General features: G+C 67.4%; 62 protein-coding genes (1 of these 62 cut by a window edge). 34 read left to right on the top strand and 28 right to left on the bottom strand.

The window, feature by feature from the left end:
• Both TY25_RS27430 and TY25_RS27425 read right to left on the bottom strand, forming a co-directional pair.
• A protein-coding gene (locus TY25_RS27430) for a ferredoxin (RefSeq protein ID WP_042260769.1) crosses the window boundary here: on the bottom strand, window positions 1–201 show its 5' portion. The gene continues 6 nt to the left of window position 1, outside the view; 201 of the gene's 207 nt are visible here — the first part of the coding sequence; it begins with the start codon at window positions 199–201; its stop codon lies off the left edge, out of view.
• Window positions 202–214: 13 nt separating this feature from the next.
• A complete protein-coding gene (locus TY25_RS27425) occupies window positions 215–1,396 on the bottom strand; it encodes a cytochrome P450 (protein ID WP_042260767.1) in 1,182 nt (393 codons plus the stop codon).
• 221 nt (window positions 1,397–1,617) lie between these two features.
• Between TY25_RS27425 and TY25_RS27420 the strand changes: the two genes are divergently transcribed.
• Entirely contained in the window at window positions 1,618–2,322 is a 705-nt protein-coding gene (locus TY25_RS27420; RefSeq protein WP_042260765.1) for a GbsR/MarR family transcriptional regulator, read from the top strand.
• A 1-nt stretch (window position 2,323) separates the two neighbouring features.
• Here the strand turns inward: TY25_RS27420 and TY25_RS27415 are convergent, their stop codons facing one another.
• The gene (locus TY25_RS27415; RefSeq protein ID WP_042260763.1) at window positions 2,324–2,740 is read right to left on the bottom strand and encodes a limonene-1,2-epoxide hydrolase family protein; all 417 of its coding nucleotides are present in this window, start codon (window positions 2,738–2,740) and stop codon (window positions 2,324–2,326) included.
• A gap of 51 nt (window positions 2,741–2,791) precedes the next feature.
• A complete protein-coding gene (locus TY25_RS27410) occupies window positions 2,792–3,514 on the bottom strand; it encodes a TetR/AcrR family transcriptional regulator (protein WP_042260761.1) in 723 nt (240 codons plus the stop codon).
• Between the two features lie 113 nt (window positions 3,515–3,627).
• On the opposite strand from TY25_RS27410, the gene TY25_RS27405 reads away from it, so the two are divergent.
• The 6 genes from TY25_RS27405 to TY25_RS27380 all read left to right on the top strand — a co-directional run bounded on the left by TY25_RS27405 (window position 3,628) and on the right by TY25_RS27380 (window position 8,399).
• Window positions 3,628–4,824 carry an FAD-dependent monooxygenase gene (locus TY25_RS27405; RefSeq protein ID WP_042260759.1) on the top strand — a complete coding sequence of 399 codons (1,197 nt, stop codon included), beginning with the start codon at window positions 3,628–3,630 and terminating at the stop codon, window positions 4,822–4,824.
• A 169-nt stretch (window positions 4,825–4,993) separates the two neighbouring features.
• Window positions 4,994–5,380: a hypothetical protein gene (locus TY25_RS27400; protein ID WP_042260757.1), complete on the top strand. Its 387-nt coding sequence runs from the start codon at window positions 4,994–4,996 to the stop codon at window positions 5,378–5,380.
• Between the two features lie 41 nt (window positions 5,381–5,421).
• Window positions 5,422–5,949, top strand: a complete 528-nt coding sequence (locus tag TY25_RS27395; RefSeq protein ID WP_042260755.1) for a DUF3558 domain-containing protein — start codon at window positions 5,422–5,424, stop codon at window positions 5,947–5,949.
• 22 nt (window positions 5,950–5,971) lie between these two features.
• Complete coding sequence (locus tag TY25_RS27390; RefSeq protein ID WP_042260753.1) at window positions 5,972–7,177, top strand: hypothetical protein; 1,206 nt, start codon at window positions 5,972–5,974, stop codon at window positions 7,175–7,177.
• Window positions 7,174–7,917, top strand: a complete 744-nt coding sequence (locus TY25_RS27385; RefSeq protein WP_042260750.1) for an ESX secretion-associated protein EspG — start codon at window positions 7,174–7,176, stop codon at window positions 7,915–7,917. Before TY25_RS27390 ends, TY25_RS27385 begins: the two co-directional genes overlap by 4 nt.
• Window positions 7,918–7,955: 38 nt before the next feature.
• The gene (locus tag TY25_RS27380) at window positions 7,956–8,399 is read left to right on the top strand and encodes a DUF6841 family protein (protein WP_042260748.1); all 444 of its coding nucleotides are present in this window, start codon (window positions 7,956–7,958) and stop codon (window positions 8,397–8,399) included.
• Between the two features lie 135 nt (window positions 8,400–8,534).
• Here the strand turns inward: TY25_RS27380 and glyA are convergent, their stop codons facing one another.
• Together glyA and TY25_RS27370 are read right to left on the bottom strand one after the other, a co-directional pair.
• Entirely contained in the window at window positions 8,535–9,830 is a 1,296-nt protein-coding gene (gene glyA / locus TY25_RS27375; RefSeq protein WP_042260746.1) for a serine hydroxymethyltransferase, read from the bottom strand.
• A 107-nt stretch (window positions 9,831–9,937) separates the two neighbouring features.
• On the bottom strand, window positions 9,938–10,507 hold the full coding sequence (locus TY25_RS27370; protein ID WP_042260744.1) for a TetR/AcrR family transcriptional regulator: 570 nt from the start codon (window positions 10,505–10,507) through the stop codon (window positions 9,938–9,940).
• Between the two features lie 96 nt (window positions 10,508–10,603).
• Here TY25_RS27370 and TY25_RS27365 point away from each other — a divergent pair, with 96 nt between their 5' ends.
• Complete coding sequence (locus TY25_RS27365; protein WP_029899322.1) at window positions 10,604–11,062, top strand: PaaI family thioesterase; 459 nt, start codon at window positions 10,604–10,606, stop codon at window positions 11,060–11,062.
• Between the two features lie 27 nt (window positions 11,063–11,089).
• On the top strand, window positions 11,090–11,539 hold the full coding sequence (locus TY25_RS27360; protein ID WP_042260741.1) for a nitroreductase family deazaflavin-dependent oxidoreductase: 450 nt from the start codon (window positions 11,090–11,092) through the stop codon (window positions 11,537–11,539).
• 398 nt (window positions 11,540–11,937) lie between these two features.
• Here the strand turns inward: TY25_RS27360 and TY25_RS27355 are convergent, their stop codons facing one another.
• Window positions 11,938–13,134, bottom strand: a complete 1,197-nt coding sequence (locus tag TY25_RS27355; RefSeq protein ID WP_042260739.1) for a hypothetical protein — start codon at window positions 13,132–13,134, stop codon at window positions 11,938–11,940.
• Between the two features lie 192 nt (window positions 13,135–13,326).
• Between TY25_RS27355 and coaA the strand changes: the two genes are divergently transcribed.
• Entirely contained in the window at window positions 13,327–14,259 is a 933-nt protein-coding gene (gene coaA / locus TY25_RS27350; RefSeq protein ID WP_014988065.1) for a type I pantothenate kinase, read from the top strand.
• A 6-nt stretch (window positions 14,260–14,265) separates the two neighbouring features.
• Here coaA and TY25_RS27345 read toward each other — a convergent pair whose 3' ends face one another.
• Entirely contained in the window at window positions 14,266–14,892 is a 627-nt protein-coding gene (locus tag TY25_RS27345; RefSeq protein ID WP_226887177.1) for a hypothetical protein, read from the bottom strand.
• Between the two features lie 10 nt (window positions 14,893–14,902).
• Window positions 14,903–15,691, bottom strand: a complete 789-nt coding sequence (locus TY25_RS27340; protein ID WP_014988067.1) for an isoprenyl transferase — start codon at window positions 15,689–15,691, stop codon at window positions 14,903–14,905.
• Window positions 15,692–15,891: 200 nt separating this feature from the next.
• Between TY25_RS27340 and trhA the strand changes: the two genes are divergently transcribed.
• The gene (trhA, locus tag TY25_RS27335) at window positions 15,892–16,515 is read left to right on the top strand and encodes a PAQR family membrane homeostasis protein TrhA (protein ID WP_042260791.1); all 624 of its coding nucleotides are present in this window, start codon (window positions 15,892–15,894) and stop codon (window positions 16,513–16,515) included.
• Window positions 16,516–16,613: 98 nt separating this feature from the next.
• Complete coding sequence (locus tag TY25_RS27330; RefSeq protein ID WP_042260737.1) at window positions 16,614–18,260, top strand: adenylate/guanylate cyclase domain-containing protein; 1,647 nt, start codon at window positions 16,614–16,616, stop codon at window positions 18,258–18,260.
• Window positions 18,261–18,582: 322 nt separating this feature from the next.
• Here the strand turns inward: TY25_RS27330 and TY25_RS27325 are convergent, their stop codons facing one another.
• Complete coding sequence (locus TY25_RS27325; protein WP_042260735.1) at window positions 18,583–20,658, bottom strand: thioredoxin domain-containing protein; 2,076 nt, start codon at window positions 20,656–20,658, stop codon at window positions 18,583–18,585.
• A gap of 448 nt (window positions 20,659–21,106) precedes the next feature.
• Between TY25_RS27325 and TY25_RS27320 the strand changes: the two genes are divergently transcribed.
• Entirely contained in the window at window positions 21,107–21,967 is an 861-nt protein-coding gene (locus TY25_RS27320; RefSeq protein WP_236639151.1) for a Fic family protein, read from the top strand.
• Between the two features lie 255 nt (window positions 21,968–22,222).
• On the opposite strand, the gene TY25_RS42905 is transcribed toward TY25_RS27320, so the two are convergent.
• The 5 genes from TY25_RS42905 to TY25_RS27305 all read right to left on the bottom strand — a co-directional run bounded on the left by TY25_RS42905 (window position 22,223) and on the right by TY25_RS27305 (window position 25,679).
• A complete protein-coding gene (locus TY25_RS42905) occupies window positions 22,223–22,687 on the bottom strand; it encodes a hypothetical protein (protein WP_146154141.1) in 465 nt (154 codons plus the stop codon).
• 385 nt (window positions 22,688–23,072) lie between these two features.
• Entirely contained in the window at window positions 23,073–23,471 is a 399-nt protein-coding gene (locus TY25_RS42900; protein ID WP_146154140.1) for a hypothetical protein, read from the bottom strand.
• A 146-nt stretch (window positions 23,472–23,617) separates the two neighbouring features.
• Window positions 23,618–24,835 carry a type II toxin-antitoxin system HipA family toxin gene (locus TY25_RS27315; RefSeq protein ID WP_201773715.1) on the bottom strand — a complete coding sequence of 406 codons (1,218 nt, stop codon included), beginning with the start codon at window positions 24,833–24,835 and terminating at the stop codon, window positions 23,618–23,620.
• Window positions 24,836–24,842: 7 nt separating this feature from the next.
• Complete coding sequence (locus TY25_RS27310; protein WP_042260729.1) at window positions 24,843–25,082, bottom strand: helix-turn-helix domain-containing protein; 240 nt, start codon at window positions 25,080–25,082, stop codon at window positions 24,843–24,845.
• 156 nt (window positions 25,083–25,238) lie between these two features.
• Window positions 25,239–25,679, bottom strand: a complete 441-nt coding sequence (locus tag TY25_RS27305) for a MarR family winged helix-turn-helix transcriptional regulator (protein WP_226887175.1) — start codon at window positions 25,677–25,679, stop codon at window positions 25,239–25,241.
• Between the two features lie 142 nt (window positions 25,680–25,821).
• On the opposite strand from TY25_RS27305, the gene TY25_RS27300 reads away from it, so the two are divergent.
• The 3 genes from TY25_RS27300 (at window position 25,822) to TY25_RS27290 (ending at window position 27,615) form a co-directional block, all read left to right on the top strand.
• Window positions 25,822–26,661 (top strand): NAD(P)H-binding protein, encoded by an 840-nt coding sequence (locus TY25_RS27300; protein WP_042260725.1) that lies wholly within the window; start codon window positions 25,822–25,824, stop codon window positions 26,659–26,661.
• 139 nt (window positions 26,662–26,800) lie between these two features.
• Window positions 26,801–27,157, top strand: coding sequence for a darcynin family protein (locus TY25_RS27295; RefSeq protein WP_042260722.1), 357 nt, complete (start codon window positions 26,801–26,803; stop codon window positions 27,155–27,157).
• 257 nt (window positions 27,158–27,414) lie between these two features.
• Window positions 27,415–27,615 (top strand): hypothetical protein, encoded by a 201-nt coding sequence (locus TY25_RS27290; RefSeq protein WP_146154139.1) that lies wholly within the window; start codon window positions 27,415–27,417, stop codon window positions 27,613–27,615.
• Window positions 27,616–27,626: 11 nt separating this feature from the next.
• On the opposite strand, the gene TY25_RS27285 is transcribed toward TY25_RS27290, so the two are convergent.
• A complete protein-coding gene (locus tag TY25_RS27285; RefSeq protein WP_081869142.1) occupies window positions 27,627–28,607 on the bottom strand; it encodes an MBL fold metallo-hydrolase in 981 nt (326 codons plus the stop codon).
• 83 nt (window positions 28,608–28,690) lie between these two features.
• Between TY25_RS27285 and TY25_RS27280 the strand changes: the two genes are divergently transcribed.
• Window positions 28,691–29,641, top strand: coding sequence for a LysR substrate-binding domain-containing protein (locus tag TY25_RS27280; protein ID WP_042260720.1), 951 nt, complete (start codon window positions 28,691–28,693; stop codon window positions 29,639–29,641).
• On the opposite strand, the gene TY25_RS27275 is transcribed toward TY25_RS27280, so the two are convergent.
• Window positions 29,593–30,495: a serine hydrolase gene (locus tag TY25_RS27275; protein WP_042260717.1), complete on the bottom strand. Its 903-nt coding sequence runs from the start codon at window positions 30,493–30,495 to the stop codon at window positions 29,593–29,595. The two genes, TY25_RS27280 and TY25_RS27275, sit on opposite strands and share 49 nt — an antisense overlap.
• Before the next feature lie 102 nt (window positions 30,496–30,597).
• Between TY25_RS27275 and TY25_RS27270 the strand changes: the two genes are divergently transcribed.
• The gene (locus TY25_RS27270) at window positions 30,598–31,179 is read left to right on the top strand and encodes a GyrI-like domain-containing protein (protein ID WP_042260716.1); all 582 of its coding nucleotides are present in this window, start codon (window positions 30,598–30,600) and stop codon (window positions 31,177–31,179) included.
• Window positions 31,180–31,390: 211 nt separating this feature from the next.
• Window positions 31,391–31,519 carry a hypothetical protein gene (locus TY25_RS44500; protein ID WP_256594157.1) on the top strand — a complete coding sequence of 43 codons (129 nt, stop codon included), beginning with the start codon at window positions 31,391–31,393 and terminating at the stop codon, window positions 31,517–31,519.
• A gap of 4 nt (window positions 31,520–31,523) precedes the next feature.
• On the opposite strand, the gene TY25_RS27260 is transcribed toward TY25_RS44500, so the two are convergent.
• Window positions 31,524–32,102, bottom strand: a complete 579-nt coding sequence (locus TY25_RS27260; protein ID WP_042260712.1) for a TIGR03086 family metal-binding protein — start codon at window positions 32,100–32,102, stop codon at window positions 31,524–31,526.
• Window positions 32,103–32,570: 468 nt separating this feature from the next.
• On the bottom strand, window positions 32,571–32,834 hold the full coding sequence (locus TY25_RS27255) for a hypothetical protein (protein WP_042260710.1): 264 nt from the start codon (window positions 32,832–32,834) through the stop codon (window positions 32,571–32,573).
• 389 nt (window positions 32,835–33,223) lie between these two features.
• Between TY25_RS27255 and rnc the strand changes: the two genes are divergently transcribed.
• A complete protein-coding gene (gene rnc, locus TY25_RS27250) occupies window positions 33,224–33,958 on the top strand; it encodes a ribonuclease III (RefSeq protein WP_029899301.1) in 735 nt (244 codons plus the stop codon).
• 7 nt (window positions 33,959–33,965) lie between these two features.
• On the opposite strand, the gene TY25_RS27245 is transcribed toward rnc, so the two are convergent.
• Window positions 33,966–34,235, bottom strand: coding sequence for a hypothetical protein (locus TY25_RS27245; protein ID WP_042260709.1), 270 nt, complete (start codon window positions 34,233–34,235; stop codon window positions 33,966–33,968).
• Complete coding sequence (gene mca, locus TY25_RS27240; protein ID WP_029899299.1) at window positions 34,235–35,101, bottom strand: mycothiol conjugate amidase Mca; 867 nt, start codon at window positions 35,099–35,101, stop codon at window positions 34,235–34,237. Before mca ends, TY25_RS27245 begins: the two co-directional genes overlap by 1 nt.
• 119 nt (window positions 35,102–35,220) lie before the next feature.
• Between mca and TY25_RS27235 the strand changes: the two genes are divergently transcribed.
• Both TY25_RS27235 and greA read left to right on the top strand, forming a co-directional pair.
• The gene (locus tag TY25_RS27235) at window positions 35,221–35,670 is read left to right on the top strand and encodes a DUF4307 domain-containing protein (protein WP_042260707.1); all 450 of its coding nucleotides are present in this window, start codon (window positions 35,221–35,223) and stop codon (window positions 35,668–35,670) included.
• Window positions 35,671–36,003: 333 nt separating this feature from the next.
• The gene (greA, locus tag TY25_RS27230; RefSeq protein ID WP_014988087.1) at window positions 36,004–36,498 is read left to right on the top strand and encodes a transcription elongation factor GreA; all 495 of its coding nucleotides are present in this window, start codon (window positions 36,004–36,006) and stop codon (window positions 36,496–36,498) included.
• A 106-nt stretch (window positions 36,499–36,604) separates the two neighbouring features.
• Here the strand turns inward: greA and TY25_RS27225 are convergent, their stop codons facing one another.
• Window positions 36,605–37,750 carry a cystathionine gamma-synthase gene (locus TY25_RS27225; protein WP_042260705.1) on the bottom strand — a complete coding sequence of 382 codons (1,146 nt, stop codon included), beginning with the start codon at window positions 37,748–37,750 and terminating at the stop codon, window positions 36,605–36,607.
• A gap of 250 nt (window positions 37,751–38,000) precedes the next feature.
• Between TY25_RS27225 and TY25_RS27220 the strand changes: the two genes are divergently transcribed.
• On the top strand, window positions 38,001–39,176 hold the full coding sequence (locus tag TY25_RS27220; protein WP_042260703.1) for an acyl-CoA dehydrogenase family protein: 1,176 nt from the start codon (window positions 38,001–38,003) through the stop codon (window positions 39,174–39,176).
• A gap of 108 nt (window positions 39,177–39,284) precedes the next feature.
• A complete protein-coding gene (locus TY25_RS27215; protein ID WP_042260700.1) occupies window positions 39,285–39,662 on the top strand; it encodes a DUF6401 family natural product biosynthesis protein in 378 nt (125 codons plus the stop codon).
• A 60-nt stretch (window positions 39,663–39,722) separates the two neighbouring features.
• On the opposite strand, the gene TY25_RS27210 is transcribed toward TY25_RS27215, so the two are convergent.
• Complete coding sequence (locus TY25_RS27210; protein WP_042260784.1) at window positions 39,723–40,607, bottom strand: mechanosensitive ion channel family protein; 885 nt, start codon at window positions 40,605–40,607, stop codon at window positions 39,723–39,725.
• Window positions 40,608–41,003: 396 nt separating this feature from the next.
• Between TY25_RS27210 and TY25_RS27205 the strand changes: the two genes are divergently transcribed.
• On the top strand, window positions 41,004–41,474 hold the full coding sequence (locus TY25_RS27205; RefSeq protein ID WP_042260698.1) for a DUF4254 domain-containing protein: 471 nt from the start codon (window positions 41,004–41,006) through the stop codon (window positions 41,472–41,474).
• Here TY25_RS27205 and TY25_RS27200 read toward each other — a convergent pair.
• Window positions 41,471–42,601, bottom strand: coding sequence for an AbrB family transcriptional regulator (locus tag TY25_RS27200; protein ID WP_081869141.1), 1,131 nt, complete (start codon window positions 42,599–42,601; stop codon window positions 41,471–41,473). The genes TY25_RS27205 and TY25_RS27200 overlap by 4 nt on opposite strands.
• A gap of 369 nt (window positions 42,602–42,970) precedes the next feature.
• On the opposite strand from TY25_RS27200, the gene TY25_RS27195 reads away from it, so the two are divergent.
• The gene (locus TY25_RS27195; protein ID WP_042260695.1) at window positions 42,971–44,341 is read left to right on the top strand and encodes a purine-cytosine permease family protein; all 1,371 of its coding nucleotides are present in this window, start codon (window positions 42,971–42,973) and stop codon (window positions 44,339–44,341) included.
• Window positions 44,342–44,367: 26 nt separating this feature from the next.
• A complete protein-coding gene (locus TY25_RS27190; RefSeq protein WP_042260693.1) occupies window positions 44,368–45,174 on the top strand; it encodes a DUF72 domain-containing protein in 807 nt (268 codons plus the stop codon).
• Window positions 45,175–45,213: 39 nt separating this feature from the next.
• Here the strand turns inward: TY25_RS27190 and TY25_RS27185 are convergent, their stop codons facing one another.
• Entirely contained in the window at window positions 45,214–46,590 is a 1,377-nt protein-coding gene (locus tag TY25_RS27185) for a cystathionine beta-synthase (RefSeq protein ID WP_029899291.1), read from the bottom strand.
• A gap of 108 nt (window positions 46,591–46,698) precedes the next feature.
• Between TY25_RS27185 and TY25_RS27180 the strand changes: the two genes are divergently transcribed.
• Genes TY25_RS27180 through TY25_RS27170 form a run of 3 tightly spaced genes read left to right on the top strand, consistent with a single transcriptional unit; the run spans window position 46,699 to window position 49,350 of the window.
• Complete coding sequence (locus TY25_RS27180; protein ID WP_042260691.1) at window positions 46,699–47,178, top strand: hypothetical protein; 480 nt, start codon at window positions 46,699–46,701, stop codon at window positions 47,176–47,178.
• Window positions 47,179–47,198: 20 nt separating this feature from the next.
• Entirely contained in the window at window positions 47,199–48,089 is an 891-nt protein-coding gene (locus TY25_RS27175) for an SGNH/GDSL hydrolase family protein (protein WP_042260689.1), read from the top strand.
• Between the two features lie 40 nt (window positions 48,090–48,129).
• The gene (locus TY25_RS27170; RefSeq protein ID WP_042260687.1) at window positions 48,130–49,350 is read left to right on the top strand and encodes an acetyl-CoA C-acetyltransferase; all 1,221 of its coding nucleotides are present in this window, start codon (window positions 48,130–48,132) and stop codon (window positions 49,348–49,350) included.
• A gap of 58 nt (window positions 49,351–49,408) precedes the next feature.
• On the opposite strand, the gene TY25_RS27165 is transcribed toward TY25_RS27170, so the two are convergent.
• The 3 genes from TY25_RS27165 to TY25_RS27155 form a co-directional block, all read right to left on the bottom strand.
• Window positions 49,409–50,272, bottom strand: a complete 864-nt coding sequence (locus TY25_RS27165) for a Bax inhibitor-1/YccA family protein (RefSeq protein ID WP_042260684.1) — start codon at window positions 50,270–50,272, stop codon at window positions 49,409–49,411.
• 139 nt (window positions 50,273–50,411) lie between these two features.
• Complete coding sequence (locus TY25_RS27160) at window positions 50,412–51,563, bottom strand: class I SAM-dependent methyltransferase (RefSeq protein WP_042260682.1); 1,152 nt, start codon at window positions 51,561–51,563, stop codon at window positions 50,412–50,414.
• A gap of 119 nt (window positions 51,564–51,682) precedes the next feature.
• A complete protein-coding gene (locus TY25_RS27155) occupies window positions 51,683–52,159 on the bottom strand; it encodes a hypothetical protein (protein ID WP_226887174.1) in 477 nt (158 codons plus the stop codon).
• Between the two features lie 293 nt (window positions 52,160–52,452).
• Between TY25_RS27155 and TY25_RS27150 the strand changes: the two genes are divergently transcribed.
• The 4 genes from TY25_RS27150 (at window position 52,453) to TY25_RS27135 (ending at window position 55,111) form a co-directional block, all read left to right on the top strand.
• Window positions 52,453–53,037 carry an AMIN-like domain-containing (lipo)protein gene (locus tag TY25_RS27150; RefSeq protein ID WP_042260679.1) on the top strand — a complete coding sequence of 195 codons (585 nt, stop codon included), beginning with the start codon at window positions 52,453–52,455 and terminating at the stop codon, window positions 53,035–53,037.
• A gap of 54 nt (window positions 53,038–53,091) precedes the next feature.
• Window positions 53,092–53,676 carry a DUF6153 family protein gene (locus TY25_RS40815; RefSeq protein WP_052383228.1) on the top strand — a complete coding sequence of 195 codons (585 nt, stop codon included), beginning with the start codon at window positions 53,092–53,094 and terminating at the stop codon, window positions 53,674–53,676.
• A gap of 83 nt (window positions 53,677–53,759) precedes the next feature.
• Entirely contained in the window at window positions 53,760–54,383 is a 624-nt protein-coding gene (locus TY25_RS27140) for a DUF305 domain-containing protein (protein WP_042260677.1), read from the top strand.
• Window positions 54,384–54,559: 176 nt separating this feature from the next.
• Complete coding sequence (locus tag TY25_RS27135) at window positions 54,560–55,111, top strand: Rv2240c family protein (protein ID WP_042260676.1); 552 nt, start codon at window positions 54,560–54,562, stop codon at window positions 55,109–55,111.
• The last annotated feature ends 174 nt before the right edge of the window (window positions 55,112–55,285 follow it).

The following is a 55,285-nucleotide window of genomic DNA, read 5'->3' as shown; positions in this document are numbered from 1 at the left end:
GTCCGCTGCGGCGGTCACCGAGATCGCCACGGACGGACAGGTCTGCTCCGCTTCCCGCGCCGCGGTGTGCTGCCCGGGCGGCGGCGCGGCATCGAGCAGCCACACCCGGCCGTCCGCGGCGTCCTGATCGAACACGGCGGGGGCGAGCAGCGCGCACATCCCCGCGCCGACGCAGCGGTCCCGATCGACGGTGATCTTCATCGAGTACTCCTCCCTACCAGGTGACCGGAAGCCGGTGCACGCCGTAGATGTCCATGTCGTGCCGTAGCGGAACCTCTTCGGGCGGCACCGCGAGCCGCAGGGCCGGGAACCGAGTCAGCAAGGCGGGCAACGCGACCCGCATCTCGACGCGCGCCAGCTGCTGACCGAGACACTGGTGCGGGCCGTGCCCGAAGCCGAGATGGCCGACGGCGTTGCGGCGGATATCGAAGCTGTCCGGGTCGTCGTACTTGGCGGGGTCGCGATCGGCCGCCTGGAACGACAGCGCGACCGTCTGGCCCGCCGTGATCAGCTGCCCGTCGATCTCGACGTCCTCGAGCGCGACCCGGGTCGAGGTGTGCGTGATGGTGAGATAGCGCATCAGCTCCTCGATCGTCTGATCCGCGAGTTCGGGCCGCGCCCGCAGTTCGGCCAGTTGATCGGGGTGGCTGAGCAACGCGAAGGTGCCCAGCGCGATCATGTTCGCCGTGGTGTCCAGGCCCGCACCCAGCAGCAGCGCGCCGACACCGGAGAGCTCGTCTTCGGCGAGTTCGGTGCCGGTGAGGTCGCTGAGCAGGTCGTCGGTGGGCGCGGCCCGCTTGGCCACGACCAGCTCCCGGATGTAATCCTGCACCTCGATGAATGCGTCGTTGCGATCAGCGACATCCGAGTTCACGCTGTTCGCGGCGACGAGGAAGCGATGGAAGGTGTCCCGGTCGACTGGGGGTACCCCGAGCAGTTCGCAGATGGTCAGCGCGGGCACCGGGAAGGCGAACGTCTCGACCAGATCCACCGGACCGCCGGTGCGCGCCATGGCATCCAGATGGTCGGCGGTGATCTGCTCGACCCGTTCGGTGAGCTGTCCCATGCGCCGGACAGTGAACTTGCCCGCCAGCAACTTTCGGTATCGGGTGTGTGCCGGGGCGTCGACGCCGAGCATGTCGCCGGGCAGGGCGGGCGGCATCTCGCCCATCGGGGCGAACGGGTAGTGGATCAGCTCGTAGCGGACGCTGAAACGCGGATCGGCCAGGATCGCCCGCACCGTCGCGTAACCCGTGGCGAGCCAGCCGCGGTGGTCGTCCGGAAAGGTGAACGGCACCAGCGGACGCAGCGCCGCCAGTTCCGCGGGCGGATCGAACGGGCACCCCGGCGGTCGCACGGTCGGCAGCTCGACGATCTCGGACAAGGACTCGTTCATGGCGATTCCCCTCAATCGATGGTGTTTTCGGCTTGATCTGAACGCTACGTTGGGTTCAGATCAGGTCAATAAAAGAAATCGCCGTTTCATGGAACATACTGGTACAGGCCGAATTTGAGTTGCAATGGGGATGCGGGTGAATGCACCGGCAACCGCTCTTTGTTGCAATGACATGCGACTGAGCGCAATACTCGACCACACGGAACGAACGGGAGGCGCACATGCCGGGCGGGAGATTGACCGAGCAGGAGCGCGAGCTCATCGCCGAGGGCCTGTCCGAAGGGATCGGCTATGCCGCGATCGCCCGGCAGTTGGCGCGGCCGACCTCGACCGTGAGCCGTGAGGTCACCCGCAACGGCGGGCCGAGCCGCTATCACCCGGGCCGGGCACACCGGGCCACCGAGCGGCGTGCGCGGCGCAGCGGATCACGAACCGGCGCAACGACTCCCGCGCCGGGAGCGGGCGCGCTACGCGAATTCGCCGAGCAACTCACCGTGTTGATGGCCAAGTCCGGACTGCCCCGCACCGCGGCCGCCGTGCTCACCTCGCTCTATCTCACCGATTCGGGCAGCCGCACCGCCGCCGAACTCGTCGAGCAGTTACATGTCAGCCCGGCGACCGTCTCGGCCGCGGTCAAGGCTCTCGAAGCCCAGGGGCTGATCCGGCGCGAACGCGAGGCCGGCAGTCGGCGCGAGCGCTATGTCGTCGACGAACATGCTTGGGTCCGCGCGACTTTCACCAGCGCGCAGCAGATCTACGATCTCGCCGAGATCTCCCGGCGCGGCGTCGAGGTGCTCGGCGTCGATACCCCAGCCGGCGCCCGCGCGCACGAGACCAGCCGCTTTTTCGAGTTCGTCGGCCGCGACATGATCGAATCCGCCGAGCGGTGGCGAAAGGCGCTGGATCAGGAGCGAATACGGGACTGACTCACCGCGACAGCGCGGCCCGCGCGACGCCGGCGACCGCGCCGCGCAACAGGTTCTCCCAGCTGAAGTGGTCGTCCCACAGGATGATTCGGCCGTCGCGCACCTCGAGCGTGCCCATCACCCAGAAGGCCACCCGCACCGGACCGACCCGCAGCACGTCGGTGCGATCGGTGAGCACGAAGTCGCCGTCGGCGGCGATGTGATGCATCTGCACCTCGAAACCGAGCGCGTCGCGCTCCAGCCCGCGCAGGATCTTGCGCGTCAGCCCGCCGCCGAGAGCGGGCAGCGTGGAGTTCTTCCAGACCACCTCGGGGTGCAGCAGTTCCAGCGCCTCGGCGACGGCGCCTAGCTCGAGCGCGGAGAAGAACTCCCGCACCGTGGTGATCGCGTCCTGCTGGAGGTCGAGGTCCTGGGTCATGGTCCGACCATAGGCCGCCGACCCCCGTTCGACAGTCCCGATCCGAAACGGCTACGTCGTCGCGCGGGCCGCGATCAGCACACCGAGACCGTCGAGGATGCGATCGATGCCGAAGCGCAGCGCGCCGACCCCGCCCGCGACCGCACCCTCCTCGGCGAACGCGGCCACCGCCAGCGGATACCGGTCCGACGCCACCGACACCATGGCCGCGAGTTGCCCCGCGACCTGTTCCTCGAACGCCTCCGCGACGGCCGGACCCTGCTGCACGAGGCTGCGCACATGTCCCGACAGCAGCACGATGGAGTCCAGGCGCTCCGGTGCGGTCAGCCGGGTCTCGGCGAGCGCATCCAGCGCGGCCTCCATCCACCCCATCTCATTGGGCCCCATCGGCCGCACCCCCACGGTGAGTTCGATCCCCCACGGATGGGCCCGGTAGCGCTCGAACAATGTCTCGGCCCATCCGCACAGCGCGGCACGCCAGGGCTCTTCGCTCGAAGCACGCTGCCCCGCAGCTATTTCCGGCGGCGCACCGATGGCGGCCTCTAGCATCAGCGCGGTCAGCTGCTCCTTGCCCGGCACATACCGGTACAGCGACATCTTCGTGAACCCGAGCCGATCCGCGAGCCGCTGCATGGACAGGTTCGCCAGCCCTTCGGCGTCGGCGAGCGCAATCGCCTCGGCCACGATCCCCGCCAACGTGAGGGCGGGCTTCGGCCCGCGCTTGGGCCGCTGCTGGATACCCCAGAGCAGTTCGACGGTTGTCGGGGTCGGCATGGCCACATCCTTCCGGAGGACGTCTTGACTTCAAAACTGTGTCTACCATACGCTGATCTGTGTCCAACGGAAACAGAATCCGTCGGACACAGATCAGGACCTCAGGAGCCACCATGCGCAACAAGACCGTTCTCATCTCCGGCGCGAGCATCGCCGGCCCTGCCCTCGCCTACTGGCTGCACCGCTACGGTTTCGACGTCACCGTGGTCGAACGCGCCCCCACGCTGCGGCCGGGCGGCCAGGCCATCGACTTCAAAGGCCACACCCACTTCACCGTGCTGGAGCGGATGGGCATCCTCGACGACATCCGGGAACGCCGCACCGGGACCAGCGACACCGTCTTCGTCGACGACAACGGCAAGCGGCTCGCCGTGATGTCCGGTGACTTCACCGGCGGCGAACTGGAGATCCTGCGCGGCGACTTGGCCGAGGTGATGTACCAGCGCACCGCCGACCGCTGCGCATACCTGTTCGGCGACTCGATCAGCGCGCTCACCCAGCACGCCGACGGCGTGCACGTCGAATTCGAGCACGGGCCCGCCCGGACCTTCGACCTGGTCTTCGGCGCCGACGGCATCCACTCCCGGGTACGCCGGCTCGCGTTCGGGCCGGAGCGCGATCTCGTCGAATACCTCGGCTACTACTACTGCATCGCGGGCGCGAGTCCGTGGCGCACCGACCGTCTCGGGTCGCGCGAACGCGCGATCGGACACGGACACAACGTCCCCGGCAAGCTCGCGATCAGCGGCGGCGCGAAAGCGCAGCAGATGTACGTGTTCGCCTCCCCTGAACTCGACTACGCGCGCGACGACACCGCGGCCCAGCGCCGCATCGTCGAGCAGACATTCGCCGACGTCGGCTGGGAAGTGCCGCGGATGCTCGGCGAAATGCGCGACTTCGACGACTTCTACCTCGACACCCTCAGCCTGGTACGGCTGAAAGGGCACTACACGGAGGGGCGGGTCGCCTTGGTCGGCGACGCGGCCTACGGAAACACCTTGGGCGGCTTCGGAACCGGGCTCGCCGTGGTCGGCGCGTACGTGCTCGCGGGCGAACTCGCCGTCGCCGGTGGGGATTACGACGTGGCCTTCGCCCGCTACGACGAGATCATGCGGGGCTATGCCAAGATCGCGGGCAACAGCAACGCGGGCCGGTTCCTCGCGCCGAAGACCGCACTCGGCATCCGACTGCGCAACTGGTTCTTCAACTCACGCCTGTTCACCCTGATGCTGAAGTACACCGACAAGGTCGCCAACGACATCGACCTGCGGGACTACCCCAGCCTCGTCGCCGCCGCAGAGATCAACTGAAACCATTTGGCGCGCATCGGATTGGACCCCACCGGCGGTTCCAGGCCGACCGGTACGTGCCGGTCCATCCCCGATCCGCAGACAGCAATGAATCGGCTGTGTTTCGATGGAACCGATGCGGGGCGAGGCGCGTCTATAGGGTCAGAGGCACTGACGAAAGGGGACGGTGATGGTGGACAGCCCGTTTCCGGGGTACATCGAGGATGCGAAGTCCGGGGCGTTGCAGGTGCGGATGGATCCGCAGGGGTTCGTCGATATGGACAAGGCGTGCCAGGAGCTGATCAGCCAGCTCACCGGCCTGCGTGGGGACGCGCGTGAACTCAGCGAGAAAGCCGCGTGGGGGCTCGGCGAGGCGAACCCGCGCCTGTCGTCGGCGATCGAACTCGTACAGCTGTTCCGGGAGAAGGCATTCGGCGGTCCCAACAATGCCTACGACACGTTGAACGAATACATCACCGTCGCCGAGGACGTCCGGTCCATGTTCCAAGCGATGTGCGAGACCTATGCACGCACCGATGCCGACTTCGCGACCAAGTTGCGGGAGCTGCGCGTATGAAGCTCGGCGCGCGTGGGAACCGTTTCCCACCAATTGTTTTCGTGGCCGTGCCGATGCTGGCGGTCCTGCTCGCCGGATGCGACGGCCAAGGCCGGACTGCCGCCCCCGCCACCACGTCGGGGGTACCCGCTACCGACCAGCAGACCGCGCAGACCACCTTCGATCCCTGCACGTCGCTGACGCCGCAGTTCCTCAGCGAACGCCAGTGGGATGCGCTGCCGCCGTCGCCGAAACAGAACACGGCGTCCGGCATCACGTGGAAGGGCTGCCGCTACGTTGCCAAGGCCGGTTACGGCTTCACCATCGAGACCACCAACGGCACGCTCGATCAGGTACGGCAGAAGTTTCCGGCGGCCGCGGATATCTCGATCGCCGGACGCAAGGCGCTGCGATACGAGGCCAGGCCCGATGTGCCGGGTGGCTGCACGGTCAACGTGGAGATGACGAGCGGCTCGCTCTACGTGCTCGTCGACGATCCGACCGGCAAGCACCCGCGCAAACTGCCGCCCTGCGACAACGCCACCGAAATCGCCCAATCAGTCGCACCATTGCTGCCGGCGGGCAGCTGAACAACCCTGCGGGGGAGCGATCATGAAACAGACCGACGGCCGCGCGATCACCAATCCCGAGAACGCGCAAAGCTTTACCCACGCCGAGATCAAGCAGGCGGCCGACGAGATGAGCCCGGACGGGGTGAACAGCGCGGTCGACGCCTGGTCGAAGATGGCTACCGCGGTGACGAACGCCGGTCATCAGTTCGAGACCGCGATCAAGCAGGCGGTCGAACAGCATTGGGAGGGTGCGGCGGCCGAGCAGGCGGTGCGCGGTATCCGCGACTACGCGACGCGGGTCGGCGAATTCGGGGAATCGTTGCACGCGCAGAGCACGCCGCTGTCGCAGGCCTCCGGTGCGGCGGCGAAATTCAAGGCATCGGTGCCTCCGGTGGTGGACACGTCGACGAATCCGCGCGGACCGGAACTGCGCAACGCGGGCGAGGAGCAGGCCCGCGACGACATGACCACGCACTATATCCAGCCGTACGGCACGACCGCCCCGGCCATTCCGACGTTGCCACCACCGATCAACCCGGTTTCCGCACCACTACCGAGTACCGGCACCGGTACGGGCAGCGACACCGGTACCGGCCCGGCCAAGACCACCGACGGCGATACCGGCTCCGGCACAACCGGTTCCGGAACATCGTCGGAGAACAGCGGCGACGCCGGAACCGGCCGAGCCGAGCAGCCGACCGAGCCCGGTTCCGGCGAAGAACAGCCGAGTACGGAACCCGCTGCCACGCAGGCGGCTTCGAACGGCCAGCCCACCGACACCGCGACGACGACGCCGGCGGCCACCACCACCGCTAAACCGACCACCACGACCAGCCCGTTCAGCACCCTTCCGACGGTGGTGCCGGCGGCGACACTGCCGAGCACCCCGCCGAATCCGTCGACGGTCACCTCCGCCGCGGTCAACGGGACACCGAACCGGCCGAGCACGCCGACGTTCGATCGTCCGAGCGGTGTGGCGAGCCCGGTCAACGAACCGGGCACCTCACGTCCCGCCTCGCCCGCGACGACGCCGGGCGCCACCGGCACGCAGCCGGCCGCCGCCCCGGTGCGTGCCGGAACTCCCGGTGTCGCAGGGTATTCCGGCATGGTCCCGCCGGGCGTCCGGGCCCGCGGCGAGGACGACGACGAGCACAAGGCGCCCGGCTATCTGCGGACCGAGGAGCACGCGAAGGAACTGCTCGGCGAGGTGAAGCCCACGGTGCCGCCGGTGATCGGGGTCGAATGACGTCGCAGTGGTCGCTGTCGGCCGAGCAGTTCGCGGCGGCCTGGTTCGGTACCGGCCTCGACCGCCTGCCCTTTCCGTTCCGCTTCACCAGCCGGTTCCCCGGCTTGCACGAATACCAGCTGTACCAGCAACGATTTCGGGACGAACTGGCCAAGGACGAGCGAATCCCGCTGTCGCGCACCATCACCGCGCTGGCCCGGCCGGATTGGCGGATCGAGCTGCTCGGTTGCGACAACACCCGCGACGGTGTCGAGCTGCGTGCCATCGGCTGTGCCACCCGCAGCGGTGTCGGCGTGATCGCGCAGCAAGAGCAGGCCCCCGACGGCGGCCGGGTGCAGTTGCGGCGCTGCCGCGCCGACCAGCTCGCGAGCGAGCTGGTGCGCATGCTCCCGGACGCAAGCGCGGGCAGCACGGGCGAGAAGAGCTTCCTGCTGGACGATCTCAACGACGATCGGCCCGACCTGTTCGGCAGCGCGCCCGCCAGCGAGGTGAAAGAGAAGTATCGGCGGTTCTGGCGGCAGACCTGCACCACCCGGGGGATGGCCTCGGTGCTGCTCGGCCCGCGCAACGCCGAACCGCTGCGCACCGGCCGCCTGCGCTGGATCGACACGACCGACGGCCGCTACTACGAGGTTCCGGCCAATCGCGCCCTGATGATCCGGCCGGGCACCAGCGCCGATATCCGGCGCTACCTCGACGATGCGATCGCCCGGGCCAGGGCGCGCATGGAATCGGGGTGAGCGGTATTGGCGGCACCGCGCGTGGGTAACTCGCCGATATGACTACTACTCGGGACGAGATCGAGTCGTTTCTGGTCGAATATCGAACGGGATTGAGCACCTTCGATGCCGAGCGTTCGGTGGCGTTGTGGGGCGAGCCGGGCATGATCGTCAGTGACGCGTTCGTCGGCGCACTGTCCAGCACCGCCGACATGGCCGAGGGGCTGAAGCAGTCCTACCCGTTCTATCAGGCGCTCGGCCTCTCCTCCGTCGGTCACACGCTGCTCGAACAGGCCGACCTCACCGCCCGCGTCACCCGAATCCGCGTCCGCTGGCATTTCTATGACGGCGACGGCACGGAAATGACCGACAGCGACTACGAATACCTGCTGCGCCGCGACGACGACGGGCGACTGCACGTCCATCTGGCCGTGGCCATCGACGAGATGGAGAAGCTCGCCGCCCTCGCGGCCGCCAAGGGAATCGAGATGCCGGGCAGCTGAGGTGCCACGCGCGTCCGACTGCCCCGATTCACGTACTGCGACGGATGGCCTCGGTGAGCACGCGAGCTTCGCATACGAAACAGGCGCGCACCTCCGGTTGCGGAGGTGCGCGCCCGTTCAGGAAACCAGTGGCACTCAGCCGAGCAGGCGCCAGTCCTCCAAGCCGTCGTACAGCGGGACGCTCTGGGCGAGCTTGGTGACGCGGCCGCGCAGCGTGTCCACGTCCGAAGTGCCGGCGAGGGCGCTGGCGATGATGTCGGCGACCTCGGTGAACTCGGTGTCGCCGAAGCCGCGGGTGGCCAGCGCCGCGGTGCCGATGCGCAGGCCCGAGGTGACCATCGGCGGGCGCGGATCGAACGGAACGGCGTTGCGGTTCACCGTGATTCCGATTTCGTGCAGCAGATCCTCGCCCTGCTGGCCGTCGAGCTCGGAGTTGCGCAGATCGACGAGCACCAGGTGCACGTCGGTGCCGCCGGTGAGCACGCTGACGCCCTTGCCCTGAACATCGGCCGCGGTCAGACGGTCGGCGAGGATCTTCGCACCGGACAGGGTGCGCTCCTGCCGCTCCTTGAACTCGCCGCCGGCCGCGATCTTGAAGGCGACGGCCTTCGCGGCGATGGCGTGCATGAGCGGACCGCCCTGCTGGCCGGGGAACACCGCGCTGTTGAGCTTCTTGGCGAAGTCCTGCTTGGCCAGGATGAGGCCGGAGCGCGGACCGCCGAGGGTCTTGTGCACGGTGGACGAGACGACGTGCGCGTGCGGCACCGGCGAGGGGTGCAGACCCGCGGCGACCAGACCGGCGAAGTGCGCCATGTCCACCCACAGGTAGGCGCCGACCTCGTCGGCGATCGCGCGGAACGCGGCGAAGTCCTGCTGGCGCGGGTAGGCCGACCAGCCCGCGACGATCACCTTCGGCCGAGCCTCGAGCGCGATCTTGCGCACCTCGTCCATGTCGATGCGGTGGTCTTCCTTGCTGACCCCGTAGAAGTGCGTCTCGTAGAGCTTGCCGGAGAAGTTCAGCCGCATGCCGTGGGTCAGGTGACCGCCGTGCGCGAGGTCGAGGCCGAGCAGTTTGTCGCCCGGATCCATCAGCGCCATCAGCACCGCGGCGTTCGCCTGCGCGCCGGAATGCGGCTGCACGTTGGCGAATTCGGCGCCGAACAGTTCCTTGGCGCGGTCGCGAGCGAGGGTCTCGACGACGTCGACGTGCTCGCAGCCACCGTAGTAGCGACGGCCCGGGTAGCCCTCGGCGTACTTGTTCGTCAGCACGCTGCCCTGCGCCTGCAGCACCGCGCGCGGCACGAAATTCTCCGAGGCGATCATCTCGAGCGTGTCGCGCTCGCGGGCGAGTTCCCCCGCCATCGCGGCGGCGAGCTCCGGGTCGAGCTCACCGAGAGATTGAGTATTGACCGAGGCCGTCGTCTGCGTCACCGCCTCAGTCTATGGGCCGCCTTTGCGCCCATCAGCAGGGGGTTCGCCGCATGTCACGAACCGGCCACCGCCCTGCCGTGGCGGTGCGCTCAGCCGTCGTGGGCCCGCTACTCGGCCGCGCCGAGATAGTGGTCCAGCAGGACGCCGAGGTGTTTCTGCGCGTCGAGCAACGGCTGGGTGGACTTCATCGCGCGAGACTGGACGATGGCGCCCTCCATCGCGCTGATCACGAAACCGGCGAACGACGCGCCTTCCTCGGCCGGTAGACCTGCGGTTTCCATTGCGCTGCCGAGCTTTTCGTGCCAGTCGACGAAGGCCGCACCGGCCGCGGCCTGCACCCCGGGTTCGGATTCGGCGAGCGCGGCGCCGACGATCGGGCACCCGGTGCGGAACGAACTCGTTTCGAGCGCGTTGACCCACCAGCCGATCAGGGCGTCCAGCCACTGCTGCGCGGGACGGGACGCGGTGATCTTCTCGATCACCGCGGCGAGGCGCTCACCCGCGACCGTGGTCGCGGTGGCCACCAGCTCGCTCTTGCCGTCGGGAAAATGCTGGTAGAGCGAGTTCCGCGAGGCCTTGCCGCGGTCGAGCAGCGCGGCGAGTCCGGCCGCATGCACGCCTTGCTCGCAGACCAGTTGGATCGCGCTCTCGATCAAGCGAGCGCGGGGGCCGGTCATCCGGGCTCCTTCCGGGACACAGTTGCGTGAACCGATCGGTCCATGCTCCAATCATGACAGATGTGGACCGATCGGTTCACCGAAAGGAGCGGATCGATGTCGGAAACCACCCTCGACCTCGCACAGCTGTCCGGTCTGGAACTGCTCCGGACCGCGATGACGACGCCGGATCGCCCGCCGTTCATCGGCGACCTGCTGGGCATGGAGGTGGACCTGATCGAACAGGGCAAGGTGGTCTTCGCGGTGCGGACCAGGCCCGATTTCGCCAACCCGCTCGGCACTACGCACGGCGGCATCTGCGCGACCCTGCTGGACTCGGTGATGGGCTGTGCGGTGCATACCACGCTGGAGGCGGGCGTCGGGTACACGACGCTGGAGCTGAAGGTGAACTACATCCGCGCGGTGCCGACCGACGGACAGCGCATCACCGCCACCGGCACCACCATTCACGTCGGTCGCAGTACCGCGACCGCCGAGGGCCGCGTCGTCGACGAGCAGGGCCGCCTGGTCGCGCACGCCACCACCACCTGCGCCATCTTCCGCGGAAACCGCTGAAGCTCAACGAAAACAAGGAGCACCGCTATGCGTGAACGCAGCCCCAGCGCAGCCGTCCGCAAGTTCCGCCGCGAACGGTTTTTCGGCCGCTACTTCGCCAATCCCGCCGTCGGCCTGCTCGACCGCGTCGGCATCCGGTCCGCACTGCTCGCCGAGCTGGAGACCACCGGCGCGAAAACCGGTCAGCCGCGCCGGGTCCCGGTGACCGTCTCGATCGACCCGGACGGCGCCTGGCTCATCTCCCAGCACGGTCGGCGCTCCGGTTGGGCCCGCAATATCGTCGCCGACCCCAAAGTCCGCCTGCGCCAGGGCAAACGCTGGTACACCGGCACCGCCGCGTTCGTCCCCGACGACGATGTGGTCGCCCGCGCGCGCAGTTTCGCCACCGGACGCATTCCCGAATCCGCCGCGGAATGGACGATGAAAGCGCTGGAAAGCGACCCGATCTCGGTGCGGATCACCTTTACGCCCGCCTGAACCCCTCGACGCGTGATCTCGGCACCGCACCCCCTCGCGACGTAGCGCCGATCGACGCACCCGGTATTCTCGCCGCAGCCCCAATCCCTTGGGGCGCAACATTTCGGGTCACTCGGAATGTAACGAAACAACCATTTTCGATCGGTTAACCGGGTGCACAGTCCACCCGTCGAGGAGTCAGCATGCTCGCCTTCGTCGCAGTTCCGTCCAACCCCCTCGAAGGGCTGCTCCGCCAGCTCGCCTTCATGATGTGCACCCTCTCCGCCGGGGTGAACTGCGGAGTCATCCAGTAGGACGCACACGGCCGCCGCATAGCCGGCGCTGCCGCGATTCGCACCCGCTGCCACTGCCCGGCGGCGGGTGCGAATTCGCGTTCGGCCCCAGTACGCGGGCCGACCTCAGCCGCGGCGGATCGCGCCCGGCGTGAGCGGCTCGTCGAGCAGGCGACGGAAACGATCCGAGCGCTCCTCGGCGTCGGCCGCTCGATCCAGCCAGCCGCCGAGCAGGCGATATCCCTCGACGTAGGTGGAGATGTAGGCGCGCCAGAGCGGGGACGAGAGGAAGCGCAGCGATTGCCGGGCGCGCTCGGGGGTGACCAGACTCCAGGTCTGCAAGAACTCGGCCACCTCGTCCTGGGTGCGATGCCGGTCGTGCAGCAGCAGCGCCGCGTCCTGACGGACACTGACGAGTTTCGCGGAGGCGTCCGAAAGCCGTTCCGCCCGTTCACCGTCGAAGCGCAGGCCGAGATCGGCGTAGATCTCCTGCGCCCACTTACCCCAGCCCGGCCCGACCAGGGAGCGCAGCGCCAGGTCGGCCAGTCCCTCGGCCATCAGGCACTGCGGCGTGTTCACCAGGAACAGCGTCTGCTCGGCTTGACCCGCGGCGACCAGGCCGGCCTCCTTGCGGCAGTGCTCGGTGTGATGACCGGGGTAGGACTCGTGCGCGATCAACAGCGGCAAGTGCGTCATGTGCTGCTTGAGATCGGAGTTGATCGCCACGCGCGAGTGGAAATTGCCGAGATAGTAGTTGAACCCGGACCACGGCTTGTCGCCCACCACCTCGTAGGTGACGTGCTCGTGGTCGGGCAGCGGATAGCGGGCGCGGACCAGCTCGCGCAGCGCGCCGGAGAACGCCTCGACGCAGGCCGGCAGCCGCTCCGGCGGGATCTCGTCGGCTTTGCGGTGCGCGGCCACCCGTTCGGCCAGCGGGCCGTCGCCCATCAGGACCTCGTCCATCTGCCGGTGCGCGTCCCGGTAGTCCTCGACGTCGGCGGGCGCGATATCGACGTCGAAGTAGGCGCGCACCTCGTCGACGAATCCGATGTCGTCGCCGGCGAACTTGCGCCCGGAGCATTCCAGCGCGCGCAGGTGCACATCCAGGAACTCGGTACGCTCGGCAGTCAGCCCGGCGTCCGGCAACTCGGCGCGCAGGGCCGCCGCCCGCTGCGCCAGCTGACGCGGCTCCGGTGCGGGACCGTTCGCCACGTCGCGACGCAGTGCCGGGTCACCGGTGTACGCGTCGACGAACCCCTCTTCCAAACGGTCGAATGCCAAGCCGAGCCGCAGGTACTCGGTCACGAGTGGATGCGCTTCCATCCGACCGACATTAGCCCTCCGCCGGGTGCGGCGCGCGACACAATGACACCCGGTTACCAACAGGTACCGGTACCCCACTTTTCCCGCGCTACCGGCGCAGAGCAGAATTCGGCTATGCGGCGAAAGCTAGACCGAATCTCACTGAGCCGGCACGGTATGTGTGCGTGTTTGCCGAAGTGGAGCGTCGGGTAAGTGGCACGAATGAGCGAGCCGAGTCCGTATGTGGAATTCGACCGGAAACAGTGGCGAACTCTGCGTAAGTCGACTCCCCTGGTGCTCACCGAGGAAGAACTGAGGGGCCTGCGCGGTCTCGGCGAACAGATCGACCTCGAAGAAGTGGCCGAGGTTTATCTGCCGCTCGCTCGACTCATCCACCTCCAGGTGGCCGCGCGGCAGCGATTGTTCGCCGCCACCGCCACCTTCCTCGGCGAGACCCATCCCGATCGGCAGGTGCCGTTCGTGATCGGCGTCGCCGGTAGCGTCGCGGTCGGCAAATCGACCACCGCCCGCGTGCTGCAGGCACTGCTGGCCCGCTGGGATCACCATCCCCGGGTGGATCTGGTCACCACCGACGGATTCCTCTATCCCACCGCGGAACTCACCCGGCGCGGCATCATGCACCGCAAGGGCTTTCCGGAAAGCTATGACCGCCGCAAGCTGCTGCGATTCGTCACCGAGGTGAAATCCGGTGCGGCCGAGGTGTGCGCGCCGGTGTACTCGCACATCTCCTACGACATCGTGCCGGACAAGTTCCACTGCGTGCGCCAGCCCGACATCCTGATCGTGGAGGGCCTGAACGTGCTGCAGACCGGTCCGCGGCTGATGGTCTCGGACCTGTTCGACTTCTCGATCTACGTCGACGCCCGCATCGAGGACATCGAGAAGTGGTACGTACAAAGGTTTCTCACCCTGCGCCAGACCGCGTTCGCGAACCCGAACGCGCATTTCCACCACTACGCCGGATTCACCGACGACCAGGCGACGCACGCCGCGGAGGAGATCTGGAACAACACCAACCGGCCGAATCTGGTGGAGAACATTCTGCCCACCCGGCCGCGCGCGACACTCGTGTTGCGTAAGGACGCCGACCACGCCATCAATCGGCTGCGACTGCGTAAATTGTGATCCCGCTTACAATTTCCACGCCTCGTCGAGGCGTTTGGCCACATTGATATCGCGGGCCGCGGCAATGTGCGGTTTGTCGATCTCTTTGGCGATATAGCGCGCGATGAAACGCCGGATCTCTTGATCGACGCTGGCGAGGATGCGCAGCAACTGCCCGCGCATGGTGTCGGTGGCGACGTTGATCCGGACATCGCTGGAACGCGGCGTGGCGATGTCGATGATCACCCGCAGCGGCTCGGCCGCGCGCACGGTCAGGTGCAGATGGATGTTGCCGTCCACCTCGAATCGATGCCGATCCAAGGCCAGATCGATGAGCATGTCCACGCTGAGCGGGATCTTCAGCTGGAACGAGATCACGTCCTCGACCTCGCGGCGCACCTGCGCCTGCCCGAGTTGTACCTGCGCGCTCGCCTTGGCCAACTTCGCCGGGCCCACCCCGATCGGGCCGAAATCGAATGCCGCACCGGTCAATTGATCGAAGGCGCCGAGAATGCGCTGCTCGGAGGCGGCGTATTCGAAGAAGCGCCTGCCGAACTCCTCGTAACCGATGTACGGCCCGGCGGCCGCGACCTGCGCACCGTTGCGGCTGTCTACCTCGCGCACGACGCCCTCCCCGCCGGCGCGAGCGGCCATGCGCGCCGGACTAGATGCCGAACCTGCGATGCCTGGCCGCGTAGTCGCGCAGCGCCCGCAGGAAGTCCACACGCCGGAACTCCGGCCAGTACGCCTCGGTGAACCATATCTCCGAGTATGCGCTCTGCCACAGCAGGAAACCGGATAGACGCTGCTCACCGGAGGTGCGAATGACCAGATCCGGATCGGGCTGACCCGAGGTGTAGAGATGCTGGCCGATCGCGTTCACGGTGATCGACTGCACCAGATCCTCGCCGGTCTCCCCCGCCGCGATCTCCTGGCGGACCAGCGAGCGCACCGCGTCGGTGATCTCCTGCCGGCCGCCGTAGCCGATGGCCACGTTGACGTGCACCCCGTTGCGGTCCTCGGTGCGCTCGGCGGCGGTGCGGATGCGCTTGGCGATCAGCTCGGGGAATCCGTCGAGCGAGCCGACGACGCGCACGCTCCAATTCTGTTCCGGCGCCGACAGTTCCTCGACCACGTCGGTGATCACCTCGAACAACGTCTCCAGCTCGTCGGGATCGCGCTGCAGGTTCTCGGTGGAGAGCAGGTAGACGGTGACCATCTCGATGCCCTCGGCCTGACACCAGCCGACGAGCTCGGCGATCTTCACCGCGCCGACGCGGTGGCCGTGGCTCACATCGGCGAAACCGTTCTCCCGAGCCCAGCGCCGATTACCATCGCACATCACCGCGACGTGGCGGGGATGTTGTTTGCCGGCCAGCTGCTTGGTCAGCCGGGCCTCGTAGATGCGATACGGCAAACCCCGCACCTGAACCGGAAGCTCCACGCGGGCCACCCTACGCCCCACGGGCAGGATCCTGTCAGCCACCGCACATCCCGGTACAGTGACGAAGGGGCGGTAACCTACGGTTCCGTAGGTTACCGGTGAGTTCAACCAGGAGGTAGCTCGTGTCCGAATCCGTCGGTGCCACCGACTCCGGCGTGGTCGCGGGATCGGCGCCGGAGTCGCTCGCCGAGGCGCTGATCAAACCCCGGATGCGCGGCTGGATCCACACCTGGGCGGTCGGCGTCGCGGCCATCGCGGCCATCGTGCTGATCGCGAAGGCGGCGACCCTCTCGGCGACCGCGGGCTGGTCCACCCTGGTCTACGGCTTGACCGTCTGCGGCCTGTTCGGCATCAGCGCGATCTATCACCGGATCACCTGGCCGACCACGCAGGCCCGGATCCGGATGAAGCGCGCGGACCACTCGATGATCTTCCTGTTCATCGCGGGCAGCTACACCCCGTTCGCGCTGCTCGGCCTGCCCGGCCGCACGGGACAGACGCTGCTGGCCGTGGTGTGGGCGGGCGCCCTGGCCGGAGTCGCGCTGAAACTGTTGTGGCCCACCGCGCCCCGCTGGGTGGGCGTGCCGCTCTACCTGCTGCTCGGCTGGGCGATCGTGCCGGTCGCGGGCCAGCTGAACACCAATATCGGTATCGCACCGCTGATCCTGCTGCTCATCGGCGGACTGCTCTACAGCGGCGGCGCGATCCTCTACGCCACCAAATGGCCCAACCCGTGGCCGGCCGTCTTCGGCCACCACGAGTTCTTCCACGCCGCGACGGTGCTCGCCGCGCTGACGCACTACATCGCGGTCTGGCTGGTCGTACTGCGCTGACCTGCACAATCGGCCGGGCACACCGGCAGAATGCCTGGTTTTCACCGATTCGGCAATAAAGTCGGCAGCGACATCGGAACGACAATGGCGGCGCAGCGATGGCACAGCGGAGCGGAAACGAGGTGCACGGCATGATCGCGCGGCTGGTCATCTGGGCGCTGAAGGCACGCGCCGGGCTGGCTGCGGTGGTGATCGCCGCCAACCTCAGCGGTCTCGGGGTGATCGTCACCGAGCTGTGGCTCAGCGGGTCGCTCAGCATGCTCGGCGACAACTGGCTCCGATCCGTCATCCTGGCGGGCATCTACCCGACCGTCGGATTCGTGGCCGGCGTCGCGCTCGCGGTGCGCGACCGCTCGTACCATTTCGGCTGGCTCGACCAGGGGCGCAAGCCGACCGAGGACGAGGCGCGGCAGGTGCTACGGCTGCCGCTCATCATCACCACCCGAGCCTTCGCGGTGTGGATCACCGGCGTGATCGTCGCCACGATCACGCTGATGAACCTCGCACCCGACAACGATCCCGCCGTGATGGCCGCGCTGTTCACCCTGGGCGGGGCCGAATCGGTCGGGCTCACCTTCCTCATCGTGGACCGGTTGATCCGGCCGACCATTCCGGTGGTCGCCGCGGTGCTCGGGCCGACCATGCACTGGAGTTCGAGCGTGCTGGTCCGGGTGGTGGTGAGCTGGGCGGTGGCCGGCGCGCTGCCGCTGCTGATGCTGATCGTGGTGCTGGCCAACCCGGCGGCTGCCCCGACCGACCGCATCCGCACCGCCATCTACCTTTCCATCGTCGGCCTGGCCGTCGGCGCGATCGCCACCGCCTTCCTGGCCCGCGCCGTCGCCTCGCCGATGCGCACGCTGCGCCGGGCGCTGGATCGGATCACCAAAGGCGATCTCGGCGTGCGGGTTCCGGTCGGCAGCACCAGCGAGATCGGGCGACTGGAGAACTCGGTCAACGAACTCGCCGCGAATCTGTCCGAGCGGCAGCGGATGCGCGACCTGTTCGGCAGGCACGTCGGCAACGAGGTGGCCGAACGGGCACTGGCCGGCGGTGTCGACCTGACCGGTGACGTGCGCGAGGTGACCGCACTGTTCGTCGACGTGACCGGCTCGGTCGAGCTGTCCACCGGACTGCCCCCGGAAGAGTTCGTGGCCAAGCTGAACCGGCTGCTCGCCACCGTGGTCGCGGCCACCGAGGAGAACAACGGACTGGTCAACAAGTTCGAAGGCGATGCGGCGCTGTGTATCTTCGGCGCCCCGATCGAACTGCGCGACAACGCGACTCCCGCGCTGCGCGCCGCCCGCCGGATCCGGGACGAAGTGCTGGCCGCGGGGGAGCTCGATATCGGCATCGGCGTCGCGCGCGGACCGGTCTTCGCGGGCAACGTCGGCTCCGACACCCGCCTGGAATACACCGTCATCGGCGATGCCGTGAACGAGGCCGCCCGTCTCACCACCGAGGCCAAAGAGGCGCCGCGCCGAATCCTGGTGAGCGGTGCGGTCATCGCCGCCGCGGCATCACACGAACGCACCAAATGGGTGCACTACGAAACCATCCTGCTGCGCGGCATGCACACCCCGACCGCCTGCTGGACCGACAACGACCGGCGCACCGCCGCTCGCCCCAGCCCGGTCACCACCGGCACCGCCGCCGAACGCGTGATCGACGGCAGCGCCATCGCAGACCCCCTCATCAAACGCAGCCCGGTAGCCGAAGCCCGCACCGCCACAACGGAACCCGAATGACCCCGTGGGTTCGAATCGGTCACCCGATCACCAGGTAACGGTGGCGGCATCGGCCGAGAACGCAACACCACCATTACCTGGTGATCAACAGTCCAGCACCTGCCGGGCGGCCGCTTGGACGTAGTCGAGTGGCTGACCGCCACTTCAGGTGGAGAGCGGCGTGCAGTTCGTCTGCGGCGCCTACTGGAAGGTCGCAGACCGAGCCGCGGCAAGGGAGCCGCAAGCGGCGCGCGGCGGGACGCGCGGATCCCACGGCTCAACTAGTCGTCTCAGCCGCCACCGAGACACTCGCTTACGAACGCCCGCGCCCCCGTCCGCTACTTCAGGTGAGAGCGGCGCGTAGTTCGTCTGCGGTGCCTACCGGGAGGTCGCAGACCGAGCCGCGGCATACGTAGGCGGCGGGTCCGCCGTTGAGCAGGGGGCGGTCGGCTAGGAGTGGGACGGCATCCGGGGCGGCGGCGAGGATGATCGCCCCGCCCGGTGCGGCGGCGCGGGCGGCGGCCAGTAATTCGGCTGGGGCGTCGGGGGATTCGGCGGCGATGGCGATCTGCAGTGGGCCCTGCAGCGCGGCCTCGGCGACCGTGAGCCACTGTCCTGCCGAGCGGGGGGCGCGGGCCAGTACGACCGCGCCGCGCTGCAAGGTCTGCTCGGCCAGTTCGCGGTACGGGATGGCCAGGTCGGGTTCGCTGGTGGCGGCGGCTGTGAGCAGGGCTTCGGCGAGGGACGAGGCGCCGGCCGGGGTCGCGCCGTCGATCGGGTCGCGCGGGCGGGTGACCAAGGTTTCCGCATCGTCGGCGGTGTCGAACCAGCTGCCGGGGGTCGCGGGGTCGGCGAAATGCTGAATCGCGGTGTCCAGCAGGCGTTGCGCGTGCTGGAGCCAATCCAGCTCGCCGGTGGCCTGATGCAGTGCGAGCAGGCCGGTGACGAGCCACGCGTAATCCTCGAGCACGCCGGGCGACGCACCCGCCACCCCGTGCAACGACGCTCGGCGCACCCGCCCGTCTATCACGTGCTCGGACAACAGGAATCGAGCACAGCGGGCAGCGGCCGCCACCCAGTCGTCCGCGCCGAACGCGGCGCCCGCTTCGGCCAGCGCGGTGATGGCCATGCCGTTCCACGCGGTGACCACCTTGTCGTCGCGGTCGGGCTGGGGTCGTCCGTCGCGGACCTTGCGCAGGGTCGCCCGGACCCGTTCGAGTCGATCGTGTTCCGCCGCTTCGGGTTCGGTGTACCGGGTGAGCACCGAGGTGCCCTGCTCGAAGTTTCCGGCCGTGGACACTCCGAAAAAGGCTGCGGCCCAAGCACCGTCGTCGGGGCCGAGTTCGCCGATCAGTTCGGCGGGCGTCCAGACATAGGTGGCGCCCTCCACCCCTGGCTTACCAGCTTCCACGTGCGTGTCCGCGTCCAGCGCGGAGGCGAAACCACCGTGCTCGGTACCGAGATCGTCGAGCAGGAACTGAACCGTCTCCCGCGTGACCCGGTGCGCCAACGATTCCGGCGGCTCCCGGCGCGCCAGATGCGCGTAGGCGCGCAGCAATTGCGCGTTGTCGTACAACATCTTCTCGAAATGCGGGATCACCCAGGCGGCGTCGACGGAATACCGAGCGAAACCACCACGCAGCTGGTCGTAGATGCCGCCCCGCGCCATCGCGTCGGCGGTGCGAACGACCACCGCGTGCACCGCTTGGTCACCCGTTCGTTCCCAGCTGCGCAGCAGGCCTTCCAGCAGCGCCGACGGCGGAAACTTCGGCGCCCCACCGAATCCGCCGTGTTTCGGGTCCTCGTCCCGCAGCGCCGCCGCGACCGCGTGGTCGAGCAGTTCCGGCACGATCGTGAACTCCGAGTCCGGCAGTCCCGCGGCCTGCGCCTGCAGCGCCTCGGTCACCTGCGCCGAAGCCTGATCGACCTCATCACGCCGGTGCTGCCAGGTATCCGTGATCGCCGTGAGCAGCTGCGTGAACGACGGCATCCCGCCGCGCGGCACCTTCGGGTAGTACGTTCCGCAGTAGAACGGCTCCCCCGCCGGGGTCAGGAAGCACGTCATCGGCCACCCGCCCTGCCCGGTCATCGCGACCGTCGCATTCATGTACACCGCATCCAGATCGGGCCGCTCCTCCCGATCCACCTTCACGCACACGAAGTTGTCGTTCATCAACTCCGCCGTCGCCGCATCCTCGAACGACTCGTGCGCCATCACATGACACCAGTGACAGCTCGCGTACCCCACCGACAACAGGATCGGCACGTCCCGCTCCCGCGCCTCGCCCAGCGCCGCGGCATCCCACTCCCGCCAGTGAACTGGATTGTCGGCATGCTGACGCAGGTAGGGAGATGTCGCAGCAGCCAATTGGTTCACGCTTCCAGCCTGCCATACCAGGCGCACGCAAACCCGATCCATCCTCACCTCTCACGTGCGAAATCAACTCGGATTGATCGTTGCGTTAGTCCGAGTTATAAGTTTAAATCGGACTAAGGTCGTGGTTTTTCCGGGTTAGGAGGCGTCTGTGTCGACAGAGTGGCCCGCGCACGCCCGGGAGCGGCGAGCGTGGCAGCAGACGCATCGCGGCGGCACCCGGGACGATCGAATGCTGCGTGCGATCGAGGTGTCCCTGCCACCGAGGATCGCCAGCCAGACAGTCGACATCGATGCTGCGCTGTCGGCCGAATTGGAGGCGGCAGTTCGGGAGATCGCGGTGTTGGACGCCGCCCATGGGGACCAACTCGAGGCGTTGGGGTTACTGCTATTGCGCACCGAGTCGGTAGCGTCATCGAAGATCGAAGCCATCGACGCCGATCTCGACGACTACGCTCGCGCGCTACACGGCATTCGGAGCAACCCTTCGGCGATGGCGATGGCCGCCGCAACAGCTGCGCTGGACGCGCTGATTGGCTCCGCCTCCCGAGAGCGCCGGGTCACCATACCGAATTTCCTTGCCGCGCATCGCATTCTCATGGCCGACGACAAGTACGAACACAAGCATGCCGGGCGCTTCCGGGACATGCAGAACTGGATTGGCGGCAGCGATCATTCGCCGCGTGGTTCGATCTACATTCCGCCACCACCGGACACCGTGGCCGATTACATGGCCGATCTAGAGACGTTCGTCAACCGGAGCGATCTGTCGGCGCTCGCGCAAGCCGCGGTCGCGCACGCGCAGTTCGAGTCCATCCATCCGTTCACCGACGGCAACGGCCGGATCGGGCGGGCGCTCATCAACAGTGTGCTGCGGTTGCGTGGCGTAACCACACTGGTGGTGGTTCCGCTCGCGTCGGCACTGGTAGCCCGGCGCGACCGCTACTTCGAGCTGCTCACGCTCTACCGGACAGGTGACGTGCGGCCGCTCATCTCGGATTTCGCGCGATGTGCGGCGATCGCGGCCGCACAGTCGCGAACGACAGCCGAGCGGCTGCGCGACGAGATCCCACGCGAGTGGCGCGAGATGCTCGGCGGCGTGCGCGCCGGCAGCGCCGCCGCTGCATTGCTCGAACACCTACCTGCCCACCCGACCCTGTCCGCCGAAGAGGCGCAAGCCCTGACAAAAGCTTCTCGCAGTAGTGTTTTCGCGGCAATCGACCGCTTGGCCGAAGCCGGCGTACTACGGCCCCTCACCGACCGGAAACGCAACCAGATCTGGGGCGCCGGCGCAGTCCTCGACGAACTCGACGACCTCGGCGTCCGGATCGCCGACGCGGCTCGCCCACTGTGATCATGTCGGCGACTTGCGCTGGGTTGTCGATACGAACTACGAGTCGCACCCGCCGTGCCCAACCGGCGAGGACGGCATCGTCTCACAATTCACGGTCTGTATCCGCCCGTCGTAGGCAAGACCGGCTACGCGCCGTACCGTGGCCGTTCCGGACCCGGCCGCCCGTCCATCGCTTCTCGACACGGGCCGTCGCTCAGCAGAAGGGAATTCCCATGAGTACGACCGCCGCCTTCCCCGGCGCCACCGCGTCCTTCACTAGTCGGCCACAGGGGCAATCGAGCAAAGATCCGCACCTAGCCCCACCAATCGGCGCATGACGTTCGCCGGAGCATCTGACAGTTTATATTTGTTTCCGCTTCGTATTGCACCACGAACGAGGTCATGCGAAAGAAATTTCAAACACTCCTCCACCGCAGAAGAAGCCGGACGCGGCGACATCTCTTTCCGGAGAGCATAGTTTATGTTTTCCAAGCTGATATACCCGTCGAGCAGTGGATCCTCTTCACGTGCCTCCGCGTAAAGAAGCTCGATGATCTTCGTAAGCAACTCGGCAGACCGAGCGGAGGCCGAATACTGCTCCTCGATATCGGCCAAATCGTCGCCATCACGCTGAAAAAGGACTCGTAGCTCCGTTAGCGTCAACGGGTGCACCAGATGACGCTGGACAAGCGTTGCCAGATCTTCGGATGTCAGTAGCGTGAATTTGTTATTGAAGCGCACTGTTCATAGTATTGATCCATCGAGATGCTATCGCCGACCAGGTCCAATAGCGCCCTGATCGCATCGAATGGCGACTGCGAACCCGGGCTATCGCCTCTATCGGGAGCCTTTCGGCCGCGAGGAATATATCCAATGATCACTTTTCGGGCGCGTTGATGCGACAGAGCAACCTGAGCACTTTCACTCGGCGGAACAAGTACAACTTCCTCATCTTCCTCATCTCGTCGAATCCCCACCACGTCACTTGGGTTTGCAAGCGTCACGCGCTGCAGGAAATTCCGGCCAGAATCGGTGGTTACAAACTTGCTATTCCCCCACCGCTCCACGAGCCCCAACAACTCCATCCAGCTTATACGCCGATGAACCTGATCTGCGCTTGTCCACATCAAACCATAATCTTTGGCAACCCGGAGAAGATCTCGCTGGCTATGGACGCCTTCGATCTCCTCAACAACTCGCCAAAAAACTTCACATTGGCGTGAAGATGATCAGCAAGATCCGAATTGCGGCCCGTGTCGAGCCAGTTTTTCGCAGCATCTGTGGTTATCCACATATCTTTTTCTCGCCGCACCAGCGCACCGCGAGACAGCTGCTTTCCGCAAATGTCATCGACCGGCACAGATACTTCCTTGCCACTTGCCATCTTGATGCGAATTTCATGCCCAGATTTAATGGTCAATTGATCAAGAATATCTTTCAACGCCTCCTGTCGAGATTCCTTCTTCCCGGGGACGAAGCCAATTGTATTGGAACGTTCGCCCCAAGGGCGGAGAGCTGCTGTCACGGGTGGCCTCCAAGCGAGCATCACGACCTCGTCAACTTACGGAGGGAACGTTAGCAAGCGAGACCGACATACAGTCGCGGATTCAAGGCTCGGCCTCATCAGCTCAGTTCGATCTAACATTACGAAACCAGCTGTGCTACATGATGTCAGGAATCGCCAGCCGCTCGCCCCGCTGCCAAGTTGGCAGCGAAGCGGGCGATATCGACGGGCAGGCTCGGGTGTGCCGCTGGATGCGGCGATTCTGTCGCAGCAACCTCGATCACGGTGTCGAGCAATCCATCAACGATCTGTTCGGCATCGGACACTCCCCAAGACTGACCGTCGGCCACGAGATGTGCACGGGTGATCGCCCGGTGGCGGTACTCACCGTCGATTGCGAGCGCCATCTCTCCGTCATTGGGTTGGTGCACCTGCGGGACAAAGTCGTAGGCCGGCGCCAGCGTCGCAGTCCCGTCCGAACGATGCAGCATGGAAATGTTCTTCGCGTGCATGTCCAGGTTGCCAACAGCAACCGCTAACGTGACCATCCGCAGCAGCCGTTCCAGAGAGGAACGATCAGCGATCGCGGACAAGACAGCGGCGATGCGTGCCAAATCGACTCGCCCACCGAACTTCTGATATTTCTGATCCCCACTGGCACCGAGCACCTGGTTGAAATCTTCCTGGTGAATCCGCACGACCTCCGAGTCGGCTACCCGGTCGTACCGCTCGATCACCACGGCAGGCGTGCCCTCGAATTCCTCGATCCAGGTGTCGAACTCCGCCAGCCCCGCCGCACGGGCAAAGCGCGAACCATACTCCTCGTCGTAAATGATGGTCGGATTATCTCGGGATGCCGGCTTGAGAATATGCGTCGACGGGTAGCCGTCGATCACCCGGTTCCAACGATCGCTGGTGCGAGCGAGCACGATCTTGTCCTGGACACCTGCCAAGGAAGTCTTTCCACCGATAGGTTTGTTGCCCAGCGGGTTGTCCTGCACGTTGTTGAGCATGTGCGCGACCCCTGCGGCCGTGAGTTGCTCCAGTCCGGGGACCTTCGGCTCGCCAGGAACGTCCGGATCCCAAATCTGCAGGGCACCGGCGACATCACGTCCATAGCGCCGGAGCAAACCGATGACATCTTGTTCTGCCAGATCCCCCTCCATCGCCATCCGAATCCGCATCCGGCCTTCGGGAAGAAGCTCCCGGAAATAGTTCTGGCGTCGGGCCTTATGACCACGGGTTGCGATGGCCGCCAAAGGGATAGATACAGACAAAATCGAACTGTCGAGCCCAAACCTGGCGATCGCCTCTGCATCGGCGACGAAATCGAAGTTGCGCCATGTACCAGCGATCCTTCCGATGCGAGTGTCGTACAACTCCACGACGAGGTCACCCACGGCGGTTCTCAGGTTCGATGGTGGCAGTGAGTTCCATCCCGGTCTCTCGCATCATCGCGAACAATCGCTTGGTGTAGATCGACGGCTTACCTGCCTCGATCTCCCAGATATAGCGCTGGGTAGTGCCGAGGCGCTCCGCAAGCTCACGTTGACTCAACCCGCTCAGCAGCCGTGCCTGCTGGAGAATTCGCCCCAGCGATTCAGCACTGGTGACCTTGCCCGCGTACTCCATGACACCTCCCTGACTACCTTTTAGGAGTCAGGATACCTGACTACCTTTTGGGAGTCACACTTCTCGAATACAAAAAGGTAGTCAGACAGCCGCAGCAAAGGCAGATCGACGCATCGCGCCTAGGCCGCGGCCGACCGGGCCGCCGTTGTAGTGACCTCACTCTTTGACGAGCCCTTCGGTGGCGGTGCGCCCGGCGGCGGTGACGCGATCGAGGAATCCGGCTAGTAGTTCGAGTTGCTCCGGGGTGTAGTCGGCGCAGAGTTCGTCGACGGCGGTGTTCATTCCAGATAGCAGGTCGTACATCTCGCCGAGCCGGTCGGGGAGGGAGCGGACGACGACCGCGCGGCGGTCGTCGCTGGCGCGTTCGCGCACGATCCAGCCCGCCCGCTCCAGTCGATCCAGGACGCCGGTGAGCGTGGCGGGGTGCACGCCGGCGTGTTTCGCGAGCGCGCTGGGGCTCAGCGGGCCGTGACCGTTGATCAGATCCAGGCAGTCGAAGTCGACCTCCTTGAGTTCCAGCCGCGCGCTGACCTGCCGGTTGAACAGGGCCAACTGACTGCGTACCGCGCGCAACGAGTCCTTGATCCGGGTCGTCACCCGACGACGGTGACGAGGATCACCACCATTTACTACGGAACCCATATCATCTCCGGCTCGTATCAAATAATATGACTTTCATATTTTACGACATCCGTTGGAGGCCGCGGCAGCGGCCGACCAGGAACGAAGAAGGTCGATCATGATCGTCGTCATCGGCGCCACCGGAACGGTAGGCCGGGAAGTAGTCACCCAATTGCACGAGTCCGGCGCGAAAGTCACCGCCGTCACCCGCGCCACCGCCGCCCACCTACCACCGGGAACCACTGTGGTGCAGGGTGATCCGTCGGTGCCGGCCATACCCCGCGATGCGTGGAGCGGCGTCGAGGCGGTACTGCTCAGCTCGCGCGCGGCTATCGCCACCGCGCCCGAAATCCTTTCCACCGCAGCCGAGTACGGTGCTCGCCGGGTAGTGGTCGTCTCGGCGGCCACCGTCGAATACCCCGCAGGCGAACCCCGATTCATCGCCGGGTTCCACGCACTGGAGGCCGCCGCCGAAGCCTCGGGTTTGGCGTGGACTTCCTTGCGCTGCGCCGACTTCGACGCCAACACGCTGGCCTGGATACCGCAACTGCGCGGCGGCGATGTGGTGCGCGGCGCTTACGGCAAGGCCGCCACTTCGCCGATCCACGAACGCGATATCGCCGCCGTCGCCGTCCGCGCGCTGACGAGCGGGGACCACGCCGGCCGCCACTACGTGCTGACCGGTCCGCAGTCGCTGACCCAGTACGACAAGGTCCGTCTGCTCGGCGACGCCATCGGCCGCGACCTGTCGTTCCTCGAACTGCCACCGGAACAGGTGCGTGCCGCGATGAGCGCACAGGGCCTGCCCGAAGAGATCCCCGCCCGGCTGCTCGGTTCGCTCGCGGACTACGCCCGCGTCCCAGGTCCCACCACCCACACCGTCGAAGAACTGCTCGGCCGCCCGGCCCTCGGCTTCTCGACCTGGGCCGCCGACCACGCCGGCGCGTTCAGCCACTGAAAGCGAATTGCACAGAGCGCAAAACGGACTTACACAACTTGCGTGGCGCGCAGCACTACCGGATTCCTAACCTCATGGTCATGTCACTGTCCGCCCGCCCGACGACTCGTCGATCGGGCGGCAACAGAAGGGAATTCCCATGCGTACGACTGCCGCCATCACCGCGTTCATGCTGGTGAAGACCACCCCGGAATGGCTGGCGCTGACCGTTGCGCAGCGTGTCGCCGCTTTCGAAACCGAAGTCCTGCCCGCCATCAACGAAAGGACGAAGGGCGTCCGCTCCCGCTTCTTCGACACCGAGTTCTACTCCACCCGCGTCACCGACGTCTGGATGTGGGAGGCCGACAGTCACGACTGCTATCAGCTCCTGATCGAGGCCCTCCGCGAAACCCCGTTCTGGGACCGCTATTTCGAGATCGTCGACCTCCTGGTGGGCGTCGAGAACGGCTACGCCAAGAACTACGACCTCGAAACCTTCGCCACCGTCAGCACCTAGTCACGCCGACCATCCGGTCGACGCAGGGGGCAGGACAGTAGTGCATACGAACCAATTTGGTGTGCTCGACCCCGGTTTCACGGTAGCTCGGGGACGCGGTCTGGCAGGGTGTTTGGGTTGACCGCGTTCGGTGAGGGGGCAGTCTGTTTACGTATCGGGTCGAGATCTTCGAGGGCGATCGACACAGTCCGGTGTGGTGGCAGGTGGCGAACGCGGGTTGGGCAGCGGAAGTGTCGGCGGCACTGAAGGAAATGGCCGTGCGACTGGAACTCGATCTGCCCTACCACCCCAGCGAGCGGTGGTGCTGGTACCGATACGAGGTGCGCTGGCCGGACGGCGCGATCCTGGAGGGGTTCGAAGGCGCGGTCGAACCGGATTCCATCGCCGACGATCTCCGCGCCCTGGCCCGAGCGGTGATCGCGGTGAGCGTCCGCGATCTACGACGCAGCACCGAGTGATCGCGGCCTCGTCACACCTGCGGCACGGTGAAGGTCTGGAGGTGGTCGAGCTGGACGAACTCGCTACCGGGACTGGCTTGAGCCACCGCTTTGCGGAGGGAGTCGAGGCCGCCCCAGTCGCGGGCTGGTGCGGTGAGCGGATGGTCGAAATCGTCCCAGTGCGTGGGCAGGACGTAGCGGGGGTTGCCGGTGACCTGGAGGAGGCGGGCGACGTAGTCGGTGATCTTGCCGCCGCCCGCTGGGAGTAGCAGCACGTCGGGACGCAGACCGGCGAGTTCGGATTCGATGTAGTTGGAGCCGCCGAAGTTCAGGACGCGCACGCCGCCACCGGCCACCTCGTAGGCGAGCGTGCCGCCTTCGACCAGATCACGAATCACCCTGGGCTCCGGCAGCTTTCCCGCGCCGAGACCGGGACGGGTGCCCGCGAACGCCACCTCGGCCCTCGGCCCGGACGCGGAATGCAGCGACCGCAGCACGCGGATGGTGTAGCCGTCGAAGCGCAGGTACTCGCCACCGGTGGCGAGGGCGAGCTGGTCTTCCGGTGCGCCGAGCGCGGCCATCACATTGAGATGGGTCTCGGTGCCGAGCACCGTCGCGCCGGTCTTCCTGGCCAGATAAGGCACGTCGGTGAGGTGGTCGTAGTGCCCGTGGGTGACCAGGATGTGGTCGGCGCGCAGCTCACCGCTGTCCACGTAACGGTCGATCAGCGCGGTGTCGACGGTGATCGGGGTCTCCGGGTCGGCGCCCGCTTCGGTATAGGTTCCGGTATGGAACCTGGTCAGCCAGGGATCGATCAGCACCGTCTTGCCGCCGGGCAGCCGGATCTCCCATCCGTTGTTCCCCCACCACCGCAGCGTCACCGCGCCGGGGCCAGGCACATCGGAGGCCACCGCCGGTTGCGTGGATTCCGTTCCGCCACATGCCACTACGCCCGCAAGCACCGCTGCGCCCGCCGTCACACCGAAGAATTCTCGCCGTCCGAAACCTGTCATGCCGGTACCACAGCACATGCCCGAACCCGCTGTCCAAGACCGCGCGCCCGGCCTGGCGATATCGAAAGCGATATCGTCGCAGCGTGGACCCGCTGCGCCAGCTGCGCTATTTCATCGCCGTGGCCGAAGAATTACATTTCGGCCGGGCCGCCGAACGTCTCGGCATCGCCCAGCCGCCGCTGAGCCAACGCATCCGCAAGCTCGAAAACGACCTCGGCGCACGGCTGTTCGACCGGGACAGCCGCCGCGTCGAGCTCACCGAGGCCGGTCAGATCCTGCTCGCGGAAGCGCGGGACCTGCTGGCCCGCTGGGAGCGGACCACCGCGCTGGTCGGCAAGGCGCATCGCGGTGAGATGGACGCGATCCGCGTGGGGGTGCCACCCGAATTGGCCGGGCGCGTGCTCGCCGCGCTGCTCACCGCGTTCGAAAGTCGGGACGTACGAGTCGATCTGCAAGAACACACCACCGCGGAACAGGTCCGCCTGCTCGGTGATCGGCAGCTCGACGCGGGCCTGCTGCAACATCCGGTGGACGCGATCGGGCTCGAACTCGGACCCGCCGTGGACACCCCGCTCGGCGTGGTGCTCCCCCGGGATTCGCCGCTGGCCGTGCGCTCTTCGCTGGCCCTGGCCGATCTAGCGGGTCTCGGCCTGGTGATCTTTCCGAGGGCGGCGGCGCCCGGCCTCTACGACGTGACGTTACGCACCTGCTGGGAACACGGCTTCCGGCCGGCCGCGGTGCAGCATGCCCGCAATCCCGAATTCGTGCTCGGTATGGTGCTTTCCGGCCGTGGCGTGGCATTCGACCAGGGCATGATCGCGCAGAAGGAACCGCGCGTGGTGTGGCGGCCGCTCCCGCCCGGCATGCTGAGCTGGCGACTGTCGCTGGCCTGGCCGGCCGCCGCGCCGCATCCGCTGGCGCCCGAACTCGCCGAATTGGTTGTGCGAGTGGTCCAGGGCGACGGCGCTTCTCGGCCCGTGGGTGGTCAGGATCCGCCGCAGCGTCCGTGGGATGTGGTGTACGGCAGGCCGTGAACGATGCCGTCGATCGCCGCCATCGCCGCGGCGCCGATCGCGCGATCAACCTCGGGCAGCCGCTGGGCGAGGGACTCGGTTCTGGTGAATACCGCTACGGCATAACGGCTTCCGCCGGGGTACTCGATCACGCCGATCTCGTTGCGCACCCCGGGCAGCGTGCCGGTCTTGGCCCAGATCTGCGCCTCGGGTGGGAAGGCGGCGGCGAGCCGATACCAATTCACCTGTTCGCGCATGACATCTCGCACCCATCGGCACGCCTGCGCCGGGCCCGCGAGGTCCTGGCCGATGAGGGCGAGCAGGCGGGTCATCTCCCGCGGCGTGCTCGCCGTGGTGCGCCGGGGATCGAGGGCCCGGCTGCCCAGCACCACCGCGGCGCCGAGGGTGGAAAAGCGGGCGGCGAATTCGGCCGGGTCACGCGCGCCGATATCGTCGGCCATGCTCTGCACGATATCCCTTGGCGCGCCCACGATTCGGGTCTCGATCAGCCCGAGCTCCCGGACCAGCGAACGTACATTGTCCAGTCCGACCCGATCGAAGAGCAGATCCGCGGCGGTGTTGTCGCTGAGCGTGAGCGCGAAGAAGGCGGCATCGCGCAGACTCAGCTCGACATCGTCGAAACAGCCCGCCGTGCCCACCCCGCCGAGCCGATCCGCCGCGCGCACCCGCACCCGATCGGCCGGGTCGAGCTGACCCGCCGCGACCTGCCGGGCGAACTCCAGCACCAGCGGTACCTTCACCACCGAGGCGAGCACCACCGGTTCGTCGGCTTCGAGCCCGTTCTCGCCCGCGCACCCGAAACACCGGGCGTGTACCCACCCCCGCACGCCGGCCTTCCGAAAGATCTCCCGCACGCCAGCCAAGCTGCCATACCGCGTCGTCCCCGTCGTGCTTGACTCTCCAGTCACTGGAGCACCGAGGCTGGCCTTTCGTCCGCGTACCCGACAGGAGGACCGATGAAGATCGACCTGGCCAAGACCGACAAGCACTACTACGGTGCCCCGATCGACCCGGTCCGGCGCACTTTCGGCAGCTACGGGTATGTGACCGTCATCGGTTCGGGTGCTCCGGAAGGCCCGGAGTACACCGCCGCGCTCGAAACGCTCTACCGTGCCGCGTACGGCGCCAAGAAGGTCGCCAAATCCGCCGACCAGGACTTCGTGGTACCGAAACTGGAAGGACTCTGGTGGGTCGAATCCGATGAACCCCCCTTGACGGTCCCGCGCGAACAATGGCATTGGCAGCTGATGATTCGCATGCCGGAGTTCGTCACCGCAGACCTGGTAACCGGTGCGACGTTCGAACAATTCAGTGAAGGCGACGCCATTCAGGCATTGCACATCGGTCCGTACGCGACCGAACCGGAGACCTTGGCGCGCATGGCAGCGTTCATGCAGCACGAAGGACTCACGATGAACGGCCGCCACCATGAGATCTATCTCACCGATCCGCGCCGCTCGACCGGCGCGAAGACCAGGACCATCCTGCGCCACCCGGTCCGGCCGATCCCACGCCGGGACGCGCACGCCGAAAAATAAGATGCGCCGGTCGAATTCGTGCGGATACAGTGCGCAGAGCGCCCAGCGCGCGGGGCAACGATTGATCGACGTTTGCCTTTTGCGTGCCCGAAATACCCTGGGCGCGAGTGAAATCAGTCCACCCTGCTTCTCCGCCGGAAAGGGCAGAATTGCCATGCGCATATTCAGCAGCACACGTCCGAACGACGACGCAGCCCGGAATATCGGCGCCGTGACCTCGGACACCCACGCCGAACATCACGCACTGCACCGCAACCACGGCGGCCGCCTCACCTACCAGAGCGAGGCGTCCCGCGAACTGTTGCTACTCGCCGCGTCGACCGTGGTGCGGATGCGGTAGCCGCCTAGGGCGTCCGCGCCAGCACCTCTCGGCCGACGTAGCCGAGCAGCCTGCGATGCGCGGACGCCCCGTCCTCGACCGCGACCTCGGCGCCGAAGACCCCGGGCACCCGGAACCTGTCGATGCCGCCCCGGCTCTGCATGATGGCGAGGAGTTCGCCGCAGAGCTCGTCATCGGCGAGATCGGACCGATCGATGGCGACCGCGATATCCACCCCGTGCACCACGAGTTCGGTGAGATGCACCAGCGCCGCCGTCGACGCCGGCACGGTGCCCAACGGCGTGCGCACCTTGTAGTCGAGCGCGTCGGGCCGATGCCAGGCCGCGCGGTCCACCTCCGCCGCCGCGGCGTAGGCGCCCTGCGGATCCCCGCCGAGCCAATCGGATTCATGATCGGCGCCCGAATCCGTGCCGCTCAACGCCGCCGCGTAGACGTGCATGCCGCCCACCATGTGGTTCAACACGGTGCGCACGTCCCATTCCCGACAAGGTGTCGGCGCGGCCAGAGCGCTGTCGTCCAAGGCGGCGACGATGACGCTCGTCGCCTCGAGTGCACGGTCGATCTGTCCGATCACGTTGTCCATGAGCTTCCTTCGGTCGAGCGGTCTGGCTGAATTGGTAACACAGGCGGGCAAAATGCGGAGGCCGTTGCGAAAGCTGCTCTCGCCTGAATAGGTTGCCAGCAGTGTGCTTCTCGATGGCCGACGGGAAAAGCGGATGTGCGCGCCGAATACAACTCGCTACAGTGTGCAATGCCACCGGTGCACACGCAACGTGCTTTGCCATATCTGAAAACTGTTGAGCCACTACTGTTACCACCGTAGAGTGCGCTACGCGCCCGACCGGAGGCGAGAATCGCCGCCACGTGGGCCGACGAGATTTCATACCCCGTCACGCGGTTATCGAAACCTGCTACGGCGATTCAATTCATCTCGATGTCACACACCGCACATTGCCGGTTCTTCGACTCGACAGCCGATTTCCGCCAGTACCGGTCCGCAAAGTCAAGAAATAGTAAAAGATTTCGGCGCGGGACCGATTCGACCGCCCGGTCAATCGACGTTCCAGCACTCCACGGCAATGTGATTGAAGCCGCGGCCGTCCTTTTGATAAGCCACGACGCACACCCGGCCCCGCCCGATGCCGTGCACGATCCAACTCGGATCCGCCTCGGTCGCCGACGAGGAGAGGTCGCGGTCGATACCCGGACCGGTGAAGCTGAGGAACCCGACGAACCCCCGCCCCACGGCCGAGGCCTGATACCCGTCGGCACCGCCGACCACACACAAGCAGATCGGCGCCACTGCGGTACCCATAGTCGCCACCCCCATGGCCTCGAACGGACGCGGCGCGGATCGCACGCCGAGCCAGTGTATCCGTCATTTACCTTCCCCCACTTACCCTTTCGATCACGACGACGGCGTTGGATACCCGGCCGGGATGCCCACAATGATGTGATTCAGCTCACATATCGAGTACGGCCTGCGGTGACCCGGTTTTCCACAGCGCATTCGCGATCCGCACCGGTGGGTAAACTCACGTCGGTGCAGCGCAGTACCGGTGTGCTATCAGGAAGGTCGGCCGTGCGATCGTCTAGAACCCGAACCGGCGCAGGTGCCGTCGCGATCCCCCGCCCGGCGGGCTCGCGCCGCCACGGCGTGTCGCCGTGCCCGGCGCTGCGGCAGACCGGACCGGGGTGGACCGCATGACCGACCACCGCGCCACCGAGCAGCCCGGCCCGGACCCCGACTTACACGCGGATCTGCTTGCGGCCCTCGGCGTTCCGATCGACGACGACCTGCTCACCCTGGCCCTCACCCACCGCTCCTATGCCTACGAGAACGGCGGGATGCCGACCAACGAGCGACTGGAGTTCCTCGGTGACTCGGTCCTCGGGCTCAGCGTCACCGAAAGCCTGTACCTGCGCCATCCGCAGCGGTCGGAGGGCGATCTGGCGAAGATCCGGTCCCGGGTAGTCAACATGCACGCCTGCGCCGAGGTCGCGCGCAGCCTGGGCCCGGCCGGACTCGGGCCGCACCTGCTGCTCGGCAAGGGCGAGGAACTGACCGGCGGCCGCGACAAGACCAGCATCCTGGCCGACGGCATGGAATCGCTGCTCGGCGCGGTACACCTGCAGCACGGGATCGACGTCGCGCGCACGGTGGTGCTGCGGTTGTTCGACGATCTGCTCGAACGAGCCGCCAAGATGGGCGCGGGACTGGACTGGAAGACCAGCCTGCAGGAGCACACCGCCGAACACGGTCTCGGCGTGCCCAGCTACGAGATCACCTCGACCGGACCCGACCACGACAAGGAGTTCACCGCCACCGCGGTGGTCGGCGGCCTCGCCTACGGCAAGGGCGTCGGACGGTCGAAGAAGGAAGCCGAGCAGAACGCGGCCGCCGCCGCCTACACCGCGCTCACCCAGAAGCCGAGCTGACCGGACCTCAGGTGCGGATCGGCGGCCCGTCCGGGCCCGCCTCGTCGGTTCGCTTGGTGATGCCGTGCTCGGTGCCCTCGTCGGCTTCCTGATCCGGCTCGGGATGCTCCGGCTCGAAGGTCGCGGGCAGCCGCTTGATGTGCTTGTTCATCGAGCGCACCAGCAGCACCGTGCCGGCCAGCAGGATCAGGATGATCAGGAAGCCCAGCGGCGACGCCTTGCCGAACTCGGGTCCGGTCGGCGTGCCGGGGCTCGTCTGGGCGAGCAGAACCAGCATCACCGCTGCTCGTCTTCGATGCCGGCGAACAGGTCGGTCTCCGGCAGCGCGGTGCGCACCCGGGTCTTGGCCAGCTCGAACTCTTCGGTCGGCCAGAGCCGCTGCTGCAGCTCCAGTGGGATGGCGAAGAACGCGCCGTTCGGGTCGATCTGTGTGGCGTGCGCCCGCAGGGCGTCGTCGCGCTGCGGGAAGTACTTGGCGCATTCGATCTGCGTGGTGACCCGGGAGAACACGTCACCGCGCTCGGGCACGTACTTGCGCATCCGGTCCAGCCACTCCTGCAGCGGGAACGGCTCACCCATCCGCTCGTACTCCTCGGCGAAGACCTCCATCCGCCGGGCGGTGAAGCCGTGGTCGTAGTACAGCTTCAGCGGCGTCCACGGTTCGCCCGCGTCGGGGAAGCGCTCCGGGTCGCCCGCCGCCTCGAACGCGGCCATCGACACCTCGTGGCAGCGGATGTGGTCCGGGTGCGGGTAGCCGCCGAGCTCGTCGTAGGTGGTCATCACGTGCGGCCGGAACTCGCGCACCACCCGGACCAGCGCCTCGGTGGCCTCCTCCAGCGGCACCAGCGCGAAGCTGCCCTCGGGCAGCGGCGGCAGCGGATCACCCTCGGGCAGGCCGGAATCGACGAAACCGAGCCAGTGCTGCCGCACGCCGAGCGCGCGGGCCGCGGCGGCCATCTCCTCGCGGCGGATCTCGTCGATCCGATCCAGGACGCCCGGGGTGTCCATCGCGGGGTTCAGGATGCTGCCGCGCTCCCCACCGGTCAGCGTGACGATGAGGACGTCGTGTCCCTCGTCGGCGTACCGCGCGGTCGTCGCGGCACCCTTGCTGGATTCGTCGTCGGGGTGGGCATGCACCGCCATGAGGCGAAGGCCACTCACGTCTCGTTCACCATCGCTCTCGCTCGCGGGTGTCTGGTCTTCGTTCCCTATAGTTCCATTCGACCGACATTTGTTCCGACTTACCCCCCGGGAGCGATCACATGGGCGACCGCGACGACGCCGCGGCTCCGGCGGCGATCCAGAGACCGACCGATCGGTACGGAAAGCAGCCGTCCGCGCGTCCACGCTGGTTGGCCCCCGCGCTCATCGCGGCCGTCGCGGTACTCGGCTGCGGCGTCGCCTTCCTCGGCTGGCAGAAGTACGGCCCCAAGGACATCGAGTCCGAGCAACTCGGCTACGTCGTCGTCGACGACGCCACGATGTCGATCCGGATCAAGGTGACCAGGAAGGACCCGCAGCAACCGGTGGTCTGCTTCGTGCGCGCGATGGCCCGCGACAGCGTCGAGGTCGGCCGCCGCGAGGTGCTCATCCCGCCGTCCGACAGCGGCACCATCCAGCTGACGACCACGGTCAAGGCTTCCGAGCGCCCGGCCTCGAGCAGCATCTACGCGTGCAGCGCGGACGTGCCCGAATACCTGCGCGTGGAGTGACCAGCTAACGACGGGCACCGCCACTGTGGACGATTTGCGGCATTTGCCGCAGCGGATGTCCTCGAAATTAACTCCGACCTGCATGTTTGTGATTCATGCTAAAATGGCCTGACACACGGTTCCGGGGTTCGGAGCCGTGTTTGCTGCATTGGCGGCCAGCGCTATCTGTTCCGGAACATGAGCTTTGCCCGGAACCAGGGTCTGTCGGGGTTCGATGAACTTCCCAGGATCGCTCTAGCCGTCGACTGGTGCGTGCCCGCCCCACGGGTGGGTACTGCGGCAGTTATCAGGGAATCCCGGCCTGCCGGGAACAACTACTAGGGAGTGATCGAGATGACTGAGACGCAAGTGACTTGGCTGACCCCGGAGTCGCACGACAGGCTCAAGGGCGAACTCGATGCGCTCATCGCCAATCGTCCCGTTATCGCTGCCGAGATCAACGAACGCCGTGAAGAGGGTGACCTCAAGGAGAACGGCGGATACCACGCCGCGCGTGAGGAGCAGGGCCAGCAGGAGGCGCGCATCCGCCAGCTGCAGGAACTGCTGAACAACGCCAAGGTCGGCGTCGCGCCGACCAAGTCCGGCGTCGCGCTCCCCGGCTCGGTCGTCAAGGTCTACTACGACGGCGACGAGTCGGACACCGAGACCTTCCTCATCGCGACCCGCGAAGAGGGACTGAACGACTCCAAGCTGGAGACCTACTCGCCGGCGTCCCCGCTGGGCGGCGCGCTCATCGACGCCAAGGTAGGCGAGACCCGCGAGTACACGCTGCCCAACGGCAACACCATGAAGGTCACCCTGGTCAGCGCGGAGCCCTACCACAGCTGACGCCCGCGGCCGGGCCGCACCGCGACCCGGCCGTACGTTCCCCCTGAGACACGAGCGGCCGCACCCGTATGCCAGGTGCGGCCGCTTCGTCATCTCCGGTGTCCCGTCAGCTCGCGAGTGCCTGCTCGACATCGGTGAGCAGATCGGCCGCGTCCTCGATGCCGACCGACAGGCGGACCAGGTCGGCGGGCACCTCCAGCACGGAACCCTCGGTCGACGCGTGCGTCATCGCGGCCGGGTGCTCGATCAGCGATTCCACCCCGCCCAGCGACTCGGCCAGGGTGAAAACCTTGGTCCGCGAGCAGAATTCGCGGGCGGCGTCGGCGCCGCCGTGCAGCCGCACCGAGATCATGCCGCCGAACCGGCGCATCTGCTTGGCCGCCACCTGGTGGCCCGGGTGCTCCGGCAGGCCGGGGTAGATCACCTGAGCGATCGCCGGGTGCCCGGCGAGGAACTCGACCAGGGTCTCGGCGTTGTCGCAGTGCCGGTCCATCCGCACGGCCAGCGTCTTGGTGCCGCGCATGGTGAGGAAGGCATCGAACGGTCCGGGCACCGCGCCCGCGCCGTTCTGCAGGAACGCGAATGCCGCGTCGAGTTCGGGATCGTTGGTGATCAGCGCGCCGCCGACGACATCGGAGTGACCGCCCAGGTACTTCGTGGTCGAGTGCGTCACGATATCGGCGCCGAGCTGCAGTGGCTGCTGCAGGTACGGGGTGGCGAAGGTGTTGTCCACCACCAGCTTCGCGCCCGCGGCGTGCGCGACATCGGCGAGCGCCGGGATGTCGCCGATGCTCAGCAGCGGATTGGTCGGGGTCTCGACCCACACCAGCTTGGTGTTCGGGCGGATCGCCGCGCGCATCTCGTCCACGTCGAAGACGTGCGCGGGCGAATGCTCGATGCCCCACTGGCTGAACACCTTGTCGATCAGGCGGAAGGTGCCGCCGTAGGCGTCGTCCGGGATGACGATGTGGTCGCCGGGGCGCAGCGTGGCCCGCAGGGCACAGTCGGTGGCGGCCATACCGGACGCGAAAGCCCGGCCGTACCGGCCGGATTCGAGCGCGGCGAGGTTCGCTTCCAGCGCGGAGCGGGTCGGGTTTCCGGTGCGGGCGTATTCGAAACCGCCCCGCAGGCCGCCCACCCCGTCCTGGGCGAAGGTCGAACTCGCGTAGATGGGCACGTTCACCGCGCCGGTCTGCGGATCAGGATCGAACCCGGCATGCACCGCGCGCGTAGAGAACCCGAATTCACTCATGAACCTCACCCTAATTGGCGGCCATCGACGGGCAACCCCCTGGTCGGGCTACCGGGTCGTAGAACCACCGCTCGCGCCGCATTGTTCCGCGCGACGGGCCACCCAGTCCGAGGCCGATCGGACAGATCGACACACTTCCCCCTGGTCGCCGTTGTAATTCCACAGTCAGGCCGCAGCAGCAGAAATATTTCCTGCCAGTAGGGGTGGTGAACCCGATCTCACCGGCCCGGCGGCCAATTAGGCTGAGCGCATGGTCACTGTGGAAGAACTGTTCGCGATCGATTCCCTCCTCTCCGACGACGAGCGCGAGATCCGCGACACCGTCGCCGCCTTCGCCGCACAACGGCTGCGCCCGCACATCGCGGACTGGTTCGAGGCGGGCACCTTCCCGGCCCGCGAGATCGCTCCCGAACTGGGCAAGGTGGGCCTGCTCGGCATGCACCTGGACGGCTACGGCTGCGCGGGCATGTCGGCCACCATGTACGGGCTCGCGTGCCAGGAGCTGGAGGCGGTCGATTCCGGCGTGCGCAGCATGGTGTCGGTGCAGGGTTCGCTCGCGATGACCGCGATCCACAGGTACGGCTCCGAGGAGCAGAAGCAGCAGTGGCTGCCCGAGATGGCGGCGGGCCGCGCGATCGGCTGCTTCGGTCTCACCGAACCGGATTTCGGCTCCAACCCCGGCGGCATGCGGACCAGGGCCAAGCGCGACGGCTCCGACTGGGTGCTGAACGGTTCGAAGATGTGGATCACCAACGGTTCGGTGTCCGATGTCGCGGTGGTGTGGGCGCAGACCGAGGACGAGGGCAAGCAGGTGATCCGCGGCTTCCTGGTGCCCGCCGGGACCAAGGGTTTCACCGCGCGTGAGATGCACCGCAAGCTGTCGCTGCGCGCCTCGGTGACCGCCGAACTCGATCTCGACGACGTCCGGCTGCCCGCCGACGCGGTGCTGCCGCAGTCGCGCGGGCTGGCCTCGCCGCTGGCCTGTCTGAGCGAGGCCCGGTTCGGGATCATCTTCGGCGCGCTCGGCGCCGCGCGGGACTGCCTGGCCGCGACCATCGACTACGCCCGGACACGTGCGGTGTTCGACAAGCCACTGGCCGCCTACCAGCTGACCCAGGCGAAGCTGGCGGACATGGCCCTCGAATTCGGCAAGGGCCAGCTGCTGGCCCTGCACCTCGGCCGGTTGAAGGACCGCGGCGCGGTGACCCCGGAGCAGGTGAGCGCGGGCAAGCTGAACAGCACGCGGGAGGCCATCGCGATCGCCCGCGAGTGCCGGACCATCCTCGGCGCCAACGGCATCACGCTGGACTACCCCGTGCTGCGGCACGCGAACAACCTCGAGTCGGTGCTCACCTACGAGGGCACGGCCGAGGTGCACCAGCTGGTGCTCGGCCGCGCGCTCACCGACGCGAACGCCTTCCGCTGACGGATCGAATACGAAGCCGGTAATTTGCTGAAACTCACCAATTGGCACAAGCCGAACGGGAGAATTGTCACAGTTTCATCAAGACACGCCGGTTGCTAGCATCGCAACATGTTCCTGCTCGGCCCCGCGTTGCTCGAAGTGTCGGCACGCAAGATATTGAACCGCCTGCACAAGACGCACGGGGTACCGGCGCTCGCTGCCGCGGCGCAGTTGCCCGCGCTCTCCGCGGCACTGGACCAGCACGCGGCGGCCGTGCGCGACATTCTCGAATGGGGTGTCGAGGATGCCGCGCGGGTACCCGCGCACGTGCTGCTCGCGGGTTACGCCCGCGGACTGCTCGATCAGGTCCGCGAGGCCGCGGCCGGCGCCGAACGGACACCGCTCACCAGCGCCGCGCCCGGCGATCTCGGCGGCTGGGCCGGCGCGGACTGGTTGCAACTGCGCCTGGCCGGAGTCTGCCTGCACGCGTCGCGCACCCCCGCCTGACCGCGAAGACGTCCGTCACCAGCTCGGCTGATGACGGACGTCTTTGTCTCGCTGGATGATTCAGCGATCGGTGCCCGGGTCCCGATAGCCCATGTATTCACCGGAACGCTGGTAGGAACCTCCGCCCTGCTGGTACCCGCCACCGTGCATCGCGCCCTCGTCCCACTGCTGGCCCTGCTGGCCGCGGGCGGCCTGCTGATCCATCCACAGCTGCTCGCGCGAGGCGTCTTCGCGGCCGCGCGAGTACGCCTCCGCATGGCCCTTGACCGCGGGCATCTCCTCTTCCAGCCCGCTCAGCCAGTTCTCCCAGCGCTGCTGCATCGGACGGACCATGCCGCCGCCGACACCGACCACCAGGATGCCGCCGATGGTGGCGAGCACGGTGATCAGGATCGGCATGGTGACCGACATGGCCACCCCGATCTGGTTCAACGCGGCCACGATGCCGACGCCCCATATGAACACGGCCGCGATCCGGCCGATCATGGCGCCGTAGGAGAGACCGCCGAGCATGTTGCCGACCAGGTCACGCACGGCGGAGGCGATCGCGCCCGCGATGACCACGATGATGATCGCGACCGCGGCCTTGGGTAGCCAGGAGACGATGCCGTCGAGCAGATCGCTGACCGGATTCGGGCCGAACACGCCGAAACCGAGCTGCAACGCGATCAGCAGGATCGCGTAGTAGGCCAGCTTCGCGAGCAGATCCGAGGCGTCGTAGCGGCTCCGCGACATCATCTGCCGCAGCCCGCCGCGCTCGACCAGGCGGTCGAAGCCGACCCGGTCCAGCACCTTGTCCACGATGGTCGACACGATCTTCGCGACGACCCAGCCGATGAGCAGGATGACGAGGAATCCGGCCAGTTTGGGGACGAACGTGGCGACGGAACTCCATGCGTCGGAGAGGCCCTGCTGGAAATCGATAGCCAAACTGGAGGTGTACATGCCCATCCCTTCGCTATCCGATTAGCCGGGGCGGTTTGCCGAGGCTGCTTCAAGGCCGGTTATACCCCGGCGACATCACTCGAACCCTCTGTTTGCAGCTAATTTGCCACATTGATGCATTCCGCGCGACAAGTAACTCGAAACGATATGCCGGTCGGCCGCATTCACAACCGACCGAGCGGTACGTGGAGAAGATTGTTACGACCTGTCATCGGAGTGCCATCTCGCTGTCACCGACACGCCGAGGTTGACCGTTCACGCTGATACCCGGATCCGGCATTGGGCAATGCCTCTCGCCCGACACCACCCGGAGGTGCACGATGAAACCGCTGTCAGCCGAACCTGCCGACCGCAGGACCGACGCCGAACGGAGCCGTAAGCCGTTGGGAGCCCGCGATGTTCGTGCGTGAGCGGGCCCTGCTCGCGACGGGCACCATCGCTCGGCCACTACCCGAACAGCGCGAACTCGTCGCCGCCTTCGGCGACTGCCCGGGCGATCCGGCCACCGACCATCCGCTCGTGAGCTGGGCCCGCGCGCTGGGCGCGCTGCATCGGACCCGCCGCGGCAACCCGCTCGCGGCCGCCGGAATCGATTGCCGCCGTGCCGAATTGGTCGCCGCGATCGACGCGTGGGTAGCCGCCCAGGTGCCGCACCGCCGCTCCACCGAGCACCTGCGGTCGGGTTCGCTCGGCGGCACCGTCGATCGGATGGCCGCCGCCCACGTGCACGCCAGCCACCTGCTGCACACCGCGGAGCAGGTATCCGACGACCGGGTGCATGCGGCGTGGTATCGCCTGGCCCAGCTCGCGGACGAGTGGACCGATCTGATCGTGGGCGCGGTGCCGGCGCGGACGCGAAAGGCCTAGGCGACGAGTTCGGGTTGCGGCGTGAACTGCCGCTGCGACACCCAGCGCATGCCGCGGGTCAGCAGCGGCAGCATCAGCACCATCAGCAGCAGCCGCAGGCTCTGCACGCAGGTGATCAGCGGCAGGTTCGCGTCCATCGACTCGGCGGTGGCCAGCACCGCGTTGATGCCGCCGGGCGTGGTGGCCAGGTAGATGTCGGAGAGCTCCAGGTCGACGAAGGTGGCCACGGCGAAAGCCAATCCGGCCACGATGGCCGAGAGCGCGACGATGGTGACCGTCATGCCGGGGATCATCCGTGCCATCTCGGTGACCACGGCCTTGGTGAAGCGGGTGCCGACCTCGAAACCGATGAGCACGAACAGCAGGTCCTTGAACAGGTTCGTGGGGGCGTACCCGTGGCTGACGCCCAACCCGGTCAGTACCGCGGTGAGCATCATCGGCCCGATCAACGCGGGGCTCGGCAGGTGCAGCCGCCGGCCGAGCTTGGTGCCGATGATGCAGAGCATGATCGCGATCGAGAGCCCGGCCACCTGGTCACCGCGGCCGACGATCATCCAGCTCGGCAGGTCCGGGTTGGTGACCGCGCCGCCGAGGGTCACGTGCGCGGCGGTGAGTCCGCCGGTGTTGTTGTTCAGCAGCGCGCCGAGCGCGGGCGCGCTCACCGCGACCAGGGCGACCCGCAGGTACTGCATGAACGCCACCTGGCGCGGATCGGCGTCCATATCGTCGGCGCAGGACACCACCGCCGCGGAGCCGCCGGCCAGCAGGCCGAGCGTCGCGGTCGGCAACTCCACGTGCGCGAGACGAGCGAACACGACCGCGACGAGCAGGCTGATCACCAGCGTCGCGACCGTCACCGCGAGCACCGGGATCAGCGCCAACCCGATGCTGGACAGCAGCGAGATCTCCAGATAGCTGCCCATCAGCACGCCGAGCATGCCCTGGACGCCGAGCGTGAGCCGGCGCGGAAGCGGGGTCGGCAACTTTCCGGTCAACGCCAGCGCGCCGCCGACAACGATCGCCAGGATCATCTGTGGCGCCGGAAAGTGCACACGATCGAGAAGGTGCGCTCCGGCAAGCACCGAGGCCAGCAGAGCTACCCATCCGATCACTTGCCTGCGCGTCATACCTAGTAATCCTTGCTGCCGCTAATGAACAATCCGTTACGGCTCCGTTATCGGGGTCGGCGGCGGTTGTGATTCGCGACGCAATTGCGCCATTCCCCATGTCAGAGCGGAGATTTCGGAGTCTCGCGCACAATTCGAAGAACATCAGGCAGTGCAGATCGACGAGCCGGCGAACTCATCGTTCACCACCACAAACGTACCTCGCGCCCGCAGAGCGCGCCGCTCGACGAGGGGCCGCGTGTACTATTCGGCCGGAATCACCCCACCGCGGGAGCTCGGGCACGGCCGGGCTGAGAGGGCGGACCCCAGCGCTTCGCCGACCGCATGAACCTGTCCGGGTAATGCCGGCGTAGGAAGAGCGTTTCGGGCATGTCTGCATCGACCCTGCACAACTCCGAACGGCACGAAGCACCGTTCACCCTCGACGAGCCCGCCCCCAAGGTGCTGTCCTTCTGGGATCAGAGCGCATTCTGGGCAAACCTCGGCGTCAGCCTCATCGCCTTCTCCGGCGCGTACACCGTGCTCGCGCCGAACACCGACGGCGCGGCGCAGATCTCCATCGCCGCGGGCATCCTCGCGATGATCGTCGGCACGGTCGTCGGCGGCGTCATGCTCGGCTTGGCCGCGGTGCCGGGCGCGCGCACCGGCAAACCCGCGATGGTGCTGCTGCGCGGGCTGTTCGGCGCGAAACTGAGTTACCTGCCGACCGCGCTGAACATCGCCCAGCTGATCGGCTGGGGCACTTTCGAATTGATCGTGATCGGGGACGCGGCCGACGAACTGTTCGGCGGCGGACCGCACTGGCTGTACGTGGTGGCGGCCGGTGTGCTCACCACCGCGCTGACCATCTGGCCACTGGGCTCGGTCCGGATGCTGCGCCGGTTCGTCACGGTCGGTGTGGTGCTCGCGCTGGTCTGGTTCTACATCCAGTTCTTCCGCGGCGGACTGCCCGATCTGACGGCCAACCCCGGTCCGCACGGCAGCGGCCCGTTCGGCGTCGACTGGAATTTGTTCTGGATCGCTACCGACGCGGCGCTGGCGGTGTCCATCTCCTGGGTGCCGGTGGCCGCCGACTACACCCGGCACGCGCGCAGTACCCGCAGCGCGTTCGGCGCGGCCAGCGGCGCGTACGCGCTCACCCAGATCGTCGCCTACATCCTCGGCCTGTTCGCGCTGGCCCGCGCGACCGGCGACGGCCAATACTCGCCGTTCCTCCAGGTGACGCTGGGTGGCCTGTTCTTCTTCGTCTTCGTGCTGCGCGAGGCGGACCAGTCCTTCGCCAACGTGTACTCCACCGCCGTGTCGATCCAGAACCTGTGGCCGCGCCTGGATCGGCGGGTGCTCTCGATCGGGCTCGGCGCGCTGATCACGGTGCTCGCGCTGCGCCTGGACATGGCCAACTACTTCGGCTTCCTCGGCCTGATCGGCTCGGTGTTCGTGCCGCTGCTCGGCGTGCTCGTCGCCGACTTCTTCCTGCGCGCCCGAGGTGAATGGAACACCGCCGCCGACGCCCCGCCCCGCTGGGGCATGGTCGTCGCCTGGCTCGCCGGGCTCACGGTCTACCAACTGATCAACCCGGGTGATGCCGGGGTGTGGACCGATTTCTGGGTGCGCGTGCAGGAGCTGCTGCACTTCGGCAAGCAGGCGTGGATGAGCGCGTCGCTGCTGTCGTTCCTGGCCGCGGTGCTGGTCGCCTGGGTGTTCGGACGGGTCGCGGCCGCACGCAAATCCGCCGCCTAGCCGGGCACTGCTGCCACGATGGAGACATGGGCCAGATCCGGATCGGCACGTCGGGGTGGGTGTACCCGCCCTGGCGTGGTGTCTTCTATCCCAAAGGCGTGCCGCAGAAGCGCGAGCTCGCGTACCTGTCGGAGCGGCTGAACAGCGTCGAGATCAACGGTTCTTTCTATGCGCTGCAACGCCCTTCGAGCTATCAGAACTGGGCGAACCTGACGCCGGACGATTTCGTGTTCGCGGTGAAGGGCAGCCGGTTCATCACCCATATGAAACGGCTGCGCGACGGCGATGAGCTCCTGGCGAACTTCCTCGCCTCCGGCGTGCTGGCCCTCGGCCCGAAACTGGGGCCGATCCTGTGGCAGCTGCCGCCGAACTTCCAGTTCGATCCCGAGGTGCTCACGACCTTCTTCGCGCACCTGCCCCGCTCCACCGCGCACGCCGCCGCGATCGCGAAACAGCACGACCACCGGGTGGATCCGGCGCATACGAGCACCGACGCCGATCGCCCGCTCCGGCACGCGCTCGAGGTGCGGCACCCGAGCTTCTGCACACCGCGGTTCACCGAGCTGCTGGCCGAACACGAGATCGCCGTGGTCGTCGCCGACGCCGCGGGCAAGTTCCCGTTGCTCGAGGAGGTCACCGCGGATTTCGTCTACATCCGCCTGCACGGCCACGACGAGCTCTACGTCAGCGGCTACACCGACGCGGGTCTGGACATGTGGGCGGAGAAGATCCGCACCTGGTCCGCCGACCACGACGTCTACTGCTATTTCGACAACGACGCCAAGGTCATGGCACCGCGCGACGCGATCGCGTTGCGGGCACGGCTGAGCTGAGCGCACCCCTGCGCCATCCGGGCAGGGGTGCGCGCACGACTACGCGTTGAGGAACCCGAGCAGGTCGTGCCGGGTGATGACGCCGACCGGCTTGCCCTCCTCGACGACCATCAGGGCGTCGGTGTCCGAGAGCGCCTTGGTCGCGGCCGAGATCGGCTCGCCGGAACCGATCAGCGGGAACGAGGCGCTCATGTGCTGGGCCACCGAATCCGTCAGGTGCGCACGGCCTTCGAACACCGCGGAGAGCAGATCGCGCTCCGAGACACTGCCCGCGACCTCGCCCGCCATCACCGGCGGTTCCGCGCCGACCACGGGCATCTGCGAGACGCCGTACTCGCGCAGGATCTCGATGGCATCGCGCAGGGTTTCGGACGGGTGCGTGTGCACCAGGTCCGGCAGGGCGCCCGACTTGCCGCGCAGCACATCCCCGACCAGCGGTTCGGCGGTGCTGCCGTCGAGCCGTTCGCGCAGGAAGCCGTAGGAGGCCATCCACTTGTCGTTGAAGATCTTCGACAGGTAGCCGCGCCCGCCGTCGGGCAGCAGCACCACCACGACCGCGTCCGGATCCCGCCGGGCGACCTCGATCGCCGCGACCACGGCCATGCCGCACGAGCCGCCGACCAGCAGCCCTTCCTCACGGGCCAGGCGGCGGGTCATGTCGAACGAGTCGGCGTCGGAGACCGCGATGATCTCGTCCGGGATGGCCGGATCGTAGGCCGAGGGCCAGAAGTCCTCGCCGACGCCCTCGACCAGGTAGGGCCGGCCGGTGCCGCCGGAGTAGACCGAACCCTCGGGATCGGCGCCGATGATCTTCACCTTGCCGCCCGACACCTCCTTGAGGTACCGGCCGGTGCCGCTGATCGTGCCGCCGGTGCCGACGCCGGCGACGAAGTGGGTGATCTTGCCCTCGGTGTCGCGCCAGATCTCCGGACCGGTGGTCTCGTAGTGGCTTTCCGGGCCGCCCGGGTTGGAGTACTGGTCCGGCTTCCACGCCCCGTCGATCTCCTGGACCAGGCGATTCGAAACGCTGTAGTAGCTGGCCGGATCTTCCGGCGCCACCGCGGTCGGGCACACCACGACCTCGGCGCCGTACGCGCGCAGCACGTTGCGCTTGTCCTCGCTGACCTTGTCGGGGCAGACGAAGACGCAGTGGTAGCCGCGCTGCTGGGCGACCAGCGCGAGGCCGACGCCGGTGTTACCGGAGGTGGGCTCGACGATGGTGCCACCGGGCCGCAGCTGTCCGGACTGCTCGGCGGCCTCGATCATCTTCACCGCGATCCGGTCCTTGGAGCTGCCACCCGGATTCAGATATTCGATCTTGGCCGCGAGCAATCCCGCGGTCGGTTCGATGACAGAGTTCAACCGGACCAACGGCGTGTTGCCGATGAGGTCCACGACATGGTCGGCGATGCGCATGACCCCCATCGTTCCAGATGCCCGGAGTGTGAGTTCGCGCACGCCACGCGGAACCCCTACCGCGCGACAAACCGGGAAACCGGTACGCCCGCCTTTAGGATCCCCCACATGAGGCAGCCGAACATCGCTCGTGCCGGTGTCGTGCTGGCCGGAGCGGCACTCGCCGCGCTGGTCGGACCCGGTGCACCCGCCAACGCAGTGACCACCGAGTTCCCGCAGGTGCCGACGCTCGCGCACGGCGGTCTCTGCTGGACCAGCATCCGCACCTGGGCCGAGGTGAACCCGGCCTGGCCCGGCCGCGCCATCCTGAACATCCAGGCGCTGCCGCTGGCCGGCGTCGGGTCCGGTGACTACCCGTTCGCCCCGGTCTGCGAGGTGCGCACCATGGTCGACTGGCGCAACACCACCACCGGCGCGGCGGGCCGGTACGAAGACACCGTGGTGACCAGCATGTACGGCAGCATCCAGTACGCGCTGTTCCAGGACACCGGCCCCGGCCGCATCGAGGTGACCGTCTCCACCGACGCCGCGAGCATCCCTGCGCGCGGCACGTTCGACGTGCCCGCTCCCCCTGCCCCGCCTGCGTGAAGTCGGTATCTTTAACTTCTGTGAACGCACCACGGGTCGGCTGGCGGACCGCAGCGGTGACCGGTGCCGCGACCGTGCTGGCCGGTTCCGGCGCAGGCACCGCGTGGTGGGCCACCTATCGACTGCTGACCGCGCAGGCGGGTACCGCGCGCGGCGTGATCGGGCGCGACACCTCGAAACCGCCTGAGGCGGACGGCATCTACACCGCGGGCTGCCTGGCACCGGAACCCTGGCGCGCGGGCAGACAGGCCGACCTGCACCTGATGATCTTCGGCGATTCCACCGCGGCCGGTGTCGGCTGCCGGGTCGCCGACGAGGTCCCCGGGGTGCGGCTGGCCCGCGGGCTCGCCCAGGCCACACAGCAGCGAATCCGATTGAGCACCAAGGCGATCTCGGGCGCCACCTCCAAGGGCCTGTCCGGTCAGGTGGATGCGATGTTCGTGGCGGGCCCCCCGCCGGACGCGGCGGTCATCCTCATCGGCGCCAACGACATCACGAAGAAGCACTCCGTCCGGGCCTCCGCGCGTCGGCTGGCCGCGGCGGTCGCCCGGCTGAGCCGCGCCGATGCCGTGGTGGTGGTCGGCACCTGCCCGAATCTCGGTACCGTGACCGCGATTCCGCAGCCGCTGCGCACGGTGGTGCACAACTGGAGTCTGCGCCTGGCCCGTGCGCAGACCGTGGCCACCACCGTCGCGGGCGGCGTCCCGGTGCCGATGGGCTATCTGCTCGCACCGGAATTCCGGGCCCAACCCGAATTGCTGTTCGCCGAGGACGGTTTCCATCCGTCGGCGGCGGGCTACGAACTGGCCGCGGCACAGTTGCTTCCGGTCCTGCTCGAGGTGCTCGGCGAGCCGACCCCGGGTGCTCGTGCCCTGGGGCGCGACGTAGATTCGGTAAGAACCCGCGAGTAACAAAGCGGGCTCGCTCGTACCCTCCGACAAAGGAGTCCTCATGCCTGAGGCTGTCATCGTCTCGACTGCCCGTTCCCCGATCGGCCGGGCGGCCAAGGGATCGCTGGTCGACATGCGGCCCGACGACCTGACCACCCAGATCGTCCGCGCGGCACTCGACAAGGTGCCCGCTCTGGACCCCAACCAGATCGATGACCTGATTCTCGGCTGCGGTTCGCCGGGTGGCGAGTCCGGTTTCAACATCGCCCGCATCGTCGCCGTGCAGCTGGGTTACGACCTGGTGCCGGGCACCACCGTGCACCGCTACTGCGCGTCGTCGCTGCAGTCCACCCGGATGGCCTTCCACGCCATCAAGGCGGGCGAGGGCGACGTGTTCATCTCCGCGGGCGTCGAGACCGTGTCCCGGTACAAGAACGGTTCCGCCGACAGCTGGCCGAACACGCAGAACGAGCTGTTCGCCGAGGCGCAGGCGCGCACCGCGAAGACCGCCGAGGGCGGCGCGGGCGCGTGGCACGACCCGCGCCAGGACGGCCTGATCCCGGACGCCTACATCGCGATGGGCCAGACCGCGGAGAACGTCGCCAGCTTCACCGGTATCACCCGCGAGGAGCAGGACCGCTGGGGCGTGCGGTCGCAGAACCGGGCCGAGGAGGCGATCAAGAACGGCTTCTTCGAGCGCGAGATCACCCCGATCACGCTGCCCGACGGCACCGTGGTGTCGAAGGACGACGGCCCGCGCGCGGGCGTCACCTACGAGGCGGTCAGCCAGCTGAAGCCGGTCTTCCGCCCGGACGGCACGGTCACCGCCGGTAACTGCTGTCCGCTCAACGACGGCGCCGCCGCGCTGGTCATCATGAGCGATACCAAGGCCAAGGAACTGGGCCTGACCCCGCTGGCCCGCATCGTCTCCACCGGCGTCTCCGGCCTCTCGCCCGAGATCATGGGTCTCGGCCCGATCGAGGCGTGCAAGCGCGCACTCGCCTTGGCGGGCAAGTCGATCGACGACATCGACCTGGTCGAGATCAACGAGGCGTTCGCGGTACAGGTGCTCGGCTCGGCACGCGAGCTGAAGATCGACGAGGACAAGCTGAACGTCTCCGGCGGCGCGATCGCGCTCGGCCACCCGTTCGGCATGACCGGCGCCCGCATCACCACCACGCTGCTCAACAACCTGCAGACCTACGACAAGCAGTTCGGTCTGGAAACCATGTGCGTCGGCGGCGGCCAGGGCATGGCGATGGTCATCGAGCGCCTGAGCTGATCGAACGAAAAGACCCCCGGCCCAACGGACCGGGGGTCTTTTCTTTGTGTCCGGGTTATCAGTCGCGCTGGAAGTAGCTCAGCAGCCGCAGGATCTCGACGTAGAGCCAGACCAGGGTGACCGTCAGGCCGAGGGCGACGCCCCAAGCGGCCTTCTCCGGCGCCTGGGCGCGGATGAGCTGGTCGGCGGCGTCGAAGTCGAGCAGGAAGCTGAACGCCGCGATCGCGATGACGACCAGGCTGAAGACGATGGCGAGCGGGCCGCCGTCACGCAGGCCGAGGCCGCCGGAGATGAAGAAGCTGGCGACCAGGTTGCCGAGCGCGAGCACCAGCACACCGATCATCGCGCCGACGATCATCCTGGTGAAGCGCGGGGTCACCCGGATCGCACCGGTCTTGTAGACCACCAGCATGCCCGCGAAGACGCCGAAGGTGCCGAGCACCGCCTGCGCGATGAGCGCGCTACCGCCGACGCCGCCGAACTCGACGTTGGTGAACATGAACGACAGCGCACCGACGAACAGGCCCTCGAACACCGCGTACGAGAGCACGAGGACCGGGTTGTCCATCTTGTTCGCGAACGACGCGATCAGCACCAGCACCAGGCCGATCAGGCCGCCGCCGATGACGAACAGCGGGGCCAGCGAGGTGTTCGCGTTGGTGAGGCCGTAGGAGACGATCGCCGACAGGGCGAGCACGCCCAGCGTGATGGCGGTCTTGGTGACCACGTCGTCGATGGTCATCGCGCGGGTGCCCGCGGGCGCCTGCTGATAGGGCTGCGGCTGCTGGTACTGCTGTCCGTATTGGTTACCGAACTGCTGGCCCATCTGTCCCGCGCCGGCGACGCCCGACCCGAAGTTGGCGTAGCCACCGCCCTCTTGCCGAGGCAGGTTTCTGAAAACCGGATTGCTCGTGGTACGCACGTGCGTCCCTTTCTGGTCGTTGCCGCTGTTCGCCGAGTTTTCGCTCGATCATCCAACTGCTTGGTCCAACGTTCACTGCCTGGTTCTAGTTCCCGGAAGCGTTTTCCCGGGAACAGCACCTAGGCGGACAATTCGGACTCTACCGCTGCTGCGCGTCGTGTAAACCACGCACGGACCGAGTGACCGTGAATTTGCGGTTGCGACCGATCACATCGGTGTGGCCGACCATCCGCTCGATCACCCCGCGATAGTTCAGATGGGAGTTGAACACCGTCCACAGCTCGCCGCCGGGCCGCAGCACGCGGCCGGTCTCGGCGAACATCTTGATCGCCGACCCGGTGTGCACGGCGGCGCCGACGTGGAAGGGCGGGTTGCACAGCACGAGGTCCGCGCTGTTGGCGGCGGCCGAGGACATGGCGTCGTCGCGCACCACGGTCACCCGGTCGGCGACCTCGTTGACGGCCACCGTCGCCCGGGCCGAGGCCACCGCCGCGGCCGATTGATCGGTGCCGACCACCTTGATGCCGGGACGCGCCTTCGCCAGCGCGACGGCCAGTATCCCGGTGCCGCACCCCAGGTCGATCGCCTCGCGGGCATCGGGTTTCATCCATTTCAGGTGTTGCAGCAGGAATCGCGTGCCGATGTCCAGGCGCGCGCCGGAGAAGGCCGCACCGTGCGCCACCACGTCGATGTCGAGGTCGTCGAGCCGGTCGCGCACCGGAAACGGCGGGCTGCCCACCGGTTTCGGCCCCGTGACCAGCAGCGTCCGCGACTTCTGCCGGCCCCGGCTGGCCCGCACCTCGGAAAAGGATTGCGCCAGAACATCGTTCATCGACTTGGTCAGATACTTGTCCCGCCCGCCCGCGAAGACCACCACGTCCGGGTCGGCGTAGCGCGCGATGGCGTCGGCGACCTCGGCCAGCCCGGCCAGCGCCCGCGGCAGTCGCAGCAGGACCACGCGCACACCGTCGAGCAGCCCGGCGCCGAGCGGGTGCGCGGTGTAGCGGTCGGCGAATCCCAGGGCGCGGGCGTTGTTGGCCAGCGCCAGTTCGCCGGTGAGCAGATCCTGATGCACCCGGACATCGCGCAGGTCGTGCGCCGCGATGGCGCCGATGGTCAGCGCGCCGTACGCGTCGCCGAGGATAGCTATCTTTCCGCTACCGTCAGCGGTCAGCGCCTCGGCAGCGACGTCGAGGATCAGCCGATCGGCGGCATCCACGGCGTAGAGGTTTAGTGCCTCCACATCCGGATACCGCCGCAGCCGGCTGAGTACCTCCTCGACATCTGTCACGCCTCAAGTGTGCTAGATCGTTGCCCTGACGTCACATCGGCCCCCGGCAATTCGCCGGTTCCGCGTGGCGTGGCGTCCTGCGCGTCGGGCGAAATGCCCAGCAGCGCAGCTTATTCAGCTCAGTTGGCCCCTACTTTGCCGCCGATAGGGGTTACCGCGTGCCACACCCCACCGACACCTTGCCCGAGCAGGTCGCCGGGTTTCGCGTCGGCGGCGAAGAAATAGACCGGCCAGCCCGCGATCGTGACTTGGCATGCGCCATCGGCACGTTCGACGAAACCGAGGAGTTGCGGATCCACGCCTGTGACGTAAACCGCTTGGCCACGCTGGGCGAGCACCGGCGGCCATTTCGCCGCGCAGTCACCCGCGCAGTTCGCGGCGGGCGGCTGGGCGGTGTCCTTGTCGAATCGGTACACCGCACGTCCGGTAGCCGTAACATGCTGTCCGACAGCAGCATTGTCGGCGACCGCGAGCTGTACGGCATTTGCGCCGGTCGGGGCAGTGCCACGGTAGATCTGCAACCAATCCTGCGTCTTGGCGGGCGACTCGCTCTGCGACGCCGCCGCGGGCGCCTGCGCGGCGGCCGACACGGCCACGGGTGGTACCGCGGCGGTCGCGGGTCGCTCCGGCGCGGGGCTACCGCACGCACTCAGCAAACCGGCGAGAAGCACCGAGGCAGCGGCGAATGGCCCGACTACTGGTTGGAAGCGCTTGATCGACAACATTTTTCGTACCCTCCGCAGCGATCGCCAGGGCGCGGTTCGCGCCCGGTCATCGACAACAACGGGGCAGGGTGAGCGCCGGTTCAGCGACCCGGCCGATCGATGGCAAACATCGAGAAACCCGCAAATCCCGCGCATCGCCGCGGTCAGCGTTTACCATCAGCCACATGCGTAACAGGACGGTGTGCACGGTCGTCGCGATGGCCGCGCTGCTCGCGGGCTGCGGCAGCGACGACGGATCCACCGCGAGCACCCCTGCCGCGAGTTCCTCGACCACCGGCACCCTCGCCGAGGCGCCGCCGGTCACCCGCGACGCACTACCCAAGCGCGGCACCGCCTCCGGCGACGCGGGCCTCACGGTGACCAACATCCGGATCGGGCACCAGCCCGGCTTCGACCGGGTGGTCTACGACCTCGGCGGCAAGGGCACGCCGGGTTGGATCGTGCAGTACACCGACCGGGCCGTGCAGGACGGCAGCGGCAAGACGGTCGACGTCGCCGGCACCTCCATCCTCGAGGTGCAGATCCTCGGTTCGGCGTATCCGTTCGACAGTGCCGTCACGCCGTACGCGGGCCCCGATCCGGCGCGCGACCCGAGCGCTCCCGGCGTCGCGGGCGTCTACCGGACCCTCGTGTTCGAGGGGACCACGCAGTCGTTCATCGGCGTCGAGGCCGATCGGCCCGGATTCTCCGTCAGCACGCTGAACAATCCGACGCGCCTGGTCATCGACATCGCCACCCCGAAGCAGTAGGTACCGCCAGGGGGTATCGCGGAGGGGCCGCCGAGCCGTCATTACACTGGCCGCGTGGTCGAACTGCGCCTACCGCTCCCCGCACCCGGGCTCGCCCGGGCGCTGCGGGCGCTGGTGCTCCTGGCCGGGATCGTCGCCATGCACACGGTGGTTTTCGCCCTGCCCGCCCATGGACATGCCCAGTCCACGGACCACACCGCGCGCGCTGTCCAGGCGGCCGCAATGTCCGATAGCGAGCACGCTGCCGACCCGGTCATCGCTGTCCAGGCGGCCGCGATGCCCGATAGCGAGCACGCTGCCGACCCGGTCATCGGTGCCGCGGTGGCCACGCTCCGGCCGGCCGGACACGGCGACTCGATACCAGCGGCACCGGCCCGTGCCACGGCCGACGGCGAGCACGGCGTGAGCGGACCGGACTGCGGGGGCGCGGGCTGCTCCGGCACCCACGGCGCGATGCACGGCTGCGTGTTCATCCTGGCTGCCGTCACTTTGCTGCTGGCTCTGGTCGTGCTCTACCGCCTGGCCGTCGACCGGCCCGGCACCGCCGCCGCCCCGCTACGCCACCGGCGGCCCCGGCGCGAACGCGCACCACCCTGGACCGTGCTCTCCCTGGCCGAATTGTCGATTCTGCGGATCTGACAGACGGTTCGGCGACCGCTCGAACGGTCGTCGCTTCGTCGTGCCCGAAACCCAGTCATTCGCAATACGCAAGGAGCACAACCATGTTCACCAGCCGTACCCGGATCACGACCGCCGTCGCCGCGGTCACCACCGTCACCGCGCTGTTCGCCGCGGGCTGCGGCGACGACGACTCGAACACCATGCCCGGCATGGATCACGGCAGTTCGAGCACGTCCGCGTCGTCCAGCGCCTCCGCCGCCCGCACCGACTTCAACGACGCCGATGTCACCTTCCTGCAGATGATGTATCCGCATCACGCACAGGCGGTGGAGATGGCGCAGCTGGTGCCGAGCCGCAGCCGAAATCCGCAGTTGCAGGCTCTCGCCACCGGCGTAGAGCAGGCGCAGGCCCCGGAGATGCAGCAGATCACGACGCTGCTGCAGAGCTTCGGCAAGCCCGCGCCGGACACCGGCGGACACTCCGGGCACAACATGCCGGGGATCATGACCCCTGAGCAGATGAGCGCCCTGCAGGCCGCGTCCGGTCCCGACTTCGACCGGCAGTGGCTGACCATGATGATCGAGCATCACACCGGCGCGATCGCCATGGCCGAGACCGAACTCGCCGACGGCACGAACGGTGACGCGAAGGCGCTGGCCCGCAGCATCATCGATGCCCAGCGCACGGAGATCGACACCATGCGCGGCATGCTCGGCCAGCGCTGACCACCGGGCCGAGCGCACCGGGACCTCCGCGGACCGGTGCGCTCGGCTCGTAGGTATCGATTGCTCATCTATCCGGGTCTGTGCAGGTGACGACCCCACCCGTCGCGACGTACCGTCGATAGGTCCGGCATCGGGCAGCACCGGCCCGGCCGGATCTGTCGAGGGAAGGGGCCGACATGCACGGACTCGAACGGACCGGACTGCTCGCCGCGGGCGCGGCGACCGCGGCGGGCGTACTGATCATCGGCGCCTGTTCACAACAGGTCTCCGGCACTGCCGAGGTGAACCGCACCGATCTGGCCGCATACACCTCGGAGGTCACGGCCTCCTCGATCGCGGCGTCCTCGGCCAGGGCGGCTGCCATCGAACGCGCGACCGGGTCGGCCTGCGATGCCTTCCTGGCCGCCAACGGTCGTTCGGTCCAGGCCTTCAACGATTACATCGGGCTGAGCAACGACCGCGGCCGCAACGATCCGGAGGCGAACGGAAAGGCCGATATCGCCGTCACCGCGCTGCACGACGGCGCGCGGTCGGTCGACCAGAAAGTGACCAAGGAGGTGCCGTCGACCATCGCGGATGTGCTGCACGCCTACCGCGACGACACCAACGCCCTCGCCGACACCCTGGCTCGGCGCGCGGACACCGACACGCTCAACGCCAGCATCGACAAGTTCAACGCCACCAAGGACACCGCGCTCGCCGCCTGCGCGGGTCACGGCACCCGCTAGCGCTACGCGGCGCGTTCGAAGAACTTCTCCAGCAGCGCGTTGAACGGCTCGCCCGTGTCCGGCACCAGGTGGCCCATGCCCGGACAGACCGCACGCTCGCCACCGGCCTGTTCGGCGATCGCGTCGCAGACCGCTTCGAACGCCGCCGAGTGCCCGCCGGACACCGCCAGGACC

The sequence above is a fragment of the Nocardia brasiliensis NBRC 14402 genome, from assembly GCF_000308475.2.
GTDB lineage: Bacteria > Actinomycetota > Actinomycetes > Mycobacteriales > Mycobacteriaceae > Nocardia > Nocardia brasiliensis.
The sequence above is the reverse complement of the archived record's forward strand: the minus strand, read 5'-3'. Positions and strand labels throughout refer to the sequence as shown.

Bases quoted from the DNA above. Each gene is read 5' to 3' on its own strand.
- TY25_RS27400 (WP_042260757.1), top strand. From the start codon at position 4,994: ATGGTGGACAGCCCGTTTCCGGGGTACATCGAGGATGCGAAGTCCGGG.
- TY25_RS27380 (WP_042260748.1), top strand. From the start codon at position 7,956: ATGACTACTACTCGGGACGAGATCGAGTCGTTTCTGGTCGAATATCGA.
- TY25_RS27225 (WP_042260705.1), bottom strand. From the start codon at position 37,750: ATGAGTGAATTCGGGTTCTCTACGCGCGCGGTGCATGCCGGGTTCGAT.
- TY25_RS27385 (WP_042260750.1), top strand. From the start codon at position 7,174: ATGACGTCGCAGTGGTCGCTGTCGGCCGAGCAGTTCGCGGCGGCCTGG.
- TY25_RS27185 (WP_029899291.1), bottom strand. From the start codon at position 46,590: ATGCGCATCGCCGACCATGTCGTGGACCTCATCGGCAACACGCCGTTG.
- TY25_RS27180 (WP_042260691.1), top strand. From the start codon at position 46,699: ATGAGGCAGCCGAACATCGCTCGTGCCGGTGTCGTGCTGGCCGGAGCG.
- TY25_RS27195 (WP_042260695.1), top strand. From the start codon at position 42,971: ATGTCTGCATCGACCCTGCACAACTCCGAACGGCACGAAGCACCGTTC.
- TY25_RS27370 (WP_042260744.1), bottom strand. From the start codon at position 10,507: ATGACCGGCCCCCGCGCTCGCTTGATCGAGAGCGCGATCCAACTGGTC.
- TY25_RS27270 (WP_042260716.1), top strand. From the start codon at position 30,598: ATGAAGATCGACCTGGCCAAGACCGACAAGCACTACTACGGTGCCCCG.
- TY25_RS27295 (WP_042260722.1), top strand. From the start codon at position 26,801: ATGCGTACGACTGCCGCCATCACCGCGTTCATGCTGGTGAAGACCACC.
- TY25_RS27245 (WP_042260709.1), bottom strand. From the start codon at position 34,235: ATGCTGGTTCTGCTCGCCCAGACGAGCCCCGGCACGCCGACCGGACCC.
- TY25_RS27390 (WP_042260753.1), top strand. From the start codon at position 5,972: ATGAAACAGACCGACGGCCGCGCGATCACCAATCCCGAGAACGCGCAA.
- TY25_RS27200 (WP_081869141.1), bottom strand. From the start codon at position 42,601: ATGACGCGCAGGCAAGTGATCGGATGGGTAGCTCTGCTGGCCTCGGTG.
- TY25_RS27140 (WP_042260677.1), top strand. From the start codon at position 53,760: ATGTTCACCAGCCGTACCCGGATCACGACCGCCGTCGCCGCGGTCACC.
- TY25_RS27355 (WP_042260739.1), bottom strand. From the start codon at position 13,134: ATGGAAGCGCATCCACTCGTGACCGAGTACCTGCGGCTCGGCTTGGCA.
- TY25_RS27150 (WP_042260679.1), top strand. From the start codon at position 52,453: ATGCGTAACAGGACGGTGTGCACGGTCGTCGCGATGGCCGCGCTGCTC.
- TY25_RS27345 (WP_226887177.1), bottom strand. From the start codon at position 14,892: ATGGCCGCTCGCGCCGGCGGGGAGGGCGTCGTGCGCGAGGTAGACAGC.
- TY25_RS27405 (WP_042260759.1), top strand. From the start codon at position 3,628: ATGCGCAACAAGACCGTTCTCATCTCCGGCGCGAGCATCGCCGGCCCT.
- TY25_RS27425 (WP_042260767.1), bottom strand. From the start codon at position 1,396: ATGAACGAGTCCTTGTCCGAGATCGTCGAGCTGCCGACCGTGCGACCG.
- TY25_RS27205 (WP_042260698.1), top strand. From the start codon at position 41,004: ATGTTCGTGCGTGAGCGGGCCCTGCTCGCGACGGGCACCATCGCTCGG.
- rnc (WP_029899301.1), top strand. From the start codon at position 33,224: ATGACCGACCACCGCGCCACCGAGCAGCCCGGCCCGGACCCCGACTTA.
- TY25_RS27330 (WP_042260737.1), top strand. From the start codon at position 16,614: ATGGCACAGCGGAGCGGAAACGAGGTGCACGGCATGATCGCGCGGCTG.
- TY25_RS27310 (WP_042260729.1), bottom strand. From the start codon at position 25,082: ATGGAGTACGCGGGCAAGGTCACCAGTGCTGAATCGCTGGGGCGAATT.
- TY25_RS27210 (WP_042260784.1), bottom strand. From the start codon at position 40,607: ATGTACACCTCCAGTTTGGCTATCGATTTCCAGCAGGGCCTCTCCGAC.
- TY25_RS27420 (WP_042260765.1), top strand. From the start codon at position 1,618: ATGCCGGGCGGGAGATTGACCGAGCAGGAGCGCGAGCTCATCGCCGAG.
- TY25_RS27255 (WP_042260710.1), bottom strand. From the start codon at position 32,834: ATGGGTACCGCAGTGGCGCCGATCTGCTTGTGTGTGGTCGGCGGTGCC.
- mca (WP_029899299.1), bottom strand. From the start codon at position 35,101: ATGGCGGTGCATGCCCACCCCGACGACGAATCCAGCAAGGGTGCCGCG.
- TY25_RS27135 (WP_042260676.1), top strand. From the start codon at position 54,560: ATGCACGGACTCGAACGGACCGGACTGCTCGCCGCGGGCGCGGCGACC.
- TY25_RS27220 (WP_042260703.1), top strand. From the start codon at position 38,001: ATGGTCACTGTGGAAGAACTGTTCGCGATCGATTCCCTCCTCTCCGAC.
- TY25_RS27325 (WP_042260735.1), bottom strand. From the start codon at position 20,658: ATGGATCGGGTTTGCGTGCGCCTGGTATGGCAGGCTGGAAGCGTGAAC.
- greA (WP_014988087.1), top strand. From the start codon at position 36,004: ATGACTGAGACGCAAGTGACTTGGCTGACCCCGGAGTCGCACGACAGG.
- TY25_RS27300 (WP_042260725.1), top strand. From the start codon at position 25,822: ATGATCGTCGTCATCGGCGCCACCGGAACGGTAGGCCGGGAAGTAGTC.
- TY25_RS27235 (WP_042260707.1), top strand. From the start codon at position 35,221: ATGGGCGACCGCGACGACGCCGCGGCTCCGGCGGCGATCCAGAGACCG.
- TY25_RS27285 (WP_081869142.1), bottom strand. From the start codon at position 28,607: ATGACAGGTTTCGGACGGCGAGAATTCTTCGGTGTGACGGCGGGCGCA.
- TY25_RS27410 (WP_042260761.1), bottom strand. From the start codon at position 3,514: ATGCCGACCCCGACAACCGTCGAACTGCTCTGGGGTATCCAGCAGCGG.
- TY25_RS27190 (WP_042260693.1), top strand. From the start codon at position 44,368: ATGGGCCAGATCCGGATCGGCACGTCGGGGTGGGTGTACCCGCCCTGG.
- TY25_RS27360 (WP_042260741.1), top strand. From the start codon at position 11,090: ATGCGTGAACGCAGCCCCAGCGCAGCCGTCCGCAAGTTCCGCCGCGAA.
- trhA (WP_042260791.1), top strand. From the start codon at position 15,892: ATGCGCGGCTGGATCCACACCTGGGCGGTCGGCGTCGCGGCCATCGCG.
- TY25_RS27260 (WP_042260712.1), bottom strand. From the start codon at position 32,102: ATGGACAACGTGATCGGACAGATCGACCGTGCACTCGAGGCGACGAGC.
- TY25_RS27365 (WP_029899322.1), top strand. From the start codon at position 10,604: ATGTCGGAAACCACCCTCGACCTCGCACAGCTGTCCGGTCTGGAACTG.
- TY25_RS27170 (WP_042260687.1), top strand. From the start codon at position 48,130: ATGCCTGAGGCTGTCATCGTCTCGACTGCCCGTTCCCCGATCGGCCGG.
- TY25_RS27320 (WP_236639151.1), top strand. From the start codon at position 21,107: ATGGCGATGGCCGCCGCAACAGCTGCGCTGGACGCGCTGATTGGCTCC.
- TY25_RS27415 (WP_042260763.1), bottom strand. From the start codon at position 2,740: ATGACCCAGGACCTCGACCTCCAGCAGGACGCGATCACCACGGTGCGG.
- TY25_RS27215 (WP_042260700.1), top strand. From the start codon at position 39,285: ATGTTCCTGCTCGGCCCCGCGTTGCTCGAAGTGTCGGCACGCAAGATA.